We start from the raw sequence: 57,671 nt of genomic DNA on the forward strand, positions 1-57,671 counted from the left end.
TTCGGCGTCGAGCGTGGCCAGCCGTTGCGGCTGCGCGTACAAGGGCTCGCGCTGGGCCGGTTCCAGATAGGCGAAGTACTCGGGCAGCCAGCGCAGTCCCTGCAACGCCGGATCGGCGATGCGTTCCTTCTCGCGCCAGCCGAAGCAGTCGATCAGGCCGATCCAGGCGACCTCGTGTCCGTCGCGCTCCAGCCGTTCGCCCAGCGCATAAGCGAGCGTGCCGCCGAGCGACCAACCCAGCAGCGCGTACGGGCCTTCGGGTTGTTCGGCGCGGATCAACGCCAGGTAGTCGTCGAGCAGCGCATCGAGGCTGGCCGGCCGCCAGTCGTTGTCGATCAGCATGCGCGAGTTGATGCCGAACGCGGCGACGTCCGGGTCGAGGCGCTCCAACGCGGGCGCATACGCCAGGGTGTGGCCGCCGCCGGGGTGCAGGCAAAACAGGCGTGTGGCCGTCGCCGTCGCGTTGCCGCGCAGGCGCACCAAGGTGTTGGCGCGTTCGCGCTGCGCACTCAGGTGCTCGCTCATGCGGGCGATGGTGGGGTGCTGGAACACCAGTGCCAGCGGCAAGTCCTGGCCGCGCAGACGGCGCAGGCGGCTGAGCAACGAGGTGGCGAGCAGCGAATGGCCGCCGAGGGCGAAGAAATCCTCGTCGATGCCGAAGTCGCTGCGCCCCAGCACCTGACGCCAGGCGTCGAGGAGCTGCCATTCCAGCGCGTTGCGGGGCTGGCGCCGGTCGGCTAGTTGCGTGGCTTCGGGTTTGGGCAGGGCCTTGCGGTCGAGCTTGCCGTTGGCGGTCAGTGGCAGCGCCGGGAGCAGTTGGATCAGGCGCGGCAGCATGTAGTCGGGCAACAGCACGCGTAGTGCTTCGCGCAAGGCCTGCGGATCGGGCTCGGTGCCGTCCGCGGCGACCGCATAGCCCATCAGCCAGGCGCCTTCGCCCTGCCCTTCGACTGTGACTGCGGCGTCCGCGACTTGCGGCAGCGACGCGAGTTTCGCTGCAATCTCGCCCGGTTCGATGCGGTAACCGCGCAGCTTGACCTGATCGTCGCCGCGGCCGCGGTATTCGAGCGAGCCGTCGGCGCGGTAACGGCCGAGGTCGCCGGAGCGGTAGCGGCGTTGGCCGTCGCGCTCGACGAAACGTTCGGTGGTCAGTTCCGGCCGTTGCCAGTAACCTTGCGCGACGCCGTCGCCTTCGACCACCAGTTCGCCGACGACGCCCAGCGGCACCGGCTGGCCGGCAGCGTCGAGCACGTGCACGGCCAGATCCGGCAGCGCGCTGCCGATGCGGCTGACCGGGCTTCGCAGGTCTTCGTCGCTGAGACGATGGAAGCTGACGTGCACCGTCGTTTCAGTGATGCCGTACATGTTGACCAGTTCGGCCCGCGGGTAACGTTCGCGCCAGGGCTGCAGGCGCGAGGGTTCCAGCGCTTCGCCGCCGAACACCACAGCCCGAACGTTGAGCGCGACTTCGCGTCGCATCGCCTGCGATTGCAAGGCATAGAACGCCGACGGCGTTTGATTGAGCACGGTGACGCCGTGTTCGGCCAGCAGATCGAGGAAGGCATCGGGCTGGCGGCACACCGCCTCCGGCACCAGCACTGCGCGGCCGCCGTACAGCCAGGCGCCCCACAGTTCCCACACGGCGAAATCGAAGGCGTGCGAGTGGAACAGACTCCACACGTCGTGCTCGTCGAAGCTGAAACGACCGGTCTGCGTTGCCGCGGTAAACAAACGCTCGACGTTGCGATGGGTAACCACTACTCCCTTGGGCGTGCCGGTTGAACCGGAAGTGTAGATCAGATAGGCCGGCGCGTCGGCCGGAACGTCCGGCAGTTCCCCCGGCTCCACCGCATCCAGTTGGGCTTGGGTGAACGGATCGTCCAGGCACAGCGCGGTTCCGGGCAGTTCGATCGCCAGCGCTCGCTGGCTGACGCTAAGGCAGACGCCGCTGTCTTCGAGGATGAAGCCGCGTCGCGCCGCGGGTGCCTGCGGATCGACCGGAACGTAGGCGGCTCCGGTCTTGAGGATCGCCAGCAAGGCGACCAGCAGATCGCAGCCGCGCGGCAGGCACAGGCCGACGCGTTGGCCCGGGCCCGCACCCTGGCGAATTAGCAGCGTCGCCAGTTGCGAGGAACGGCGGTCGAGCGCGGCGTAATCGAGTTCGCCGTCTTCGGCCGAGACCGCGATGCGTGCGGGATGGCGTTGGGCGACATCGGCGAAGCGCGAAACCAAACTGCCGGTGCACGCGTAACGTTCGCGCGAGGTCCAGGCAGCGGAACGCGTCTGCGACGGCAGCAATGGCAAGGCATCGAAGCGTTGCAGCGTCGGCACTTGCTGCAGCACGAAGTCGAGATCGTCCAGCATCTGCTCGACCAGCCAGCCATCGAGCTTGCTGCGGTCGAGCACCGCCTGCACGTGCAGCCTGGAGCCGTCGGCGAGCATCGCCAGGGTCAGCGGGTAATGGGTCAGGTCCGCGCCTTCGTGTTCGTGCAGGCGCAACCCGCCGCCGTCCTCGCCTGCGGCGGCGGGATAATTCTCGAACACCAGCAGCGTATCGAACGGCGAGGTGCCGCCCGGCAGCGCGGACAGGGCCTGCACTTCGGCCAAGGGCAAGTGCTCGTGCTCGCGCAGGTCCAGGCCGTGTCGTTGCAGTTGCGCGAGCCATGCGCCCGGCGACTGCGCCGGGTCCAGGCGCAGGCGCAGCGGCAAGGTGTTGATGAACACACCGAGGATGCGCTCGACCCCGGCCAGTTCGGCCGGCCGGCCGGAACTGGTCAGGCCGATGCAGAAATCGTCGAGGCTGTAATAGTGGCGCAGCACCAGCGCCAACGCGGCCTGCACCACCGTTCCCAGGCTCACCGCATGCGCGGCGGCCAGCGCCGCTGCTGCGGTCGCATCGAACTCGCGTTGCGCGTGGGCGAAGCCCGCTTGCGCATCGTTCGCCTCCGGCAGGCGCGCGGGCGCGTCCAGCCCGGCCAGTTCCTGCGACCACCACGCGATCGAGCGCGAACGCGGCTGCCGCGCCAGCCAGGCGAGGTAATCGCGGTACGGCGGCGCGGCCGCCGGCGCCGGCCGCTGCCCGCGCGCCAGGGTGCGGTAAGCGGCCATCACTTCCTGGATCAGCAAGGCCGAACTCCAACCATCGACGATCAGGTGGTGACGCGTCCACACCACGATATGCCGCTGCGGCGCGCACTGCAGCAGGCGCACCCGCATCAGCGGAACCTCATCGAGCGCGAACGGCGTGTTGCGGTCTTCGTCCTGGATCGCGGCCAGGGCCGCGGCGATGCCGGCCTCGTCGCGCTCGCGCAGGTCGTGCCGGCGCAGCGCCAGCGACGCATCGCGCCGCACCACCTGCAACGGCCGCTCCAGGCCGTCCCAGGCGAAACCGGTGCGCAGGATCGAATGCCGCACCAACGCCAGCCGCCAAGCTTCGGCGAACGCGTCCGAATCGAACTCGCCTTCCAGCGTCACCGTGCTCTGGTTGATGTAGAGCGGCTGTTCGCCGGCGTCGAGGGCATGGAACAACAGGCCTTGTTGCAGCGGCGAGACCGGATAAGCGTCTTCCAGGTCCGGGTAACGGTGGATCAGGCGGTCGAAGCCAGTGTCGTCGAGTGCGGCAAGGCTCAGGTCGCTGCGGGTCGGTGCGAGGGCGTGGCGCGGGTCCAGCGCCAGCAGGGCCTGCAACGCGGCGATGAAGGCGCGGCTCAGCGCCTCGATCTTCTCGCGTCCGATCGCATCGGCGGGATAGGTCCAGTCCACGGTCAGTTCGCCGTCGACGACGATCGCGCCGACGTCGAGCAGATGGCTGCGGCGGGTGCCGGGCGCGCGGCTGCCGCCGTCATCGCCGCCGGCGAAGTCCCAGCCGCCGCCTTCGCCCGTGCGCACCTGGCCGAGGTAGTTGAAGCAGACCTGCGCCACCGGTAGCTCGGCGAGTTCGCCGTGCAGGTAACGCAGCACGCCGAAGCCGAGGCCGCGATCGGGGATGTCGCGCAGTTGGTCCTTGACCGCCGCCAGGGTCGCCGCCGGCGCGGCGCCGTCGGGCAGGCGCAGACGCGCCGGGTAACGGCTGGTGAACCAACCGACGGTTTCCGACAGGTCGAGCTCGCTGTCGACCGGCTCGCGGCCGTGGCCTTCCAGTTCGATCAGCACGTCGTTGCCGCCGCAGAATTCGGCCAGAGCCGTCGCCAGCGCAGCCAGCAGCACTTCCTGCGGTTGCGTACGGAACGCGAGCGGGCCTTCGCCCAACAGCCGCGCGGTGGCGGCGCGGTCGAGCCGCGCGTGCACGCTGGCGGCGTCGCACTCGCGATTGGCGCTGGCGGCGAACGGCAGCGGCGCGGGCGCGTCCTGGCTGAGTCGCGTCCAGTAGTCGCGCCATTGTTGCAGGCGCTGCGGCGGCAGCCCTTCGCGCAAATGCCGCTGCCACTGGCCGAAGTCGGCCGGCGGCGGCGCGAGTGCCGGCGTGCGGCCGTCGACCGCTTCGCGATAGGCGCGTTGCAAGTCTTCCAGCAGTACGCGCCAGGACACGCCGTCGATCAGCAGGTGATGCGCAACCAGCAGCAAGCGCGTGTCGGCAACGTCGGTGCTGCAGAGATAAAGCGCGCGGAACAGCGGCCCCTCGCCGAGATCCAGGCTGCGCTGCCAGGCGCGCATCGATTCGCTGTGGCTAGCCGCATCGGCTTCCAGGTGGGCGAACTGCGCGGGCTGCCAGGGGGCGATGCGTTGCTGCCAGCTGCCGGCCGTATCGCGGGCGAAGCGGGCGCGCAGCATCGGATGGCGTGTGACGACGGCGCGCACGGCCGTTTCCAGCGCCGCCGGCTGCAGGCGTTCGGGGATACGGACGCAGACCGACATGTTCCAGTGCGCGGGTTCGTCGAGGGTTTGCTCGAAGAACCAGTGTTGGATCGGGGTGAGGCCGAAGGCTTGGTCGGCCTCGGGTTTTGGCGTCGCGGCTACGGGCGCGCTGGTTTGGACTTGCGCGCTCAGTCCCGCCAGGGTCGGATGGTCGTACAGCTGGCGCGGCATCAGCGCCAGCCCGGCCTGGCGTGCGCGCGCGACCAATTGCAGGCTCAGGATCGAGTCGCCGCCCAAGGCGAAGAAGTTATCGTGGGCGCCGATGTGCTCGCGGCCCAGAAGCTTCTGCCATAGCTCGCGCAGCACCTCGTTGACCGGACTTTCGTCGGCTACCGCCTTCGACGCATCAGTATCATGCTGTTGCAAAAGTTCGGCCAGCGCTTGCCGGTCGATCTTTCCGTTGCCCAGGCGGGGCATCGATTCGACTGCACGCCAACGGGTCGGACACAGGTATTCCGGCAATCGCTGCGCCAAGGCTTCGGCGACTCCCTCGAGCGAACCCTGCACGCAGGCGCCCAGTTGCAGCACGCCATTGGCGCCTGGCAACGCCAGCACTGCCGCGACTTCGACACCGGGCAACTGCGCCAGCACCTGTTCGACTTCGCCGAGCTCGACGCGGTAACCGCGGATCTTGACCTGGTGGTCGCCGCGACCGAGATACACGATCCGGCCTTCGTCATCCAGCCGCGCCAGATCGCCGCTGCGGTACAGCAACCGACCCGGTGCGAACGGATGCGCAACGAATCGCTCGACGGTCTGTTCGGCGCGCTGCCAATAACCCAGCGACAGGTTGCCGCCGCCCAGGTACAACTCGCCGGCCACGCCCACCGGTGCCGGCAGGCCAAACCGGTCCAGAACCCAGGCCTCATTGCCTGCCAACGGATGGCCGACTGGCACGCCCTGCTCTACCGGCCATTCGTCCGGCACCGTGCAGGTCAGAATGCCGACGGTGGTTTCGGTCGGACCGTAGTGATTGACGATCCGCAAAGTCGGCGCGAGTGCGCGCACTTGCTGGACCAAGGCGCCGGTCAAGGCTTCGCCGCCAGTAACCAAACACTTGCGTGGCAGTACCGAAGAACCACCGCTGGCCGCCAACAGGCCGGCCAGATGCGAAGGCACGATCTTCAGGCAATCCACTGGATGCGCTTGCAGATGCGCGGCAAGAGCCTGCGCATCGGACGCCAGTTCCGCCGGCAGCAAGCGCACCCGGTGGCCGCTGAGCAGCGCGCCGAACAGCGCGGTGAAACCCAAATCGGCTGCGACCGTGGACAGCGTTGCCAGCGATGCGTCTTCGCCCAGATCCAGAACGGGCAGCACACCAGCGACGTAATGCGCCAGATTGCCCTGACTGACCACCACGCCCTTGGGTGTTCCAGTCGAGCCTGAGGTGTAGATCAGGTAAGCCGGCGTATCCGCCTCGACATCGACACGCGGCGGTTCCGCGTGATGCGATGCGCTCTCATCCAATATCGCTTCGGCATCGAGCCAATGCACCGACGCCGGCACCGACGCCGGCACCCATGCCGGCGCCGCGCCCCATCCGACCACGACACGCGCCCCGCTGTCATCGAGTACGGCAATCTGCCGCGCATCCGGATGCTGAGGATCCAACGGCAACCACGCCGCACCGCGATGCCACACCGCGGCCATCGCCGCCAACTGGGCGAACGTGCGCGGCAGACACAGCGCCACATGCGCGCCGGACTGAACACCCGCCGCGTCGAGCGCGCCGGCGATCCGGCCGGCTGCCGCGCGCAGTTGCGCGTACGTCCAACTGGCACCGCCCTCCTCCACTGCGATCGCCTGCGCCGGCATCTGCCACAGCAACGCCTGTGCGGTGGCGCCCGGCAAAGGCTGGACTGCCGCAACGCGCGACTCGTCGCCCAGCGCCACCTCGCCGAAACGGATCTGCGGCGTCGCGCAAACCTGCTCCAGCACCGCTTCGAAATCCCGCAGCAAACGCTCGGCCGTGGCCGCCTGGAACAGCTCGGTGCTGTATTCCAGATGCAGCCCCAGATGCTCGTCGTCGCGGCGCTCGGCGATGCGCAGGCTCAGGTCGAAGCGCGCCAGCCGCTGGTCCTGCGCCAGCGGCGCGATGCTCAGCCCGGGCAAGGCCAGGGCGCCGGCATCGGGCACGTTCTGCAGCACGAACAATACTTGGCACAGCGGCGGACGGATGCCGTCGCGGGCGATTTCCAGCCGCTCCAGCACGTGCTCGAACGGCACTTCGGCATGCTCGAACGCGGCGGTGACGGTGTCGGCGACGGCCGCCGCGGCTTGGTCGAAACGCAGCGACGCCTCGACCCGATGGCGGATCGCGAGGGTGTTGACCAGGCAGCCGATCAGCGGTTCGAGTTCGGCGCGGCGGCGATTGGCGATCGAGGTCGCCATGCACAGATCGTCGGTGTTTCCGTAACGCGCCAGCAGCCAGCCGAATGCGGTCTGCAGCAAGGTGTACAGCGTGGTCTCGCGGCCCGGCAGCAGATTGGCGGTCAAGCCGGACAACCGCCGGGTCAACGCCGCCGGCAGCGTAAGGCGCGCTTCGGCGCCGGCGTGACCGCGCGCTTGCGTCGCGGGCCGGGCTTGGTCGAACGGCAGCGCCAACTGGTCGGGCACGCCCGCCAGCGCATCGCGCCAATAATCGCTGTGGCGGCGGAAGCTGGCGCTGCGCTGCCACAGCGCTTCCCACGCGGCGTAATCGGCGTACTGCGCGGCCAGCTGCGCCAGCGTCGGCGTACGACCCTCGGCCAGGGCCGAGTAGGCCTGCACCAGTTCGCTCTGCAACACGCCCTCGGACCAGGCGTCGAAGGCGATGTGGTGCACGCACCACAGCAGCGCCCAGCGGCGCTCGCCGAGCCGGTACAGCTCGATCCGCAGCGGCGCTTCGGCGTCGAGCGCGAAGCGCTGCGCTTCCATCGCTTGCAATCGTTCGCGCAGTTGCGGCTCCGCGTCGCCGTGCAGTGTGCGTTCTTGCAACGCCAGCGGAGCGTGCGCCAGCACCTGCTGCTGCGGAATTCCGTCGACTTCGCGATAGACCGTGCGCAGCACCGCATGGCGCCCGACGATCAGCTCCAGCGCCTGCCGCAGCGCCTCCACGTCCAGGTCGCCGTGCAGCTCCAGGCCCGAGGCCAGGTTGTACAGCGCGTGCGCGGACATCCGCTCGACCAGGTACATGCGGCGCTGGGCGAACGACAGCGGCGTGGCCGCGTCCGCGTCGGCGCGCGCGACGATCGGCAGCAGCGCCGCGTCGAGCCCGCGCTCGTCCAGGCGCGCCAGGAACAGGTCCTGCTTCTGCGTCGGCAGGTTGATCGCGCGTTCGGCGATGGCGCGCAGTTCGGAAGCAGCGGTCATTCCAGTTCGTCCAGCAGATCGTTGAGGAAGCCGATGTCGTCGGCGGCGATGCGCTGGCCGGCGGCGGCGATGCGCTCGGCCAGTGCGGCGATGGTCGGGCGCGAGAACAGCCCGGCCAGTTCCAGTTCCACGTTGAAACGCGACTCGACCCGCGCCTTGAGCCGGATCGCGCCGAGCGAATTGCCGCCGAGGGCGAAGAAATCGTCTTCGACCCCGACCTGCGGCAGGCGCAGCAGCTCGCACCAGATCGCCGCCAGCTCGCGCTCGCAGTCGTTGCGCGGCGCCACCGGCGCAGCCGCGCCGATCGAGGCGGCCAGGCGCGGCGCCTCGGGCAGGCGTTTGCGGTCGAGCTTGCCGTTGACGGTCAGCGGCAGCTCGGACACGGCCAACCAGGCCTCGGGCAGCATGTAGTCCGGCAGTCGCGCGCCCAGCCATTGGCGCAACTCGGGCGGCGTAGCCGCAGCGCCGGCATCGGCCGCGACCACATACGCGGCCAGATACGCCTCGGCCTGCGCCGGCCGCACCGCGACCACCACCGCCTGGCGCAGCGCGGGATGGCCGGCCAGGACCGCGCCGACCTGCTCCGGATCGACCCGATAACCGCGCAGCTTGAGCTGATGATCGCTGCGGCCGAGGAATTCGAGCTGGCCGTCGCCGCCCCAACGCACCCGGTCGCCGCTGCGATACCAGCGCTGTCCATCGGCCTCGAAGAACGCTTGCGCGCTCAACTGCGGTTGGCCGTGATAACCGCGGCCGACGCCGGCGCCGCCGATCACCAGTTCGCCGGACAGGCCCTGCGCCACCGGCCAACCGTCGCGGCGCACGCTCAGGCGGGTGTCGCCGAGCGCGCGGCCGATAGCGACGCGGCCGTCGTCGCCGAGCCGGTAATGGCTGGCCACCACCGTGGTCTCGGTCGGGCCATAGGTGTTGATCAACTGCGGGCCGTGCGCGATATGCCGGCGCCATTGCGCGAGCAGGCCCGGCTGCAGGCTTTCGCCGCCGAGCACGCACAGCCGCCAGCATGCCGGCGGCGCCGCGCCCTGCGCGGTTTCGGCCAGTACGTTCCACATCGCGGTCGGCAAGCTGGTCACGCTGATCGCCTGCGCCGCCAGCGCCGCGCAGAAACCGCTGGCCTCGGCCAGGAACTGCGGGCCGGCGACCACCACCGTCGCGCCGTGGGCCAGGCTGACCAGGGTTTCTTCGATCGCGATGTCGAAACCGGGCGAGGCCAGTTGCAGCACGCGGTCGTCGGCGCCGAGCGCGTAGACCGCGCCGGCCGCATCGACGTAGGCAGCGAGATTGTCGTGGCCGATCACCACGCCCTTGGGCGCGCCGGTCGAGCCGGAGGTGTAGATCAGGTAGGCGATGTCGGCGGCGTCCGGCAATGTCTCGTCGCCGTCGTCCGCGTCGTCCACGCTGGCCGCGTCGATGTCCCAGGCCGGCAGCGCCAGATCGAGTTCGAAACCGGTCTGGCGCAGCAACGCGCCGGCGCCGGCATCGGCGGCGATCGCCTGCAGGTGCGCGGCCGGGTGCGCCGGATCCAGCGGCAGGAACGGGCGCGAAGCGCGCCACGCGGCCAGCTCGGCGACGACGGATTGCCAGCCACGCGGCGCCAGCACCGCGACCGGACTGCCGTCGCGCGGCAGGCATCGGGCCAGCGCGCCGGCGCGGCGCCACAGGCTGCGGTAATCCAGGCGTACCGCGCCGTCTTCGACCGCCAGCGCCTGCGGCGTGCGCCGCACGTGTTCGCGAATGCGCGCAGCGACGGTGACGGGTGTTGCCGCCGGTGCGTCCGGCCAGGTTTCTTCGACCCGGGCCATCTCGGCCAGGGTCCGCTCCGGCGCTAGCGCCACCGCCTCGAGCAGACGCAGATAGTGCGCGGCGAACTGGTCCACGCTACCGGCGTCGAACAAGTCGGTGGCGTATTCCCAGAACGCCACGCAGCCGTCTTCGAGTTCGTTGACGTCCAGCGACAGGTCGAACTTGGCGCTGCGGCTGGGCGCGTCGAGCGCGCGCGCTTCGATGCCCGGCAGCGACAGCCGCAGCGGCTGTGCGCGCTGCGCCGAGAACATGATCTGGAACAGCGGGTTGTGGGCCAGCCCGCGCGGCGGCCGCAACGCGTCGACCAGATGCTCGAACGGGGTGTCCTGATGCGCCAGCGCGTCGGTCACCGTGCCGGCCACTTCGGCCAGCAGCCGGTCGAAACGCATCGACGGCTCGGCGCGGTGGCGCAGCACCAGGGTGTCGACGAAGAAGCCGATCATGCCGTCCAGGCCGGCATGGTCGCGCGCCGCCGACGGCGTGCCCAACACGATGTCCTCGGCCTCGCTGAAATGATGCAGCCACAGCACGAACACCGCTTGCAGCAATACGTAGCGGCTGACCCGGTGCTGCGCGGCGAGCGCGTCCAGCCGCGCCATCAGCGCCGGCGCCAAGGGCTGGCGCAGGGTCGCGCCTGCGTAGGAGCGTTGCGGCGGGCGCGGCCGATCCAGCGGCAGGCCGTGCACCGTCGGCAGGCCGTGCAGGCGCTCGCGCCACCACGCCAGTTCCTGGGTTGCGGCCGCCTGCCCTGCGCGCTCGCGCTGCCACAGCGCGTAATCGCCGTATTGCAGCGGCAAGCCCGGCAGCGCTTGCGCCGGTTCGGCGTAGGCCGCTTGCAGGTCGGCCAGCAGGATCGGCAGCGAGGCGGCATCGGCGACGATATGGTGCAGCACCAACACCAATACATGGCGGTCGGCGGCGCGGCGCAGCAAGGCGACGCGCAAAAGCGGCTCTTCGGCTAGATCGAACGCGCGCCCGGCCAGCGCCGTGACGCGTTCGCGGCAGGCGTCCTCGCTCCAGTCGCTGGCCTCTTCGATCCAGCCGGCGCCGGGTTCGGCCGGCCGCACCGCCTGCCAGCCTTCGCCGTCGCGTTCGCCGAAGCGGCTGCGCAGGACTTCGTGGCGCGCGCACACCGCGTCGAACGCCGCCAGCAGCCGCGCGGTGTCGAGTTCGCCGCGCAGTTCCACCACCGCCGGAATCAGGTAGTCGGCGGCGCCGCCGGTCAAGCGCTCCAGCGCCCACAAGCGCGACTGGCCGAACGACAACGGCAGTTCGCCGGAGCGGTCGGCCGCGACCGGCCCATGCGCAGATCCGCCGGCGGCGGCGTCGGCGTCGATGCGTGCGGCCAGCGCGCGCACTGTCGGCGCGGCGAAGATCGCCGCCAGCGGCGGCGCATGGGCGAAGCGCTCGCGCACCCGCGCCAGCAGGCGCACGGCGAGCAGCGAATGACCGCCGTGGGCGAAGAAATGATCGGTGACGCCGAGCCGGTCGTTGCCGAGCAGCTCGCGCCACAGTTCCAGCAGCGCCGCTTCGGTCGCGGTCTGCGCGGGCTGCGCTGCGCTCGGTTCGCGTTGCCAGTCCGGCGCCGGCAACGCGGCGCGGTCGAGCTTGCCGTTGACGGTCAGCGGCAGACGCGCGAGCACGGCATAGGCCTGCGGGCGCATGAACGCCGGCAGGCTGCGCTCCAGGCGCTGCTGCGCGCGCTCGCTCAATGCGGCGGCGTCTTCGTCGCTGGCCAGCCAGGCGACCAGGCGCGGCTCGCCGGCGGGATCGCTGCGCAAGTCCACCGCGGCGGCGCGCACGCCGGGCACGGCCTGCAACTGCGCGGCGACTTCGCCGGTCTCGATGCGGAAACCGCGCAGCTTGATCTGGCCATCGCCGCGCGAGAGGTAATGCAACTCGCCGTCGCCGCCCAGACGCACACGGTCGCCGGTGCGGTAGGCGCGTTCGCCGTCGGCATCGACGATGAAGCGCTCCGCGGTCAGGTCCGGCCGCCCCAGATAACCCGCGGCCAGCGCCGGCCCTGCCACGTACAGCTCGCCGATCGCGCCCTGCGGCACAGCCGCGCCGCGCGCGTCGCGTACGCTCAGGCGCAGGTTCGCCAGCGGCCGGCCGATCGGCGGCCGCGCCGGCCAGCGCAGCGGATCCGCGGCGAGGGTGTGCGCGGTGACCACGTGGGTCTCGGTCGGGCCGTAGTGATTGACCAGACGGCACTGCGGATGCGCGGCGAAGAAACTGCGCAAGGCCGGCGAGATCGACAGCGCTTCGCCGGCGACTGCGACCAGGCGCAGCTGCGGCAAGGGCTCGCTCGCCAGCATCGGCAGCAAGGTCAGCACCGCCACCGGCAGGAACAGGCGCTGCACGCCGCGTGCGCGGATCAGTTCGACCAGCGCCGGCAGATCCTGGCGCTGCGTCTCGTCAACCAGGACCAGGCGCGAGCCGCTGGCCAGCGCGGTGAAGATTTCCTGGAACGAGACGTCGAAGTTCAACGAGGTGAACTGCAGCGTGGCCAGGGTTTCGCCGAACAGGGGTTGGTCGGCGACCTGCGCGGCCAGCAACTGGGTAAGGGCGCGATGCGGCAGGACCACGCCCTTGGGCGTGCCGGTCGAGCCGGAGGTGTAGAGCACGTAGGCCGCGCTGTCGGGATCGATCGCGGCCGCAGGCGCCGGCGCGAAATCCGCGTCGGCCGCGGGCATCGGCAGCCGCGGCGCGTCGGCGCCGGCCAGCGCGTCCGCGCCTGCCGCATCGGCCAGGATGCAGCGCAACTGCGCTTCGGCGGCGATGCGCAGCAGGCGTTCGCTCGGGTACGCCGGATCCAGCGGCACATAGGCCGCGCCCAGGCGCAGACAGGCGAGGATGGCGATCGCCGGCGCGCAGCCGCGCGCCAGGCACAGGCCGACCCGGTCGCCGGCGCGCACGCCGTGCGCGTGCAGGTAATCGGCGCAATGGCGCGCGCGTGCTGCGAGTTCGGCGTAGTCGACCTGCACCGCGCCGTGTTCGAGCGCGATCGCGTGCGCGTGGGTCTGCGCGCTGCGCTCGAACCAGCTCCACAGATCCGCGTGGGCGATCTCCGCTGCGGCCTGCATCGGCTGCGGCGCCGCCGCTGGTGCCAGCGCGAGTTCGCCGGCGGGCGCGTCGGGACGCTCGACCAGGTCGGCGAGCAGCGCCGCCAGCGAATCGCCGAGGCTGCGCACGGTGTCCTCGCGCAGCAAGGCCGCGGCGAACTCGAACTGGCCGTGCAAGCCGCCGTCGCGGCGGGTCAGGTGCAGGCTCAGGTCGAACTTGGCCGTGCCGCTGCCGCTGTCGAGCGGGTGCAGGCGCGCATCGGGCAGTTCCAGCGCGGCGGCGTCCTCGTGCACGGCGAACAGGATCTGGAACAACGGCGAGGGCCCGCCCTGCCCGGCCAGCCCCAGCGCCTCGACCAATGTGTCGAACGGCTGCGCCTGATGATCGAAATCGGCCAGATACGCCGCGCGACCGGCGCGCAGCGATTCGGGCAGGCTGCGCCCGCGCTCGACGGTTTCGCGCAGCACCAGGGTGTTGGCGAAGAAGCCGATGGTGTGCTCGAACTCGGCGCGCTCGCGGCCGGACACCGGCGTGCCCAGGACGATGTCGTCGTTGTCCGAATAGCGCGCCAGCACCAGCGCGAACGCGCTCTTGAGCAACAGGAAGGCGGTGACGCCGCAGTCGCGCGCCAGCGCGTCGAGCCGCGCCACCAGCGTCGCCGGCAGCGCGAAGGCGTGGTGGCCGCCGCGGTGGTCGGGGCGTTCGGGCCGCTCGTAGTCCAGCGCCAGCGAATGCACCGCCGGCGCGCCGGACAGGCGTTCGCGCCAGTACTCCAGTAAGCCTTGTTCGCGTTCGGGGGTGAGCCGGCGCTGTTGCCAGTCGGCGAAGTCGGCGTAATGCAGGCGCGAGGCGCCCTCGTCTTCGCTCAGGCCGTGCAGCGCGGCGCGATAGGCGGCATTGGCCTGCGCCATCAGCAGGCCCAGCGAGGCGCCGTCGGCGGCGATGTGGTGCAGGCAGACCAGCAGCGCGTGTTCGTTCGCGCCCAGCCGGATCAGCTCCACCCGCAGCGGCAGCTCGCGTTCCAGGTCGAAGGCGGCGGTCGCGCTGGCGTGCAGGCGTTGCTGCAGCTGCGCCTCGCGCTGCGCCGGCGCCAACGCCGACAGATCGAGCTCGCGCCACGGCAGCGCGGCCTGCGGATCGGGCAGCGCATACGGCGCGCCGGCATCGCTGGCGATGCGGCTGTGCAGCGCCTCGTGCCGCGCCAGCAGGCGGGCGAACGCCTCGCGCAGCGCGGCCGGGTCGAGCGCGCCTTCGATCCGCCACGCGCCCGGCATGTTGTAGCTCGGCGAGGCGGCGTCGAGCTGTTGCAGGAACCAAAGCCGGCGTTGCGCGGACGACAGCGGCAACCGCTGCGCGCGCGACAGCCGTTGCGGCGCCGTGGTTTCGACCTCGGCCTGTTCCAGCGCCGCGGCCAGGGCGCGCACGTTCGCCGCAGCGAACAACTGACGCAGCGGCAGCGCCCGCTGCAGGCGGGTGCGGACCAGGCCGGCCAACCGCGCCGCCGCCAGGGAGTGGCCGCCGGCGGCGAAGAAATCCTCGTCGGGGCCGAATCCGGGCTGGCCCAGCACTTCGCGGAACAGCGCCAGCAGCGTGGTTTCGCGCTCGCTCAGCGGCGCCGCCGGCGCTGCGGGCGCGGCGTTCCAATTCGGCGCCGGCAAAGCGCGGCGGTCGAGCTTGCCGTTGACGTTCAACGGCAGCCGCGACAGGTGCACGAAGCGGCTCGGCAGCAGATAGAACGGCAGCTCGCGCGCGAGCGCGGCGCGCAAGGCGGCCTCGTCGGGCGCGTCGTCGGCGTCGCTCTGCCAATAGGCGACCAGACGGTTCTCGCCGGCCGGATCGCGCAGGCACAGCACGCAGGCGTCGGCGACGCCGTCGAGGGCGCGCAGCGCCGGTTCGATTTCGCCGGGCTCGACCCGGAAGCCATGAACCTTGGCCTGATCGTCGCGGCGGCCGAGGAATTGCAGCTCGCCCTCGCGCCAGCGCACGCGGTCGCCGGTGCGGTAGACGCGCTCGCCCTGGAACTCGGCGAAGCCGGTCGCGCTCGCGGCGGCATGGCCGATGTAACCCTCGCCGACACCCTCGCCCGCCAGCACCAGTTCGCCCGGCGCGCCCTCGGGCACGCGCACCTCGCCCTGCAACACCAGGCAACGCGCGTTCGCGTAAGGACGGCCGATGCGAACCTCCCCGTCCGCGCCGAGTTCGGACCACGTGGCCGCCACAGTCGCTTCGGTCGGGCCGTAGGTATTGAGCAGGCGCAAGCGCGTACCGACCGCACGGCGCCAGGCGCGCACGCAATCGGCGCGCGCGGCTTCGCCGCCGATCAACAACAAGCGCAGCGGGCTGTCGGCCGGCACCGCGACGGCTGGATCGCCACACAGCACATGCCAGAACGCAGTCGGCAACGAGGCCGCGGTAATCCGCTGCGCGGCAACGAAGCCGGCGAAGCCGGCCGGGCCGGCCACGCATTCCTCGTCGCGCAGCACCAGGGCGGCACCGGCGGCCAGCGCGCAGAAGATCTCCTCGACGCTGATGTCGAACGACAGCGAAGCGAATTGCAGCACGCGGTCGTGCGGTTCGATACGGTACTGCTGCGCCGCAGCGCGCACGTAGCCGGCGAGATTGCGCTGCGAGATGCGCACGCCCTTGGGCCGTCCGGTCGAACCGGAGGTGTAGATCACGTAGGCCGGTAGGGCCAACGACTGTTGCCGCGGCATGGGCGCGACGGGCGTCGTCGCGACCAGAACCTCCGGCGCGACCCAGGCTGTGTCCCCGACCGGCGCGGCGGCGATCAGCAGCCGGCAACCTGCATCGGTAAGGACGAACTCGCAGCGCTCTGGCGACAGCGCCGTATCCAGCGGCACGTAGCCCGCGCCGAGCCAGTGGCAGGCCAGCACACACTCGATCGCCGCGGCGCTGCGCGGCAGCCGCAGCGCCACCAGGTCGCCGGCGCCCACGCCGTGCGCGGCCAGGGCCGCAGCAATGGTGGCTACGCGCTGCAGCAGCTGGCGATAAGTCAGGGACGATGCGCCGTCGACCAGCGCGACCGCGTCGGGCGCGCGTTCGGCGCGTTCGACGATCTCGCACAGGACCGGGCGCTCGCCGCGCAGCCGCACCTCGCCTTCCCAGCCGCGCAGCGTCTGCCGCTGCGCGGCGTCGAGCATGTCCAGCGCGCTCAACGGCGCGTCGCCGCCTGCGCACATCTGCGCCAGCAGCTGCCGCAGTTGCGCCGCCATGGCGCCGATGCGCGCCGGCGCGAACAGTTCGGTGTTGTACTCCAGGCTCAGTTCGATGCCGTCGTCGCTGTCGAGCGCGTCCAGCGACAGTTCGAACTTGCTGCCGGCCTGCGGCAGCGGCCACGGCCGCACGTCCAGGCCCGGCAGGCGCAGCCCGTCGCCTTCGCGGCGCTGGTAGGACAGCATGATCTGCAACAGCGGCGCGTGGCTGAGGCTGCGCGCCGGCCGCACCGCTTCGATCAGCTGATCGAACGGCAGGGCCTGATGGGCGAACGCACCCAGGGTCGTGCGCTTGACCTGGGCCAGCCACTCGCCCACCGAGCAGCTTTCATCGACCTGATGGCGCATCGCCAGGGTGTTGACGAAGAAACCCACCAGCGGCTGCAACTCGCGATGCTCGCGGCCCGCCACCGGCGTGGCGAAGGCGACGTCGGCGTGATCGCCGTGACGCTTGAGCAGCAGCGCGAACGCCGCCTGCAGTACCACGAAGACGGTGGCGTCGTGAGCCTGGGCCAAACCCTGCACCGCGGCGCGCTCTTGCGCGTCCAGGCGCACGCTCAAGCTCGCACCTGCGTTGCCGAGCCGTTCCGGGCGCGCATGGTCGGTAATCAGCGAATGCAGCGGCGCCAGCCCGTCCAGGCGTTGCACCCACCAGTCGCGGCTGGCATCGAGCCCGCCCGCGTCGCGGCGCTCGCGTTGCCAGTGCGCGTAGTCGGCGTATTGCAGCGGCAACGGCGCCCAGTCGGGTTCGCCGCCGTCCAGGCAGGCGGCGTAAGCCTGGGCGAACTCGCGGGTGAGCACTGCCATCGACTGCGCATCGCCGGCGATGTGATGCAACAGCAGCAGCAACACATGGCGCTGCGGCCCCAAGCGGAACGCATGCACGCGCAGCATCGGCTCGCGTTCCAGCTCGATCGGGTCGGCGCAGGCCGCGGCGATGGCCTGCGCCAGTTCCGCTTCGGGGTCGGCGACCTGTTCGAGATCGAGCCAATGCAGGCGCTCCGGCCAGGTCTCCAATCGGTGCGCACGCACGTCGCCGTCGATTTCGCGGAATGCCGTGCGCAAGACCTCGTGCCGCCGCATCAGCGCTTCGATGCTGCGCCGCACCGCGTCGGGATCGAGCGAGCCGCGCAGCTCCAGCGCCGCCGGGATCAGGTACAGCGCCGGGTCGGATTCCAGCTGCTGCAGCAGCCACAGACGCTGCTGCGCCGGCGACAGGATCGCGTCCTGGCGGTCGTGCAGACGCGGAATCGACGGGTCGCCCGCCGCGGCGGCCGGGTCGTTGGCGGCGAGCAGATCGGTCAGTTCGTCGCGATGCGCCTTGAGCCGGTCGCGCAGCGCCGGCGTCAGCACGCCGGCCGGCGCCTGCACCTGCAGGCGGCCGTCGGCCAGGCTCAGGCGCACGCCTTGGCGGCGCAGGTCGATCAGCAATTGCGAGGCGCTCATAGTTCGAAGCTTTCCCAGGTGTCGTCCGCGCGTTCGGCCGCCGGTTCCGGCGCGGCCAGTGCGTCGAGCAAGGCGGCCTGGTCGGCCAGCCGCGGCTGCTCGAACAGGGATTTGAGCGGCACGGCGAGCGCGAACTCGGCGCGGATGGCTTCGGCCAGGCGCACCACCAGCAGCGAGTGGCCGCCGCGGGCGAAGAAGTGCGCGCCGCGGCCCGGCAATTCGCCGCCGAGCAGCTGCCGCCACAGTTCGGCCAGGCGTCGCTCGCTGGCCGATTCGAGCGCGCCTTCGTCGCGGTCTTGCGTTTCCGGCTTGGGCAAAGCCTTGCGGTCGAGCTTGCCGTTGGCGGTCAGTGGCAGGGCCGGGAGCAGTTGGATCAGGCGCGGCAGCATGTAGTCCGGCAGCAGCGCACGCAGCGCTTCGCGTAGCGATTGCGGATCGGGTTCGGCGCCATCTGCGGCGACCACATAGCCCATCAGCCAGGCGCCTTCGCCCTGCCCTTCGACGGTGACCGCGGCGTCCGCGACTTGCGGCAGCGACGCCAGTTTCGCTGCGATCTCGCCCGGTTCGATGCGGTAGCCACGCAGCTTGACCTGATCGTCGCCGCGGCCGCGGTATTCGAGCGAGCCGTCGGCGCGGTAACGGCCGAGGTCGCCGGAGCGGTAGCGGCGTTGGCCGTCGCGCTCGACGAAACGTTCGGCGGTCAGTTCCGGCCGTTGCCAGTAGCCTTGCGCGACGCCGTCGCCTTCGACCACCAGTTCGCCGACTACACCCAGCGGCACCGGCTGGCCGGTACTGTCGAGCACGTGCACGGCCAGATCCGGCAGCGCGCTTCCGATGCGGCTGGCGGGGCTTTGCAGGTCTTCGTCGCTGAGGCGATGGAAGCTGACGTGTACCGTCGTTTCAGTGATGCCGTACATGTTGACCAGCTCGGCCTGCAGATAACGCTCGCGCCAGGCCTGCAAGCGTGAAGGTTCCAGCGCTTCGCCGCCGAACACCACGGTTCTGACCCTGAGCGCGATGTCGCGTCGCATCGCCTGCGATTGCAAGGCGTAAAACGCCGACGGCGTTTGATTGAGCACGGTGACGCCGTGTTCGGCCAGCAGATCGAGGAAGGCATCGGGCTGACGGCATACCGCTTCCGGCACCAGCACCGCACGGCCGCCGTACAGCCAGGCGCCCCACAGCTCCCATACCGCGAAGTCGAAGGCATGGGAGTGGAACAGGCTCCAGACGTCGTGTTCGTCGAAGCTGAAACGATTGGTCTGCGTCGCCGCGGTAAACAAACGCTCGACGTTGCGATGGGTGACGACCACGCCCTTGGGCGTGCCGGTTGAGCCGGAGGTGTAGATCAGGTACGCCGGCGCGTCGACCGGAACGTCCGGCAGTTCCCCCGGCTCCACCGCATCCAGTTGCGCTTGGGTGAACGGATCGTCCAGGCACAGCGCGGTTCCGGGCAGTTCGATCGCCAGCGCTCGCTGGCTGACGCTGAGGCAGACGCCGCTGTCTTCGAGGATGAAGCCGCGCCTCGCCGCGGGCGCCTGCGGATCGACCGGAACGTAGGCGGCTCCGGTCTTGAGGATCGCCAGCAAGGCGACCAGCAGATCGCAGCCGCGCGGCAAGCACAGGCCGACTCGCTGGCCCGGCCCCGCACCCTGGCGGATCAACAGCGCCGCCAGTTGCGAAGAACGGCGGTCGAGCGCGGCGTAATCGAGTTCGCCGTCTTCGGCCGAAACCGCGATGCGTGCGGGATGGCGTTGGGCGACATCGGCGAAGCGCGAAACCAAACTGCCGGTGCACGCGTAACGTTCGCGCGAGGTCCAAGCCGCCGAACGTGTCTGCGACGGCAGCAACGGCAGCGCATCGAAGCGCTGCAGCGTCGGCAGTTGCTGCAGCACGAAATCGAGATCGTCCAGCATCTGCTCGACCAGCCAGCCATCGAGCTTGCTGCGATCGAGCGCGGCTTCGATCCGCAACCCGCCCGCGTCGGGTATCGCGGTCAGCATCAAGGGATAGTTGCTGTGGGCGCGATGATCGAGCTCCTCGATGCGCATGCCGGAGCGTTCCTCGCGCGATTCCGTGGGCAGGTTCTCGAACACCAGCAGGACATCGAACGGCGATACGGCATCGGCGGCTCCGGCGCGCTGGATCTGCGCCAGCGGCAGATAGCCGTGCGTACGCAGATCGAGATTGCGCCGCTGCAAGGCCTGCAACCACGGCGCCGGCGCCGCTTCGCCGGTCGGCGCTACGCGCAGCGGAACGCTGTTGATGAACACGCCGAGCATGCGCTCGACCCCGGCCAGCTCGGGCGGACGCCCGGCGATGGTGATGCCGAGAGCGAAGTCGTCGCGGCCGTAGTAACGCTGAAGCACCAAGGCCAGCGCGCCCTGCAACAGCGAATTGGCGGTCAGGCCGTGGCTCTGCGCCCAGGCCGATGCAGCCGTGAGATCGAAGCGGCGCGTCGACGACGCGTAGCCCTCGGCCGGCTCGGTGGCTTCGGGCAATGCGGCCGGCTCCAGGCCAGTCAATTGTTCGCGCCAGAACGCGCGCGCAGCCGCTTCGTCCTGCCCGCGCAGCCAGTGCAGGTAATCGCGGAACGGCGGCGCGGCCGGTAGTTGCGGCGTGCGCGATTCGCGTAGCGCCGCGTACAGACGCCAGACCTCGTCGAGCAGCAGCGCCGAACTCCAGCCATCGACGATCAGATGATGACGGGTCCATACCAGCCAATGTTCGTCCGCACTGCGTCGCAGCAGCGCGAGCCGCATCAGCGGCGGCGCGGCGAGGTCGAAACCAGCTTCGCGCTGCTGGGCTTGCAGTTCGCTCAGACGCGAACGCGCCTGGGCCGGTTCGAGCCCGCTCCAGTCCTGCTCGGCCAGTGGCACCGACACTTGCCGATGTGGCAGCTGCCGCGGCGACGGCAGCCCCTGTACCGCGAAGCCGCTACGCAGGATCGGATGCCGTTCCAGCACTTGCTGCCACGCGGCGACGAAGGCTTCGCGGTCGAGCGCGCCGTGCAGCGCCACCGTGGTCTGGTTGATGTAGGGATCGGCCTCGGCATTGAGCAGGCTGTGGAACAACAGGCCTTCCTGCAGCGGCGCCAACGGATAAACATCCTGCGTCTGCGGATGCTGGGCCAGCAAGGCGTCCAGTTGTGCGTTGTCGAGTCCGGCCAGCGGCAGGTCGGCGAGCGTCGGCCGCGGTTCGGCCGTCTGCAAGCAGGCGATCAGTTCGCGCAGCACCGCCAGATAGCGCCGGCTCAGCGCTTGCATCGCCTCACGGCTGGCGGCGTCTTGCGGCCACGCCCAATCCAGGCGCAGCTCGCCGTCGACCAGCATCGCGTTGACATCGAGCAAGTGGCGACGCCGGTTGCCGCCGGCGCGACCGCCGCCGTCGGGCTCCTCGCACAAGGCCCAGCCGTCGCGCTCGCCGGCGCGCAACTGGCCGAGGTAGTTGAAACAAACTTGCGGCACCGGCAGCTCGGCGAGTTCGCCGTGCAGATAGCGCAGCACGCCGAAACCCAGGCCGCTGTCGGGCACCGCGCGCACCCGATCCTTGGTCGCGCGCAGCGCGGCGCCGAGGTCTTCGCCCGCGGGAAGCTGCAGCGCCAACGGATAGCGCGCGGTGAACCAGCCGACCGTGCGCGAAAGATCCAGACCCGCGCCGAGATCGTCGCGGCCGTGGCCTTCCATCTCGACCCACAGCGTGGCCGCGTCGCCGCCGTCGCGCAGTGCAAGGGCCAACGCCGTCAAAAACACTTCTTGCGGTTCGTTGCCGTAGGCGCGGGCGGTCTGGGTCAGCAGACGCGCGGTCCAGTCGCGCTCGAGCCGGTCGTGCAGATGGACGGTGTCCGCATAGCGGTTTTCGCTGTCCTGCCACGGCAGAGCGATGGCTTCGACATCGGCGGCCTGGGCGCGCCAGTAACTGCGCCAACCGTCCAGTGTCGCCGCCGGCAACTGCTGCAGCGCAGCCTGCCAGGCGCCGAAACCGCAGGCTTCCGCGGTCAGCGCCGGCGAGCGGCCGGCGCGACGCTCGGCATAGGCGTGTTGCAGATCGTCGACGATGACGCCCCACGACACAGCATCGACCAGCAAGTGATGCGCGGCGAACAGCACCCGGGTGTCGCCGTCCTGCGGATCCGACAGCGCCAATACCCGCAGCAGCGCGTCGTCGAAGCTCAAGCCGGCCTGCCACTGCGCCAACAGGTCTTCGCGTTGTCCGGCATCGGCTTCGCGATGGGCGAAGCGGTCCGCCTGCCATTCGCCGAGGGTTTGCTGCCACTGTCCCGCTGCATCGCGCTGGAAGCGCGCACGCAGCATCGGATGCGCGGCGGCGACATCGGCCAGCGCCGCAGCGAAGGCGGCGGTGTCGAGCGCGCCGGGCAGTTTCAGGTACAGCGACATGTTCCAGTGCGCGGGTTGGTCGAGGGCTTGCTCGAAGAACCAGTGCTGGATCGGGGTGAGGCCGAAGCTTTGTTCGGCTTCGGTTGCGGGTTTGACTGTGGCGGGTGCGGGCGAGCTCGCTTGCACCTGCGCGCTCAGTCCCGCCAGGGTCGGATGGTCGTACAGCTGGCGCGGCATCAGCGCCAGCCCGGCTTGGCGTGCGCGCGCGACCAACTGCAAGCTCAGGATCGAGTCGCCGCCCAAGGCGAAGAAGTTATCGTGGGCGCCGATGTGCTCGCGGCCCAGTAGCTTCTGCCACAGCTCGCGCAGCACTTCGTTGACTGGTGTTTCGTCGATGACTTCGGGCGAAGAATCGGTATCCTCCTGCTGCAGCAACTCGGCCAGCGCCTGTCGATCGATCTTGCCGTTGCCCAGGCGAGGCATCGATTCGACTGCACGCCAACGGGTCGGACACAGGTATTCCGGCAGTCGTTGCGCCAAGGCTTCGGCGACACCCTCCAGCGAACCCTGTACGCAGGCACCCAGTTGCAGCACGCCATTGGCGCCCGGCAAGGCCAGCACTGCCGCGACTTCGACACCGGGCAACTGCGCCAGCACCTGTTCGACTTCGCCCAGTTCGACGCGGTAACCGCGGATCTTGACCTGATGATCGCCGCGGCCGAGGTACACAATCCGGCCTTCGCTATCGAGTCGAGCCAGATCGCCGCTGCGGTACAGCAACCGACCCGGCGCGAACGGGTGCGCAACGAATCGCTCGGCGGTTTGTTCGGCGCGCTGCCAATAACCCAGCGACAGGTTACCGCCGCCCAGGTACAACTCGCCGGCGACGCCCACCGGTGCCGGTAAGCCAAACCGGTCCAGAACCCAGGCTTCGTTGCCCGCCAGCGGATAGCCGACCGGCACGCCCTGCTCAACTGGCCACTCGTCCGGCACGGTGCAGGTCAGAATGCCGACGGTAGTTTCGGTCGGGCCGTAGTGATTGACGATCCGCAAGGTCGGCGCGAGTGCGCGCACTTGCTGGACCAGGGCGCCGGTCAAGGCTTCGCCGCCAGTAACCAAACACTTGCGTGGCAATACGGCCGTACCGCCGCCAGCCGCCAGCAGGCCGGCCAGATGCGAGGGCACGATCTTCAGGCAATCTACCGGATGCGCTTGCAGATGTGCGGCCAGAGCCTGAGCATCGAACGCCAGCTCCGCCGGCAACAACCGCACCCGACGTCCGCTGAGCAGCGCGCCGAACAGCGCGGTGAAACCCAAGTCCGCCGCAACCGTGGACAACGTCGCCAGCGATGCGTCTTCGCCCAGATCCAGCACGGGCAGCACACCAGCGACGTAATGCGCCAGATTGCCTTGGCTGACCACCACGCCCTTGGGTGTTCCAGTCGAGCCTGAGGTGTAGATCAGATAAGCCGGCGTATCCGCCTCGACATCGACGCGCGGCGGCTCTTCATACGCCGAAACAGCGTCGAGAACCGACTCCGCATCGAGCCAGCGCACCGACGCCGGCATCCAAGCCGGCGCCGCGCCCCATCCGACCACGACACGCGCCCCGCTGTCATCGAGTACGGCAATCTGCCGCGCATCCGGATGCTGAGGATCCAATGGCAGCCACGCCGCACCGCGATGCCACACCGCGGCCATCGCCGCCAACTGGGCGAACGTGCGCGGCAGACACAGCGCCACATGCGCGCCGGGCTGAACACCCACCGCGTCGAGCGCACCAGCGATCCGGCCGGCTGCCGCGCGCAGTTGCGCGTACGTCCAACTGGCAGCGCCCTCCTCCACCGCGACCGCCTGCGCCGGCATCTGCCACAGCAGCGACTGCGCAGTGGCCGACGAAGCCCGCTGCGGCTGCGGTGCCTGTATCGCATCGTCGCCGCCCAGCAGCAGTTCGGCCACGCGGCAGTCCGGCCGCTGCAGCAGGCGCAGCAGGCCGGCCACGGCGAGGTCCAGCATCGCCGCGACCGCAGAGCGGTCGACCCGCGCGGCGTCGAGCAAGGCTTCCAGGCGTACGCATTCGCGCTCGGACACGCGCAAGGTCAACGCGTAGTGATTGGCGGCGCGGGTTTCGCGCACGCGCAGCGCGAACGGCAACTGCGCCGGCGCCATCGCCGGGAAGTTCTCGACCACCAGCAAGCTGGCGAACAGCCGGTCTGCATCCAGGCCGCTGTCGGCCAGGATCTCGCCCAGGCCGACCGCTTCGTTCTCGGCGACTTCCAGCGACTGCGTACGCAACGCCGACAGCAGATCGAGCGCCGGCTGGCCGGCGTCGATGCGCAGGCGCAGCGGCAAGGTGTTGATGAATACCCCGACCATGGATTCGACCCCGGCCAGTTCCGGCGGCCGCCCCGATCGGGTCACGCCGAGCACTACGTCGTCGTGGTTGCCGTAACGCGCGTTGGCCAGGCCCCAGACCATCGCGATCAGGTCGCTGAGCGTGCAGCCGCGCTCGCGGCAGAAGGCGCGCAGGCGTTCGCTGTCGTGGGCGCTGAGCCGGCGCTCGCATTCTTCGCGCTGCACCGGGTGGTGCGCGGCGGCAGCCGGTGCCGGCAGCGCGACGGTGCCGGCGTATCCGCTCAGGCGTTCGCGCCACCAGCCGCGCTGGCGCGCCAGATCCTGCCGTTCGCGCCAATCCAGGTAGGCTTGGAAGCCCGGCGCCGGCGGCAAGCGCAGCGTCGCGCCCTGCGCGCCGGCGGTATAACGCTGCAGCATCTCGCCGACCAGCAGCGGCGTGCTCCAGCCGTCGACGATGAGATGGTGGATGCTCCACACCAACCAGTAGCGGCCGCCGCCGCGTCCGATCAGGCTCATGCGCGCCAACGGCGCATGGGCGAAATCGACGCCCTGCGCCGCGTCGTCGGCCAGCCAGCGCTGCAGCTGCGCGTCCTGGGCGGCATCGTCGAGCGCGGACCAGTCCAGCGTCCGCCACGGCGCCGCCGCGTCGGCCAGCACGACCTGGTGCGGCACCGACAGGCCTTCCCAAACGATCGCCGTGCGCAACATCGGTTGCCGGCGCACGGTCTCCTGCCAGGCCTGCGCGAGCGCGGCCGCATCGATCTCGCCGTCGAGCTCGGCCACGGTCTGCTGGAAATACGGATCGGCGCCGTCGCCGCGCAAGCTCTCCAGCAGCACGCCGCGCTGCAGCGGCGTCAGCGGGAATGCGTGCTCGATGGCCCGCGCATCCTCGCGCGCTGCCAGCAAGGCGAATTCGTCGGCCTGCAGCCGCGCCTGCGGCAGGTCGCTGGCGGTCAGCGCGCCGGTGCCGGGCTGCAGGCAATGCGCCACCAACGCTGCCAGTTCTGCTGCGAAGGCCTGCGACCAATCTTCGAGCGTGGCGGCATCGTAGGCTTCGCCCGCGTAGTTCCACACCAAACCGAGCCGGCCGGCGTGCACTCTGGCGTTGATCTCGACCAAGGCACCGGGCGGATTGCCTGCGCCATTGCCGGACGCCAATGCGCGCGGCTCGACCTCGAACGCCGGATGCGCGCCGGCGTCGACCACGCCGTGGTAGTTGAACAACAACTGCCCCGCCGGCAACGCCGGTATCCGCGCGCTCGCGACCAGCGGCATGTAGTCCAGGCCGCGCCGCGCCAGCGCGCGGATCTGTTCCTTGAGCGCGCCGATCTGCGCCGGGCCATCGGCAACGCCCAGATCCAGCGGCAAGGGATGCACCGCGGTGTACCAACCCAGCACCGACGACCAGTCGCGGCCATCGAGCACGTCGCGGCCATGCCGCTCGCGGTCCAGCCACAGTCGGTTGCGGCCGGTGCGCGTGGCCAGCGCCCGCGCCAGGGCGATCAGCAGCAATTCGTCGGTACGGCAACGATAGGCTTCGCTCGCGCGTTCGAGCAGGTCGGCGGTCAAACCGGCATCGAGGGTCTGGACGATGCGGCCGACGTTGCTTTGGCGCGCATCGGCCAACGCCACCGGCCGATCCTGCGGCAACGCCTGCGCCGGCTCCGCGGCGAGTTCGCGCCAGAAGCCGGCGTCGAATCGTTGTGCGTCGTCCGTTTCGCGCAGGGCCTCGACATAGTCCGCATACGAGGCGCCGCGTGCGGACGGCGTCCACGCGTCGCCGCGCGCCAGCGCCGCCAGGCCGTCGAACAGTTCGCCCAGCAGCAGGCGCCAGGACACCGCATCCACGATCAGATGATGGGCGCAGACCAGCAGCCGTTCGCCGTCGTCGCAATGCGCGTGCGTCAGCGCGGCCAGCGGGCCGGCCAACGGCGTCGCTTCCTGCATGCGCGCGAACGCGGCATCGACGCGCGCGTCCAGGTCGGCCGCGCCGCGCCAGTCCTGCGCTTGGATCGCCGGCGCCGGGCCGGGCGCGGCGACTTGCTGCCGCCATTGCCCGTCGACGCGCTCGAAGCTCGCGCGCAACAGGTCGTGACGCCGCCACAGCGCGTCCCACACCTGGGCCAGATGCTGCGCATCCAGCGGTTGCTTCAACCGCAGCGCCACGTATTGGTGGTAACGGTCGGGCTGCGCCGGCGCGCTGTCGAAGAACCAGCGCTGGATCGGGCTCAGGCCGACCTCGCCGACCAGCGGCGCGGCCTCGGCCGGCGCCGCCTGCAGCGCGATCAGTTGCGGCGCAAGCTCGGCCGCGCTCTGGTACTGGTACATCAGCTTGGGCGTGACCGCATAGCCGCGCTCGCGCAGGCGCGCGACCACTTGCAGGCTGCGGATCGAATCGCCGCCGAGGCGGAAGAAGCTATCGTGGATGCCGACTTCGCACTGCAGCACCTCGGCCCAGACCGCGCACAGGGCGCTTTCTTCCACGGTGCGCGGCGGCGTGCGCTCGGTTTGCGCCAACGCCGGCGGCGCCGGCAGGGCGCGACGGTCGATCTTGCCCGAAGCGTTGCGCGGCAAACGCGGCAGCGCGACGAACTGGGTCGGCACCATGTACGCGGGCAGGCGCTCGCTCAAGGCGCGGCGCCAGCGTTCGGATTCGGTTTGATCCGAATCGGTTTGATTCAAATCGGCTTGGCCGAAACCGTCTTCGCCGGCGCGTTCCACCCACGCGACCAGACGCTGCGCGGCGCCCTCGCCGACCACGCCGGCGGCGGCCGCCCGCACCTGCGGCAACTGCCCCAGGCAATGTTCGATTTCTTCCAGCTCGATCCGGTAGCCGCGCAGCTTCACCTGGAAATCGGCGCGACCGAGGAACTGCAGCTCGCCGTCGTCGAGCAGGCGCACGCGGTCGCCGCTGCGATACATGCGCAGCGATTCGCCCGTCGGCAGGCGCAGCGGCGCGAAACGTCGTTCGCTGGCGGCCGCGTCGCCGCGGTAGCCCTCGGCCAGGCCGATGCCGCCGAGCGCGAGTTCGCCGCACACGCCGCGCGGCACGATCCGCCCGTGCGCGTCGAGCACCGCGGCAATGCGTCCCGGAAACAGCTGCCCCAACGGTACCGGCCGCGATGCATCGATGGCCTGCACGCGGTGATAGTGGCTGGAGATGGTCGCCTCGGTTGGGCCATAGGCGTTGATCAGCGCACAGCGCCGGTCCAGGCCGAGTTCGAACCAGCGCTGCGCCAGCGCCACCGGCAGCACGTCGCCGCCGACCACTACGCAACGCAGGGCCAGGTCGCGCCAGTCGTCGGGGACGCTGGCCCGCACCAGTTCGTTGGCGTAGGCCGGGGCCAGGTCGGTCACGGTGATCGCGCGTTCGGAAAGGAACGCGAGCAGACGTCGGGGTTCCAGCAATTCGTCGGGGCGTGCGACCACGCAGGCGCCGCGGCTCCAGGCCGCGAGAATCTGCTCCAGGGTGGTGTCCACGGCGAGGCCGGCGACGTGCAGCACGCGGTCGTCCGCGCTCAGCGCCAGGGCCTCGGCCGCGGCGGCGATGTGCGCGGCCAAGGCGGCATGACCGACTTCCACGCCCTTGGGAACGCCGGTGGAGCCGGAGGTGTAGAGAATGTAGGCGAGCTGGTTCGGCGCAGCGTTCTCGCCTGAACCGTTTTCGTCCGCGCCGTCCGACTTCAATTCATCGACGGCGATGGCTACGCCTGGCGCGAACCCGGCCAGACTCTGTGCATCGGTCAACACCGCGTCGCAGCCGCTGGCGGCGACGACCTCGGCTCGACGCGCTTGCGGCCATTCGGGATCCAGCGGAACCACGCTCAGCCCGGCGCGCCACGCGCCCAGCAGCAGGCAGTACCAGTCCAGCCCGCGCGGCAGGCACAGCGCGACGCTGCGCGCTTGCGCGCCCAGGCGCCGGCGCAGGGCGGCGGCGCGCGCATCGGCGGCCGCGAGCAGTTCGCGATAGTTCAACCGGCCTTGCGCCGTTTCCAATGCGGCGTGCTCGGGAAATTCGCCCGCAGCGCGCGCGATCGCATCGACCACGTTGCCGACGGTTCGCGGCGCCGGTTCGCGCTTGTCGTCGAGCGCCAGTTCTTCCGCCGGCCACCGCCACGACAAGGCCGGCTCGTGCGGACGCTCCAGCATCGCCGCCAGCGCGACGAAGTAACGTTCGGCCCAACGCGCCACCGTCGCCGGGTTCCAAAGCGCGGTGTTGTACTCCCACACTGCGCTCATGCCGTCCGCACCGACCAATACCTCCAGGGTCAGCTCGTGCTTGGCCACGTCCTCAGGCAGCGTCAACGCATGCGCCTGCACGCCGTGCAGGTCCAGGGCCAGGTCGGCGTCGTGGCGCAGCGCGAACATCAGCTGGAACAGCGGCGCATGGCGGCTGCTGCGTTCGACCTGAAGGGATTCGATCACGCGTTCCAGCGGCAGCGCCTGATGTTCCAGCGCGGCCAGTTGATGATCGCGGCAACGCGCGACCAGGCTGGCGAAGTCGGGATCGTCGTGCAGCTGCGTGCGCAGCACCACGGTGTTGACGAACAGGCCGACCAACGAATCCAGTTCCGGCCGCACCCGGCCGGCCACCGGGGTGCCGATCAGCAGGTCCTCGCCCGCGCCGCAACGCGCCAGCAGCGCGGCGAACGCGGCCTGCAGCACATGGAACGCGGTGGCGCGCGAGGCCTGGGCGTACGCGGCCACGCGTTCGGACAGGCCCGGCGGGAATGCCAGCCGCAGTTTGGCGCCGGATTGGCCGAGCACGGCCGGACGCTCGTGGTCCAACGGCAGCGCATGCAGATGCGGCGCGCCGCTCAGCGCCTCGATGTGATGGCGCAGCGACGCGTCGAGCCGGTCGAGCGTATCGCGTTGCCAGCGCGCGTAATCGCCGTACTGGCACGGCAACGGCGGCGCCGGCTCCGCGGCCAGACCGCATTCGACACGATAGGCGCGGCTCAGATCCTGAGTCAGCAGGCCCAGCGATACGCCGTCGCAGGCGATGTGATGCACCACCACTTGCAGCCAATGCCGGACGGGCCCGTCGCCCTGCCCGTCCAGGCGCAGCAACTGCATGCGCAGCGGACGCTGCCGTTGCAGGTCGAACGGCCGCAGGCGGAAACCTTCGACCAATGCGTCGATCTCGTCCTGGCCGCGTCCGCGCAGATCGGCGCTCTCCACCGCTGCGCCGCCGCCGGCTGCGACCGAGCCTTCGTCCTGGATGCAGCGATCGAGTACCTCGTGACGAATCAGCAAGCCTTGCACGGCGCGCTCCAGCGCCGCCGCGTCCAACTCGCCGCGCAGTTCGAACAGCGCCGCCAGATGGTAGGCATGGCCGCCGGGTTCGAATTGCTCCAGGAACCACAGCCGCTCCTGGCCCAGCGACAGCGGCGCGGGCGCTCCGGCCGGCGCGGGTTGGATCGGCTGTGCGCGCCAGTCCGCGTCCTGGGTCTGGCTCAGCAGCGTAATCAGCGCTTCGCGCTGGGCGACGATGTCGGCGCGCAGTTGCGCGTCCAGCGGCGCGCGCGTCGCCTTGTAGCCGAGCCGGCCGTCCTCGACGTGCAAGGCGACGCCGGCGGCGCGCGCGCGTTCGAGTACGGCGAGCGCGGCGAGTCCGGGCGCGGCGCCGGCAGCGGAAACTTCGGGGGCGATCATAGAAATCCTGATTCGATGACGGGTTCGGCGCCGGCGCTCGACGCGGTTGAGGCGGCCTGCAAGGCGTCGATCAACAAGGCCTGGTCGCGGATCGTGGTGGCGGCGAACAGCCGGCGCAGGTCCAGGCGCAGATCGAACTCCAGCGCGATCGCGCCGGCCAATCGGGTGGCCAGCAGCGAGTGGCCGCCGAGAGCGAAGAAGTCCTCGGTGACGCCGATCTGCTCGCGCTGGAACAATCGCTGCCACAGCGCCAGCAAGCGGCGCTCGCTGTCGCTGGCCGGGGCCAGCCGCACCTGCGGACGCAGCACTTGTTCGACCAAGGCCGCCAACGCGCGCCGGTCGACCTTGCGGCTGGCGCTTTGCGGCAACGTCGCCATGCATTCGATATGCGCCGGCAGCAGATGCGCCGGCAGGCGCAGGCGCAGCGCGTCGCGCAGCGCCGCCGGTTCGGCCCCGCCCTGCACGAACGCCACCAGGCAGGCGTTGTCCTGCCCCGGCCGATGCACCAGCGCGACCGCCTCAGCCACGCCCGGTTGCGCGCGCAGCGCCGCTTCCACTTCGCCCAGCTCGATGCGCAGGCCGCGGATCTTGACCTGGTGATCGCGCCGACCGAGAAACTCCAGGCGGCCGTCGCGGCGCTGGCGCACGCGGTCGCCGGTGGCGTACAGGCGCACGCCGGCCAACACGCCGCGCTCGGGCGTGCGGAACGCCGCCGCGGTTTTCTCCGGCAAGCCCAGATAGCCATCGGCGAGGTAATCGCCGGCCAGATGCAATTCGCCGACCGACTCCGGCGGACACGGTTGCCCCGACCAGTCCAGCACATAGCACTGCGCGTGCGGCAAGGGATGGCCGAGCGCGATCGCGCGACCGGGTTCGTGGCGGTCGGCGGTGACGATCACCGAGGCCTCGGTCGGGCCGTAGCCGTTGAGCAGTACGCGCCCGCGTCCCCAGCGCTCGGCCAGTTCGCTCGGGCACACGTCGCCGCCGAGCAGCAGATAACGCAGCGCCGGCAACGACGGCGGCGGCAGCGGCGCGAACACGGCCGGCTGCGCCACCACGTGGGTGATCGCTTGTTCGGCCAGCAGTGCCAGCAAGCCTTCGCCGGAACGGGTCAGCTCGCGCTCGATCAGGTGCAGACAGGCGCCCTGGGTCCAGGCGCACAGCCATTCCAGCACCGACATGTCGAAGTGCAGCCCGGTGAACTGCAGCACGCGGTCGCCGGGGCCGGCCGGCAGCATCGCGTGCACCGCCTGCATCAAGCGCAGCGGGCCGCGGTGCGGCACCAGCACGCCCTTGGGTTGGCCGGTGGAACCGGAGGTGTAGATCACGTACGCCGGCGAGGACGCGTCGTGGCTGCGCACCGGATTGCTCTCAGGTTGCGCGGCGAGTTCGGCCAGCAGCGTGTCGCTGTCGAGATCGAGCGCGCGGCTGGCGCTGCCGTCGACACAGGCCAACCCCGCCCCGCGCGCCAGCGCGAAGCGGCAGCCCGCATCGGCCAGGATGAAGGCGATGCGTTCGTGCGGATGCTCCGGATCGATCGGCACATAGGCGCCGCCGGCCTTGAGCACGGCCAGCATCGCCACGGTGATGGCGACGCTGCGGTCGGCCACCAGCGCCACCCGCTCGCCCGAGGCCAGGCCGAGCGCGCGCAGATGATGGGCCAGCCGGTTGGCGCGGCGATTGAGTTCGTCGTAGCTCAGGCAGCGGCCGCCGCCGACCAGGGCCGGCTCGGCCGGATGCCGCTGTGCGCTGCGCTCGATGCAGTCGGCCAGCGAATCGGGCATGCGTTCGGGCACGAACGGCAACGCCGGTCCCTGCCCGCGCGCGCGCCACGTCGCCCATTGCGCCGGCGCGAGCAGGCCGATCTGCCCGACCGGCGTGTCGCTCAGGCTGGCGACATCGCGCAACAGGTGCAGCCAGTCGGCGAGCACGCGCTCGACGAAATCGTCCGGCAACTGGCTGCGCTGGCTTTGCAGCAGCAGGTGCAGGCCGTCCTCTTCCGGGGTGATCTGCACCAGCAACGGCAGATTGGTCGCACTGGCGGCGTGCACCAATTCGTAGGCCAGCCCGCCGGGCAATTGCGCGCTGGTATCGAGCGGAATGTTCTCGATCACCAGCAAGGTCTGCAGCAGCGCCGCGCCGTTGGGGAAACCGGCCAGCTCGGCGATCCGCGCCAGCGGCAGGCGATCGTGCGCCTGCACCGCGAAACTCAGGTCGCGCGCCTGGCGGCACAGCTCGCCGAATTCGAGCCCGGCCTGCAATCGCAGGCGCATCGGTACGGTGTTGATGAACAAGCCGGTCATGCGCTCGGCCTGCGCCAGCGCCGGCGGCCGGCCGCTGACGGTCAGGCCGAAGCAGACGTCGGCGCTGTTGCTGTAGCGGCTCAGCAACAGCGCCCAGGCCGCTTGCAGCACGCTGGTCAGCGGCACCTGCAGGCGCGCGGCGCAGGCGCGCAACGCGTCGATCTCGGCGCGCTGCAGCCGCGCTTCGGTGAGGTAGCGGCCCTCGCCCGGCGTTGCCGGCACCGGCAGCGCTTCGCCGCCTTCGTAGTCGGCCAACTGCGCGCGCCAGAAGGTTTCCTCGCCCTGCACCGGTTGTGCGCCGAGCCAGCCGATGTAGTCGCGGTAACGCGGCGCCGGCGCCAATTCGGCGCCGGCGTACAGCGCGAACAGCTCCTGCAGCAGCACGGCCGCGCTCCAGCGGTCGATCACCAGATGGTGCACGGTCAGCACCAGCCAGGCCTGCGCCGGCCCGGCGCAGACCAGGTGCAGGCGCAGCAACCCGGGCTGCTCCAGCGCGAACGCGCTGGCGCGCTCGCGCTCGCACAAGGCCCACAGTTCGGCCTGGACCTGAGCGCTGTCGCGGCCGGACCAATCGTGCTCGTGCAGGCGCGGCGCGGCCTGCACCGGCAGCCACTGCACCGGCCGGCCGGCGTGATCCCAGTCGAAGCCAACGCGCAGGCTTTCGTGGCGTTGTTGCAGACCCGACCAGGCCGCGATCAGGCGCTCGCGATCCAGCGGGCCGGTCAGGCTCAGCACCTGCTGGTTGAGGTACTGGCCCGAATCCGGCGCGGCCAAGGCCGCGAACAGCAGGCCTTCCTGCAACGGCGACAAGGGATAGGCATCGACCGCATCGGCGTGCGCCGCGCGCAGGCGCGCGCCCTCGGCGGCGTCGAGCAGGCCGAACGGCGCCCCCATCGTCGACGCCGTCGGGTCGGACGCTGCGGCCGGTTCGGCGGTCGCGTCCGTAGTGCGATCCAGGTGTGCAGCCAGCGCCGACAGCGGGCGGTGTTCCAGCAACTCGGCCGGCGTCAGCGTCAAACCGGCCTGACGCGCGCGCGCGACCAGCTTCAGCGCGGCGATCGAATCGCCGCCGAGCTCGAAGAAATCCGCGTCGCCCTCGATGCTGTCGCGATCCAGCGCCTGCGCGCAGACCCGGCGCAGCAGCGCCTCGGTCGGCGACAGCGGCCGCAGCCGCTGCGCCAGTTCGCGCAGGCTGGCGGTTTCCACCAGTAGCGTCGGGGTCAGTTCGATCCCGTGCTTGCGTGCGCTGGCCACCAGGCGCAGCGCCAGGATCGAATCGCCGCCGAGGGCGAAGAACGAAGCGTCCGGCCCCAATACCGCCTGCGGAAACAGCGGCTGCCACAGCGCCGCCAGCTGCGCCTCGAACGGCGTCAGCGGCGCGGCCTGCGCCGTCTCCGCGGGCGTTGCGGCCTCGAGCAACGCCAGCAGCGCGGCGCGGTCGATCTTGCCGTTCGCGGTCACCGGCACCGCTTCCACCTGCAGGCAGCGCGCCGGCACCATGTAGTCGGGCAAGGCCGCGCGCAACGACGTCAGCGGATCGGCGTGGGCGCCGCGATAGAACGCGGCCAGCGCTTGCGCCCCGTTCGCGCTTGTCGTCGCCAGAACCACCGCCTGCTCGATGCCGGGCAGCGCGCGCAAGCGTTGTTCGACTTCGCCGGGTTCGACCCGATAGCCGCGGATCTTGACCTGATCGTCGGCGCGGCCGAGGAACACCAGTTCGCCGCCCGCCAGCCGCTGTACGCGGTCGCCGGTGCGGTAGACGCGCCGCGCCGGGTCCAGCGGATCGGGCAGGAAGCGTTCCGCGCTCAGCGCCTCGCGGCGCCAGTAGCCGCGCGCCACGCCGATTCCGCCGACGTACAACTCGCCGATCGCGCCCTGCGCCACCGGGCGGCCCTGCGCGTCGAGCACATAAGCGCGGTAATTCGGCAACGGCGCGCCGATCGCGACCGACGCGGTGCCGCGCGGCGCGCGTGCGGCATCGATGCAGGTCGCGCCGACCGTGGTTTCGGTCGGGCCGTAGTGGTTGAACACCCGGCATTGCGGCGCCAGTTCGCGCACGTGCTCGACCAGCGACCACGGCAAGGCCTCGCCGCCGAATACCAGCGCCTGCTTCGGCAGCAAGCGCTGCGGCCGTTCGGCGGCGAGCAGAGCTTGCAGGTGCGAAGGCACGATCTTGAGCACGTCGACGCGGTGCTGCTGCAAATGCTCGGCCAGCGCGTGCGGATCGCGCGCCAGCGCATCGCCGATCAAGCGCAGCGCGCGTCCGCTCAGCAAGGCGCCGAACAAGGCGGTATGGCCGAGGTCGGCCGAGGCCGTGGCCAAGGTCGAGAACACCGCGTCGGCGGCCAGCGGCTGGTCCGCCTGCAATCGCGCCAGCACGCCTTCGACGTAGCCGCACAGATTGGCGTGGCTGACCGCCACGCCCTTGGGCTGTCCGGTCGAACCGGAGGTGTAGATCAGATAGGCGACGGCGTCGGGGTCGCGCGCGATGTCGCTCAGGCTAGCGCCGGCCAGCGTTTCAGGCGCGCGCCACGTCACTGCTGCGGGCAGCCACGACGGACGCGGGCCTTCGCCCAGGACCACGCCCGCACCGCTGTCTTCGACCATGTAAGCCAGGCGCTCGTCGGGCAGGCGCGGGTCCAGCGCCAGCCAAGCCTGCCCCGCGTACCACGCCGCCAGCATGGCGGCGATTTGCGCCTCGCCGCGCGGCAACGCCAGGCCGACCACGTCGCCGCCTTGCGCCTCCAGTCCCGTGGCCCAGCTGCGAGCGCGGGCGCGCAGTGCGGCGTAGTCGAGCTTGCGCTCGCCTTCGTGCAAGGCGATGCGCGCGCCCGGCGCGGCCTCGATGCGCTCGATCGCGTGGCGCGCGCCCGGCTCGATGGTTTCGCCGTGTTCGCCGGCTTGCCCGTGCCCGGCCCAGTCCAGCGCGTCGAGCGCTTGCGCCGGGTCGGCGACGATCCGCGCCAGCAGTGCGACATAGCCGTCCAGCCAGCCCGACACGGTCTGCACGCTGTACAGCGCGTCGCTGTAGCCGATCTGGCAGCGCAGTTCATCGCCGTTCTCGAACACGGTCAGGATCAGTTCGTGGGCCGCGCCGCGCATGCCCATGTGCAGCGTTTCCAGCGCCACCGCCTCGCCCCAGCCCAAGCGCGCCTGCGAGTAGGTGAAGAAATGCTGGAACAGCGGCGCGCGGTCGGAACGCCGCGGCAGCGCCAGATCGTCCAGCAAACGGGTCAGCGGATAGCGCTGACGGCGCAGGGACGCATCCATCTGCGCCTTCAATGATGCGGCGAGATCGGCGAAGCCCTGTTGCGGATCGATGCTCGCGCGCACCGGTACCGGGTTGGCCAGATATCCGACCAAATGCCGGTGCCGCGCCGCGTGGCGTCCGAGCGTCGGCGTGCCGATCACGAAATCGGTCTGCCCGCTCAAACGCCACAGCCATAGCTGATAGGCGCCGAGCAGCACGATGTACGGGGTGACGCCGAGCGCGGAGGCGGTCGCGCGCACTTGCGCGCTCAGGTCCGGATCGAGCGCGCGCTCGATCCGCTCGCCGCTCCATTGCCGCAGCGGCGGACGGGCGAAATCGGTCGGCAGGTCGAGGCTGGCCGGCGCGTCGCGCAGCAGCGTTTGCCAGTAGCGAGCCGCATCTTGGCCGCGCTCGCTGTCGAGGTAGTTGGCGTTCTCGCGGCTCCATTGCTCGTAGGACGCGGCCGGCGCGTCGACCGCCTCGCCGCCGAGTTCGGCGACCAGTTCACGGGCGAGGATCTCGCAGGAATAGAAGTCGGCGACGATGTGGTGCAGCACCATCGACACCACCAGACGCTCGCCGACGCGCACGCTGGCCAGGCGCATGACCGCGCCGTCTTCCAGCGCGAACGCGCGGTCGGCCTGCGCCAGCAACAGGTCTTTAGCCTGCGCTAAATCGTTCGCGGTTGCGTGAGCCCGGCATTCGTTGCGATGTTTGGCGAGGATGCGATAGCACGGCTCGCCGTCGCGCTCGCCGAACTGCGCGCGCAGCATCGGATGGCGCGCGCACAAACGCTCGAACGCAGCGGCGAGCTGGGCGTCGCCGATCCGGCCGTCCATGCCGAGCACGGCGGTGCAATGGTAGGCCGCGCTGTGCGGCGCGAGACGGTGCAGGAACCACAGCGCGCGCGGATTGGCCTGCAGCGGACGCCAATCGAAATAATCCGGCTGCGCGGCGAGGATGGCGTCGATCTCGTCGCGGCGCTCGTGCAGCGCCTGGCGCTCGGCGGGAGCGATCGCAGCCTCATCGTGCGCCGGAACCCTCCAGCCTGCGGGGCCGCGCTCGAGCGTGCCGCCCTTGCGCCAATAACTTGCGAGAATCGAGGACGCCATGGTGTCTTCCCTTGCATGCATCGCGGCCCGCGAACGCATCGCCGGGCCGGCCCAGAGCCTCGGCGGCGGTCAGCCCGCCTGTCGTTCGCCTTGCGCGCGTTCCAGTTCCTGCAGCGAGAACGGCTCGGCCATCGACACCACGATCTTGCGCTCGCCGTCGAACGGCTCGCGGCCGTGCGCGGCGAGCATGTTGTCGAGCATCACGATGTCGCCGGGCTGCCAGGGGAACTTGACCGCTTCCTCGGCCAGCACGCCGCGGATGGACTCGAGCACGCTGTCTTCCAGTTCGCTGCCGTCGCCATAGAACACATGGCGCGGCAGGTTGCGCGCCTCGCCCAGGATGTCCAGCAGCATCGCCATCACGTCCGCGCCCTGGCTGGAGGCGTGGAACAGGTGGGCCTGGTTGAACCACAGCGGCACGCGCGTAACCGGATGCCAGGCGGTGCCCTGCACCAGTTGCTCGGTGCGCAGCTGCTTGTCGCCGATCCAGTGGGTGGCGATGCCGTTGTCGCGGCAGAACGCATCGACCTCGGCGCGCGATTCGGTGCCGAAGGTCTGCTGCCACGACAAGTCCATGCCGGTGCCGTAGTTGCGCACGTACAGCAGGCGCTTGCGCTCGAAGCGCTCGCGGATCGCAGGCTCGATGCGCTGATAGATGCGGCGGCTGTCGGCGATGGGCGTCTCGCCGCCGACCGGGCTGGCGACCACGCAGTGCAGCCAGATCTTCATCGGCCAGGCCGTGGTGTAGGCCTGCTCGTTGTGCAGCGGAATCGAGCGGTTCTTGGGGAATTCGGTCGAGGTGTACACGCCCTTGGTCAGCTTGGAGCGCTGGCTGGAGCCGAATTCGTAGCTGATCGGACCGAAGCCGAAGCTGCGCACGAAGGCATCGAAGGATTCCAGCCCGGCCACGCCGAAGCCGCGGAACAACAGTCCGGCGTGGCGGTACAACAGGCGCGAATTGAGTTCGGCGATATCGCCCGCGCTGTCGGCGATGGCGGCGCCGGCTTGCGCCGGCTCGACCAGCAAGGGGAAGCCGCGGGCGGGGTCGAACGCGCGCACGCGCAGCGAAGTCAGATCGGCGGTTGCGGCGGCCAGCGCCGAATCGTCCAGCGGAGCAAAGTCAACCATGTCAGCGATCCATATGCCAAAGCGGGCGATAGAATAGGATCAATGCAAATGATTGTCATTTGAATTTATGGAGTTCAGCTGATGCCCGTCACGCAATCCCTGCCGCGTTTGATTTGCTTTCCTTACGCAGGCGGCAGCTGGCATGCGTTCGCGCCGTGGCAAGCGGCGCTGCAAGGCCAACTCGAAGTGGTCGCACCGGAACTTCCAGGGCGCGGGCATCGCATCGGCGATGCCCCGTTCAGTCGTTTGCCTGCGCTGGTCGATTGGTTGCTCGACGAAGTCGACGCGCAATTGGCTGATGATTTCTCGCTATGGGGTCATAGCATGGGCGCATTGCTCGCGTATGAAGTCGCGCGCACGCTCGAACGCCGCGGGCGCCGCGCGCCGCGTCATCTGTTCGTCACCGGCGCGTTGCCGCCGCGTCATCCGCGCCACGCCGAGTTCTATCATTCGCTCGACGACGACGAGTTGATCGCCAAGCTGGCGGCGATGAACGGAACGCCGCCGGAAGTGCTGCAGGACCGCGAACTGATGCAGATCCTGCTGCCGTTCGTGCGCGCGGATTTCGCCGTCTGCGAGACCTATGCCTGGGATCCGCGCGAAGCCGCGCTGCGCATGCCGATCACCGCCATCGGCGGCGACCGCGATCCCGATATCGCGATCGACCTGCTGCACGGCTGGCGCGATTGCACCCGCGCTGGCGTGCGCGTGCTGAGCATGAGCGGCGACCACTTCTTCCTGCGCGAACACGTCGCCGCGCTGGCCGAGGTGTTCACCCGGACCCTGGCGCGGCCGCTGCGGGTCGCGACAGCGTAGCCGCGCGGATCGGGTCGCGGCGCAGCCAGCGCACGGTGCCGAGGCTGGCGACGGCCAGCGCCAGGCACAGCAGCTCGATCGTGACCATCGGTGCTGCGTCGCCGGCGACGAGCGCGGCCCGTAGCGCGCGGCCCATCAGCGCCCAGTCGAGCAACGGCAACAGCAGGAACAGCGCGCCGGCGATGCCCAGCAGCACGATCAAGTCGCGCCGCGGCCGCGCGCTGCACACGCCCAGCGCGCAGGCGGCCAGCAGCGGCGCGGCGAACGCGCCGATCACCCAATCCATGCGCGCGGATACGTCCACCGGCAGCGTGCGCGCGGCCAGCATGACCGTCGCCAGCGCCAGCATCCCGCCACCGCAGGCGCCCACGCTCAAACCGGCGACCCAGCGCAGGCCGCGCGGTCGGACGCGCTGGCTCAGACGCTTTTCCAACCACAGCAGATTGCCGGTGGCGATCAGCACGCAGGTCGCGATCGCCAGCAGGAAGTAGATCAGGCGCAGGCCGAAGCCGCCGAAATCGCCGTAATGCAGCCGGTGCAGGACTTCGTTGCCGTGGGCCAGCGCGTTGATCGCGTGCGGCGGCAGCGTGCGCAGCGGTTCGCCGGTATCGAGGCGATAGCTCGCCTGCCCCACCTGGGCCAGCGAACCGTGGCCGTGGCCGTGCACGGTCAGCCAAGCGTTGCGGTCGCCGTAATGCAGGATCGAAACTCGCACCGGTTCCATGTCCCACTGCAGCGAGGCCGCGCGGATCAGCGCGTCGATGCTGCGCGCCGGCGCCGGCGCATGCGCGCTTTCGATCGGCAGCGGCGGCGCGAACAGCAGCTCGCGCAGCGGTTGCTCGTCGCCCTGCAGGCGGCCGAACACCATCAACACCTGCAGCAGCAAGGTCAGGCTGAACACGGTGCCGGTGAACGCCATCAGCAGATGGAACGGCAGCGCCAGCACGCCGAGGCTGTTGTGCAGGTCCAGCCAGCGCAGGCGCGGCTTGCCCCAGCGCGGGGCGAACAGCGCGGACAGGCTCAGTTTCGGCCAATGCAGCACCAATCCGGTGAGCAGGCCGAGGAACATCAGCAGCGACGCCACTCCGACCAGGTAATGGCCGCCGGGCAGATACAGCTCTTTGTGGAATTCCTCGAAGAATTCGCCCAGACCGGTCGCCTCCGGGTCGGGCAACTGCGCGCCGGTGACCGGATGGAACGCGGTGGCGCGGTAGAAATCGCCGGCGTCGTCGTAGAGGAAGACCTGGTAATAGGCGCTCATGCGCCCGGGCAGGATCACTTCGATGTGCGGGTCGGCGACTTCGCGCGGGACCTGCGTCGCTGCGAGCACGCCGTCGAGGCCGGCGACCGCGCGGCTGTGGCTGCCCAGGTAGTGCGGCGCCTTCTCCCACAGGTCGACCTCGCGCTTGAACATGGTCATGGCCCCGGCGAGGAACACCAGGAACAGCACCCACGACGCGATCAGCCCCAGCCAGCTGTGCGAGGCCAGCAAGCCGGCGGTGCCGCCGCGCGAACCCGGCTTGGCCGGCGCAGGCTTAGCGGACATACAGCCACGCGTTCAACAGCAGCGACGGCAGCGCCAGCGCAGCCAGGCCCAGCCACGCCGTGCGCAGGTTCGGCGCCCAATAGCAGAAGTAACCGAGCGCGACCCACAGCGGAAACGCCGCCAACAGCAGGATCAGCGACAAGACCGCCAGCGACGGGCCGGGCAGCCACATCAGGCTGAGCATCAAGGTGACCGTCGTCGCAGCCCCGCCGAGGCCGGCGGCCGCGCTACGCGCCCACATGCGCCGCGCCCTCCGGCGACAGGCGAGCCGGCGCCCGATCGCGCTGCGCGACCGGGCGGCGACCGCTGGCGATGCGCGGCGCTGGCGTCATGGCGGGCGTCCCGGCGCCGGTCAGAACCGGTAGGCGACCGATACCAGCGCGGTGCGCGGATCGCCGATGCGCACGCTCGGAGCGAAGCGGTCGCCGTCGGAGGCGTAGTACCAGCGTTTGTCGGCGAGGTTCTTCACGGTGAGCTGGAAGCGCAGATTGGCGTTGTCGCCGACCGGCACGTAGTACCACACGCCGGCATCGAACAAGGTGTAGGACGGCATCGACCAGGTGTTGTCGTCGTCGCCGTAGCGCTTGGACACGTAGTTGACGCCGGCGCCGAAGCCCAGGCCGCGCCAGGCGCCGTCGCGCAACTCGTAGCTGCCCCACAGGTTGCCGCTGCGCGGGGCGACGTTGGCGTTGGTCTTGCCGAGCAGGGCCGGGGCCGGATCGCGGGTGATCTCGTAATCGAAATCGGCGTAACTGGCGATCAGGTTGAAGCCTTCGGTGATGCGCAAGGTGGCATCGAACTCGATGCCGCGCGAGCGCGCCTCGCCGATGAAGCGGTAGCGGTCCAGGGTGCCGGTCGAATCCGGGTTGAACGCCGGGATGTTGGTCTTGCGCAGGTCGAACCAGCTGACGGTGAACTGCAGACGATCGGCGAACAGGTTGCCCTTCAGGCCCAGCTCCCATTGCTTGCCGGTCTGCGGCAGCGAGCGCGGATCGTAGTTGAAGAACGGGTGCACGGTGAACGAGGTCGCGCGGCTGGCGTACACGGCCAGGCCCGGGGCGAACTCATAGGACACGCCGAGCTGGTAGGAGTTGTCGCTCCATTCGCGGTCGGCCACGGCGGCGGCGCCGACCGGGCGGCCCTCGTCGTAGCTCTGGTTGCGGCTGGCCACTTCGTACCAGTCGCGGCGCAGGCCCGCGGTCAGCAGCCAGGCCTCGTTCGGCTGCAGGATGTTCTGCACGTACACGCCGCGGAAATCCAGGTCGGTGCGCGCGGTGCGGCTGAGCGTGGCCGAGGTCGGCTGCAGATTGCCGTAGACCGGCGCGAACACGTTGAACAGCGGCCGGCCGGTAAAGGCGTTGGCGGTCTCGTTGTCGCCGGTGAGCTCGCCGGCGTTGGTATCGGTGTAGCCGCCGTCGACGCCGGCCATCACCGTGTACTTCATTCCGGCCGGTTCGAAACGGCCGGTCAGGCGGGCGTTGTACTGGCCCGAATCGACGTCGTAAGGATTGTTGCCGGCGACGTTGCGGATCAAGGTGCCGGCCGGCAAGGTGCGGCCGCGGACGGTAGTGTCGACCGCGTAGAAATCGTAGGCCCGCACCTGCAGGTCGTGCGATTCGGTCTTCTGGTAGGTGTAGCCCACCACCGCGTCCCAGTGCTCGTTGAAGCGATGCTGGTACTGCGCGTCGAGCGAGTTGCCGGTCGACCAGGAATTCTCCCAGGACTCGCCGAAGCTGCGCGAGCGCGGCGTTTTCACGATCCGGCGCTCGCCGTCGGCGTAGCGGCCGACGATCGCGCCGCGGTCGATCGGCAGGGTCTCGTCGTAATAGTGATAGCTGACGGTGAGTTCGTCGCGCTCGCTCGGCCGCCAGGTCAGGCTCGGCGAAATCACCGTGCGCTCGACCTGCTTGCCGTCGCGGAAGGTGTCGGAATCTTCATAGGACGCGGACAGGCGGTACAGCAGCGTGCCGTCGCCATCGAGCGCGCCGGTGAAGTCGCCCAGCAGATGGCGCTTGCCGTATTCGTCGAAGGTCGCCTCAAGATAGCGGCGCGGCTGCGCCTGCGGCTTCTTGGTGACGATGTTGACCACGCCGCCCGGCTCGATCGCGCCGAACAGCAGCGAGGCCGGGCCTTTGATGACTTCGATGCTCTCGATGTCGGTGGTCGGGTTGCGCTGGTTCGCCGCCAGGCGGCGGCCGTCGCGATAGACGTTGTCGCGGCGGAAGCCGCGCAGGAAGAAGTCGTCGTTGGTGCCGCCGAAGCCGTCGCCGCGGCTGACGCCGCTGACGTTCTTGAGCGCTTCGTCGAGCTGGGTGACCTTCTGGTCGAGCAGGATCTGTTCGGGCAGCACCACCACCGAGCGCGGCGTGTTGAACAAGGGTGCGTCCACGCCCAGCACGCTGGCGGAGGCGTCGTTGTGATAGCGCGCCGGCTCGGTGCCCACGGCCTGGACTGCGTCGAGCGTGGTCGGCTGATCGGCCGCCTCGGCCGCCTCGGCTGCGGCGGCAGCGCCCGTGGATGCTTCGGAGGCCAACGCCGTCGGCGAGGTCAGCGCCGCGATGCACAACGCCAAGGTTCGTTTGCGCAGGGTCATCCGCGAGCCTAAAGCCGATCTGGGGCGCGCATCATACAAATAAATGGGAATGGTTATCAATTGCGCGTTGCCGCGGCCCCTGTTGAGGGGACGGCAGGAACATCTGCGGAGCGATCTATCTCGCCCAGAAACGGTGTAGCCGCTGGCCAAAGCATCTAGCGGCGCAGACCGAACAGCCCCCAAGAACGGGAGCCGCTCCATGCCTATTTACAGGCGTTCCACACGTAGTCATGCCAAGCGCGGCGGCCATCGATGCCGGCGTCGCGACCTTCCGGGCTCTTCAACCACGCGTCCCGCTTGGCCCGGGCGTCGGCACAAGCCGCGCCGCCGAGGGGTATGGACGCGCCCTGCGGCCCGCACCACTGGCGGCCGTGGACACGCCGGTGGACCTGCCGGCGAGCGCGGCGAAGCCGCAGCCGCGCGAACCCGAGCCGGTGTTCCTGAGCGTGCAGGCCGATCTGTCGCTGCGCCTGGGCGATGCGCCGGTGACGCGCGAAGCGCTGGCGCCCGCGCTGCAGCGCGCCACCGACGGCGACCGCGAACAAGGCGTCGCCTATGTGCGCTTCGCCGTCGACCGCAACGGCGCGGTCTCGCAGATCCGCATCGGCCGCAGCAGCGGCTATCCGGCGCTGGATGCCGGCACGCTCGAGACCGTGCGGCTCGCCGCGCCCGTGCCGGCGCCGCCGGCCGGGATCGAAGGCGATCCGGTCGATGTCATGGTGCCGGTGGCGTTCTTTATCCGGCGCTGAGCCGGCGGCGAGGTATCGGTCGGCTTCGTCGATCGGCCTGTCGGCGCCTCAACGGTCGCAAGCCTGGGCAGCCCTTTCTACAATGAGAAAGAAGCTTGCAATAGGCTCGCGCTAGATTCAGGCGCGCATTCGACGTTTGCGAACGAGGCAGCAATGGAGTTGCAGGAGTTCATCGCCGCGATCAGCGGCTTCACCCACGTCCCGCCCAGCGAGGCCGACGTCGTCGCATTCGAGCAGACGCTGGGCCACCGGCTGCCGGCGGATTACCGCGCCTTCGTATTGGCCTGCGGCGGCGGTTACATGGCCTCACAGCCGTCGTTTCGCTGGTCCACCGGCGAATGGGCAGGTCGTGTGCATACGGTCGGCGGCCTGCGCGAAGACCTCGAGGATTACTCGTTGCCGTCGCAATGGCATGAGCCGCACTGGAAGCGGCCGCACGATTTCCTGTGGATCCTGCGCGACCACGGCGGCAACCCGATCGGCCTGGCCCTGTCCGGGGAGGATGCGGGCCAGGTGTTCTTCCTCGACCACGAGATGGAACCGGACGAAGAGGATTGGGACGGCAGCCTGGCCGGCGCCGTGGAGGCCGAGTATCTGCTGCCGCTCGCGCCGTCGTTCGCGGATTTCGTCGCAAGCGTCTACGAAGACTGAGCGCGCTCGCCGTTCGAAGCCGCCGCTGAGGCGACACAGCGGTCGGCGGCAAGATGGGTAACGCCCTCACCGACGACAGCGCGGGCCGGCAACACCTCGGGCGACTCAGCGCGCTTCCTCGCCCGCCACCGCCATCGCCGCGAACAGCATCCAGGTGGTGTGCGGAATCCACTGCTCCACCCAACGCCACTGTTCCGAATCCGGCCCGGGCGCGAAGGCGATGCCGGCGCCGGTGTCGCTGCCCACCGCGCCGGTGATGCCGTTGGAAATGCCGCCGACGAACATTTCGCCGGCGCTCTCCAGCACGGTCGGCGGGTTCTTGCGGCCGAAGCCGTAGAGCATGGAGATGCCGTAAGGGTTGCGGCCCAGGGTCCAGTCGAGCTGGTCCTGCGCGTAGGCGGCGCGCTCGGCCGGCAGGCCGTAGCCGGCGTCGCCGCGGCTCGCCAGGGCGCGGCTGCCGACCGCCATCGCCGCGCTGAGCGAGGCCAGGCGCGCGCTTTCGCCCTGCCACCAGTAGCCGGTTTCGTTGCGGTGCGGGATGAAGAAGCCTTCCAGCACGTCGCCGGCGGCCTTGCCGTCCTGGGCCAGTTGGAAGCGTTGGCGGGCGTAGCCGTAAGGGTTGGCGACCGCACCGGTGATCGCCAGTTCGTGCGCGAGCGCCTTGCCGATGGCGTCCAGCGCGCCTCGGCGCCGCGCCGGTTCCGGCTCGATCTCGGCATAGGCCGACAGGCTGATGACCGGCAAGCCCGCCTCGGCCGCGTGGTAGTACGGGCGATGCCCGCCGTCGCTGACGAAACCGCCGTCGGCCTGCTGGCGCGCGATCAGGCGCGCGGCGCGCTCGCGCGCATCGTCCAGATAGCGCGGCTGGCCGGTGGCGCGCTGCAACTCCACCAGCGCCATCAGCGCGGTGTAGTCGTCGATGATGTTTTCCTTGCCGTCGGCGCAGTACTGCGGGTTGAACTCGCGCAGGTGGGCGTAGGCGCGCTCGGCGTCGGCCAGGTACTGGGCGCCGTCGAATTCGCCGTGGCGGCCGCTTTGCCGGGCCAGCATCGAAGCGCGCGCGAGCGCGGCGATGGCCATCCCGCCGCCGGCGCGGAAGGCCGAGCGGTACAGCGTGGTGTAGGTTCCGGCCGAGCCCTCGTAGCCGGTGACCATGCGCACCGCGCCGGGCGTGCCCCACTGGTCGAACACCGTGGTGTAGAAATAACCGTCCTTGTCGAGGATGCGGTGCAGATAGTCCGCGCCCCAGAACGCTTCGTCCTCGACCTGCGCCTGCAAGCCGTGCGCGGCGAACAAGGCCTTGCGCGCGTGCGCGCCGTAGGCCAGCACCCACGCCGCCATCGAGGCCTGCTGCGGATTGAAATGATTGGCGTAGCCCAGGTGCGAGAGGTACTTGCCCTTGTCGCCGCCGGCGTCCTGCCAGCCGCCCCAGGCGTTCACCCGGCGCGGGCTTTGGAAGATCGGCAGGTCGCGGTCGGCCGGGTCGGTGTGGCGGCTGCGCTTGAAGTAGCCGAGCATCTGCGCGCCGGCGACGGCGAAGATCGCGTCGTCGCGCACCGGCACGACGGCCGACTGCGCCTGGCGCTTGCCGATGCTTACCTTCACCTGGTACTTGCCGGCCTGCTGCGCATCGGAGAAGTCGACGCTGAAATAGCGTTTGCCCGGGCTCCACTCGACGAACGCCGGCAGCGCTTGCAGCTCGCCTTGCTTGATCGGCTTGCCGTCGCGCAGCACGGTGTAGCGGCCTTGTTCGGCTTCGCCGGCGTATTCGACGATGGCCCGCTTCGGCCCGCGCCGCTCCAGCGCGACCTGATTGAGCTGCACCAGCAGCGGCGCGGCCGGCAGGCTCACCGACACGGTGGTCTTCGACGCCTCGGGCGCGGCCGCGTGCGCGCCGCCCGACAACGCGAACGCCAGCGCGGCGATCGCCAGGATTGCGGTCTTGCGGGCAAGCGGCGGACGGGTCATCGGCACGGTTCCGGATAGACTGGGCAGCGCAACTTAGCCACGCGACCAGCCGCTCGTCAATAAATACTTCACATGGATGTATGAATAATACGGCGTCAGTCCCCTCCCCTACGCTCAACCGGTTCCAACCCCTATGAACATCGGCCGCGGCGCCACCCAGCAATCCAGCGCCCCCTACAACCGCCGCCTGGTGCTGGATTTCATCCGCCAGCACGGCGCGGCCTCGCGCAAGGACATCCAGGAGAAGGTCTCGCTCAGCCCGCAGACGGTCGCCAACATCACCAACGAGCTCGAATCCATCGGCCTGATCGTTTCGCGCCGGCAGAAGGATCTCAAGACCCGCGGCCAGCCGCCGATCGCCTTCGAGATCAATCCCGACGCCGGCCAGTCCATCGGCATCAGCCTGGAGCCGGGCCGAGCGTCGGGCGCGCTGGTCAATCTGGTCGGCCGCATCGATGCGCGCTGCGAGGTGCAGTTGCAAGGCTGCGACCGCGCGCAGTTGCTGGCCGGGCTGATGGAACTGGTGGCGAGCCTGCGCCGCCAAGCCAATGCGCGGCTGTGGGGCATCGGCGTGGCCCTGCCCGGCCCGCTCGGCGACACCGAGCTGAGCTTCGTCGGCCCGACCGCGCTGGAGGGCTGGAAGGATCTGTCGATCCTCGACCAACTGCAGGAAGCCACCGGCCTGCCGCTGTTCCACAGCGTCGACAGCGTCGCCGGCGCGCTCGGCGAGACCTTGTACGGCGTCGCCCGGCACCTGGACAACTTCTTCTATCTGCACCTGAGCATGGGCCTGGGCGGCTCGCTGATCGTCGGCCGCAACCACTACCGCGGCGCCGACGGCAACGCCACCGAGATCGGCCACGTGCCGGTGGTTCCCGGCGGCACGCCCTGCTATTGCGGCAACCACGGCTGCCTGGAGCGCTACCTGTCGCTGCACTCATTGGCCGAAGCGTTGGGCCTGGACGATGCGCAGATCCGCACGCCGGACTGGCTCGAACGCCTGGACGACGCCGCCGACCCGGCCATGCAGCAATGGTGCGCGCAGGCGGCGCAGCGGCTGCGCGATGCGATCTGCATGATCGAGAACCTGTTCGACCCGCAGACCATCGTCATCGGCGGTTCGGCGCCGCAGCAGTTGGTGCAGCGCCTGGTCGAACTGGCCCAGCCGCTGCACCGCTCGGTGCGCGGCCGTCCCGATCCGGAACTGCCGCGGGTGATGATTTCCCAGCGCGAGGAAGACTGCTCGCTGCTCGGCGCGGCGGTGCTGCCGATCCACGAACTGCTCTCGCCACGCCTGGAAGGCCTGCAGAAGGACGAGCTCGGCGAGCTGCAGACGACCGAGCTGCTGGGCCATCGCCCGGCCGCCGGAGGGCGCCGGATTTAATTAAACTTCCACTGGATATTTTTATTGACGAGGCCGAATCGGGGTGACTATAGTCGGCCCCCATGAAGCTCGATTCGCCTCAATCCCACCTCGCCCAATCCGGTCTTGAGCCGGCCCCGCCCCGATTCAGCATCGTCGGCGACGTCAGCGTCGACCTGGTCCTGGGCACGCTCGACGGCTGGCCCAAGATCGGCACCGAACAACTGCTGCCGCGCAGCGAGCTGCGCGCCGGCGGTTCGGCCGCAAACTCCGCCCTAGCCGCCCGACACCTCGGCCTGAGCCCGCACCTGATCGGCGCGATCGGCGAGGACGACCTCGCCCAGTGGCTGCTGCTGCAGCTGACCGGCATCCGCGTCGATCTGCAGACCTGCGCCAGCGACACCACCATGTCGGTCGGCCTGTTGCACACCGGCGGCGAGCGCACCTTCTTCACCAGTTACGGCCACCTGCAGCACCTGAGCCCGGACTTCGTGCTCAGGCACCTGCCGCCGGCGACGCCCGGCAGCGTCGTCTTGTTCACCGCGCCGTTCCTGCTGCCCGGCCTGCGCGCGGATTTCGCCGCCCTGCTGGCCGAAGCCTCGCGCCAGGGCTATCAGGTCGCGCTCGACACCGGCTGGCCGCCGGAAGGCTGGACGCCGCAGGTGCACCGCGAAGTCGAAAGCTGGCTGGCCCAGTGCGACCACTTGCTGGTCAACGAACTGGAAACAATGAGCCTGGCCAGCGGCCAGGACGAGTGCCACGACCTCGAGCAAGCCGTGCAGCGCGTCGCCGCCCTGCTCAAGCCCGGCGCCCACCTGATCGTCAAGCTCGGCGCCGCCGGCGCGCTCGGCCACGTCGACGGCCGCAGCCTGCGCTACGCCGGCGAAGCCGCGCTCGACATCTTCGACACCGTCGGCGCCGGCGACAGCTTCAACACCGGCTATCTGGCCGCACGCCTGAACCGGGCGAGCCTCGCCGACGCGCTCGCCGCCGGCTGCCGCACCGCCGCCGCGATCCTGCCGCGCTTCCCGCGCAAGCGCATCGCCGCCGGCGAACTCGCCCACTGCCTGCTGCCGCAGACCTGACCCCGGAGGCACGATCGTGAAGCACCGGCCGTTGATCATCAGCTACATCCTCCTGATCTGGTTCGCGATCTCCTTCATCACCAATCTGATCGGGCCGCTGATGCCGATCGCCATCCAGGACTTCAAGCTGAGCCTGACCATGGCCGGGTTCATGCCGTTCTCGTTCTTCCTGGCCTACGGCCTGATCTCGATTCCCGGCGGTTTGCTGATCGAACTGCGCGGCACCCGCTTCACCTTGTTCGCCGCGTTCGCCCTGAACTTCATCGGCGCGCTGGCCATCGCGGTGATGCCGGGCTATGTCTCGGTGGTGGCCGGCCTGTTCGTGATCGGCCTGGGCATGGCGCTGCTGCAGGTGGTCATCAACCCGCTGATGCGCACCGCCGGCGGCGAGGCGCACTTCGCGTTTTTCTCGGTAATGGCGCAGTTGGTGTTCGGGCTGGCCTCGTTCCTCAGCCCGCTGGCGTTCCGCTTGTACATGCAACGCCCGGGCATGGAGGGACAGCCACTGAGCTGGCTGACGTTCTACTGGTACTTCAGCGCCGCCTTCGTGTTGCTGGCGCTGCTGAACTACAAGCTGCCGCTGCCGGCGGTGGAGCTCAAGGACGACGAGCGCGCGGGCAGCCGCGAGGCCTACCGCAGCCTGCTGCGGCGCCGCGACGTGCGCCTGTTCTTCCTGGCCATCGTCGCCTACGTCGGCACCGAGCAGTCGCTGGCCAACTGGATGTCGCAGTTCCTACACAGCTACCACGGCCTGTCGGCCACCGAACAGGGCACCGTCGCGGTCAGCCGCTTCTGGGGGCTGATGTCGCTGGGCTGCCTGGTCGGCCTGGGCCTGCTGAAACTGCTGGATTCCAAGCTGGTTCTGGCGATGTTCTCGACCTTGGCCATCGCTTGTCTCGCCTTCGCCCTCCTCGGTTCCGCGGCCGTCGCCCAGCTCGCCTTTCCCGCCGCGGGCTTTTTCTTGTCGGTGATGTTCTCGGTGATCTTCTCGCTGGGATTGAACTCGGTCAGCCAGCACCACGGCGCGTTCTCGGGAATCTTGTGCACCGGCATCCTCGGCGGCGCCGTGGTGCCGCTGCTGATCGGCGTCGTCGCCGATTACTGGGGCCTGCGCGTGGGCCTGTCGCTGGTGTTCGTCCCGCTGCTCTACATCCTCAGCGTCGCGCTGTGGGCCAGGCCGCTGGTCCGCAACCAGACCGTGTACTCCGCGAAACATCCTTCCGTCCCGTCTTGACCGGGCCGCAACGCCAGCCACCGCGCGGGCCCGCGGGCCCGTGTCGCCGCACAACCAGGAGCCAACGATGAAAAAGCATCCCCGCGATGTTCGACCGACCGGCATCGCCGCCGCGGTGGCCGCGGTATTGATCGGCTGCGCGACCGCGCCGGTCATGGCCCAGTCCGCCGCGGCGGAGGGGAAGGAACCGGCCCAAGCCGGGCAAGCCGACGCCGCGCAGGGCCAGACGGGCGAGGCCCGCGCCACCCTGGAAACCGTGCGCGTTTCGGCCACGCGCCTGGAATCGGACCTGCTGAAAACGCCGGTGACCGTCACCGCCGTCACCCAGGACGCGCTGACCCGCGAAGGCGTGCGCGACGTGCGCGGGCTGTCCGGCAGCATGCCCAACCTGCAGATCGCCTCCGGCCCGGATTCCGGCGTGCAGGTCAGCATCCGCGGCATCGGCGCCAACAACTTCACCGAAATCGGCGACCCGGCCGTCGGCCTGCACGTGGCCGGTTTGTACTCGCCGCGGCCGCAGGGCGCGCTGGCGCTGATGTTCGACGTCGACCAGGTCGAAGTGCTGCGCGGCCCGCAGGGCACGCTGTTCGGGCGCAACTCCACCGGCGGCAGCATCAACATCATTCCGGCCAAGCCGCGCTTCGATTCCACCTTCGGCAGCGCCGAGATCGACGTGGGCAGCTACAACCTGCGCCAGCTCAACCTGATCCAGAACATCGCGGTCAACGACCGCTTCGCCCTGCGCTTCTCCGCGACCAAGGTCGAGCGCGACGGCTGGATCGACCAGCAACAGGACTTCACCGACGTCGATATTCCCGAGCGCGGCTTCATCGCCGACGGCATCCCGGACGTGGACCAGCGCCGCAACGTCAAGGTCGGGCGCGACAAGTACTACTACAACCGCGACGAATGGGCGGTGCGCCTGGCCGCGCGCTTCGCCTTCAGCGACAACGTCGAATGGCTGCTGGCTTACGAGAAGTTCCAGAACGACGGCGCCGGCCAGGTCGGCCTGAAGGATTGCGACCAGGCCGCCGGCACCCGCTTCGCCTGCCCCGGCGGCAAGTGGGACGTGAAGATCAACGTGCCCGGCAAGACCGACATGTCCATCGACACGGTCCGCTCCAACCTCAACTGGTTCATCGACGACCGCAACAGCCTCGAGTACAGCGTCGCCTTCGCCACCCAGAAGCGCTCGCAGATCGCCGACGACGACGGCGGCTATCACGAGATTCCCTCGCAGGTGACCGCGACGTTCCCGCCGCCGGCCGAAGGCGACTGGGGCGTGTGGCCGGTGCGCGACAACACCTCGATCACCCTGGATTCGAAGTACAAATCGTTCGTGCACGAACTGCAGTACAAGCACCAGGGCGAACGCCTGAAGCTGGTGTCCGGCCTGTTCTGGATGCGCGAGAAGAACCAGATCGACTACGCCCAGGAAATGCTGGTCAACGCGCCGTACGGCTACCCGATCAGCCAGCTCTATCACCAGCCCGATCGCCAGATCGACGCCAAGGCGATCTTCAGCCAGGCGGACTGGCGCTTCGCGCCGACCTGGACCTTGACCGCGGGCGCACGCTACAGCCGCGACGAAAAGACCGACCGCGGCGGCCAGGTGTACGGCGGTTGGGACGCCACCTCGACCGCCTACTACAACGGCCTGTACAACCCGGGCACGCCGGGCCAGCCGGGCTTTCGTCCGCACAACGGCCGCGACCTGAGCGAACGGATGGGGCCGTTCGGCGGTATCGATGCCTACAAGCTGTGGGGGCCGCCGGCGGAGAACGCCAACTCCGAATCCTGGCGCAAGGTCACTTGGCGCCTGGGCCTGACCAAAGATCTGTCCGAGAACGAGATCCTGTTCGCCTCGCTGTCCACCGGCTACAAGGCCGGCGGCTTCGGCGACAAGGACGACAAATGCGGCGGCAAAGTCTGCATCGACGGCCCGCCCGGCCCGCAGTACACCTTCTTCTCGTACAAGCCCGAAACCGTCACCAACTTCGAAATCGGCTACAAGGGCCTGCTGCTGGACCAGCGCCTGAGCCTGTCGGTCACCGCCTTCTACAGCCGCTACAAGGACATGCAGGTGACCGGCGACTTCTACGCCGCCAAGGTCCACGTCGAGGAGCCCTGCCCGGACTTCGACCCGACCTGCGACGTGATCAAGAAGTGGCAGACCGTCAACGTCGGCACGGTCAACATCCCGGGCCTGGAAGTGGAAGTGGACTACCTGCCCACGCCCAACACCCGCATCGGCGGCTTCTTCTCGTACATCGACAGCAAGATCAAGGATTACCCGAGCTTCAGCGACGAATGGAACTGCGGCGTGCGCGAAGAGTTCGGCGCACCGCCCTGCCCGGCTCCTTACACCGGCCCCGACCCGACCCTGGCCGGCCGTCAGGTCTACGACATCACCGGCAACCATCTGCCGATGACGCCGAAATTCACCGCCGGCATCAATGCTTCGCACACCTTCAAGTTCGGCAACGGCTACGAGCTGGTGCCGTGGGTCAGCGTGAAGTGGCAGGACACGATGTACTTCACCCTGCGCAATCTCGACAACCCGCACATCTCCGACGCGCAGGAGGCCTACACCAAGGTCGACGCCAGCCTGAGCCTGAAATCGCCGTCGTTCTGGCGCGCCGAGCTGTACGTGCTCAACGCCACCGACAAGATGACCAAGAACTGGGCCGACGACGCCGGCGGCTTCATCCGCGGCTACTGGAACGACCCGCGCACGGTGGGGCTGCGGGTGCGGTTCGACTACTGACTTCGGCGCCACGCCCGGCCCCGCTCGCCTCGCGCGGGCGGGGCTCGCCGCCGCCAAGGTCAGCCGAACGCAAGCAGATGGCGATGCGGGAAGTTCGAGCGGTTCCAATGCGAGACGTAGCAATGCGGCGGCGCCAGCACCACGCTGAACTGGCAGCGCGGCCGCAATGCCTGCAGCGCCAGATATTGGGCTTCGGTCAATGCGGTGTTGCGCAGACGCAAGCCCCACAAACGCTCCGTCGTCGACGAGCGAAACAGCCGCTCGTAATCTTCGAACGGCGTGGTGCCCCAGTCGTCCGGCTGTGGTTCGATCGAAAGAAACGGGGCGAGCGAGTCGGTGAAGTCGACGAAGCCCAGCGACGGCAGCCGCCGCGCCTGGGCCAGATGATGGATGAAGCCGTGGGTGCGGAAGTCGCCGCCGGTGCGAAGGTTGGCCAGCTCGGGCAGGTCGAGCTCGAAGAATTCCGCTTCCGGTGCCTGCGGCAGCACGAGGTTGCGCAAGGCCGGCATCAACGCGAGCAGGGCCGGCAGCTGGCCGTCTTCGACCGTGGCCTGATTGTGGTCGCCCGGATCGGAGATCGCGATCTGCAGATCCGCCAGTTGGCCGAAGCGCGGCGCGGCATCGATCAGCGCGCTGAAATCCCAGGTCTTGAGGCCGTTGGCGCCCTGGTCGGGGCCGGCGATGCGCAGTTGCGCGATGTGCGCGGCGATGCCGGCTTGCGCCAGCACCGCCGAGGCCAGGGCCCAGCCGTCGTGATCGTCGCCGTAGTAGTCGACGGCGAGCGCGCCGCCGAGATCCACCGCCGCAAGCCGCGCGCACCGGTCCGGATGGCGCAATCTCGCCTCGGACGCATCGTCGGCGCCCCATTCCTCGTCCGCGCTTTGGTTGAGCGCCTGCTGGGCTGCGCGGATCGCGTCCAATGCCTGGGCCATCGTGGTCATTGCGGCTCGCTTTCGTCCCTGTAAGAAGGCCCGATTCTAGCGTCGCTGCGGCCGGCCGGTTCGTCTCGACACGATCGATGCGCGGCCCCACCGATGAGCCGCAGCGACGGCCGGCGCGTTTCGTTCTGTACGCCCGTTCGCATTAATTCGCGGTGTGCGCGATAGCATCCGGGGTGCGGCCTGCATCCGCGCTCGCGCCGGTTGAGCGACGCGTGCAGACCGCGCTCCCGCCGCGCAAGGCGGCCTAGCAGGATGACGAACATGCACAGCAAACTGATCTGCGCGGCCGCGTTGATGTCGGCCGCCATGCTCGCCCAGGCGGCCGAGCCGCCGGTGGTCGCGCTGACGCCCACGCAGATGAAGTGGTCCTCGCAAGGCGGGCTAGCCCTGCCCGGCATGGAGCAGGCGCTGCTCATCGGCGCGCCGGACAAACCCGGCCCGTACACGATCCGGCTCAAGTTCCCCGCCGGATTCAAGCTCGCACCGCACACCCACACCGATTCGCGCGAGATCACCATCCTGTCGGGCAGCTGGTACACCGGCTATGGAGAGAAAACCGATCCGGCCGGCTTGAAAAAGCTGCCGGCCGGCAGCTTCTACACCGAACCGGCGGGCGTTCCCCACTATGTCGAAGTGCGCGAGCCGACGGTGATCCAGGTCAGCGGAACCGGGCCGAGCGGGCGCAAGTTCGTCGATCCGGCGGCGGGGAAATGAAAGGCGCCGGGCGCTTCATCGCCGCTTGCGCTTGAATCGCGGCGCGCACCGATCCGTCGCCGGCCAGCGCCCCATGCCATCTGCCTGCGCCCGCTCGGCGGCGCGGCGACTGCGAACCGACGCGCTTGTCGCGCCTGCGCCGATTTATCATGATCGCGCGGCATCCTTCCGCCATGCGCGGCCCCGCGTCGAATCTACAGAGGTCTGGAGTGACACAAGCATCGGAGCAGCTGATTGCCCTGTTGGGGCACGCGTTCGACGGCAAGGCGATCCGCGATGTATTGGCCGGCTGGGAGGTCAAGCGGGTCGCCGCGCCCAACAGCCCGTTGAGCGAGAGCATCGTCTGGATTCCCAAGGCCTCGGTGCGCATCGACGTGTACCGGCCGCCGCAGCTGAGCAAACTCACCGCAACCGCCCGCGCGGCGCAGGCCGATGATTGGCTGATCGGATCGGTGGAACTGCTCGCGCCGGGTTCGGACAGCCGGATCAAAGCGCCCTTCCCCGGTCTTCTGCCGCAGGGCCTGAGCATGCAGTCTACGCCGCAGGCCTGCATCGACGCCTACGGCGAGCCGGATCTGGACGAAGAGCACGAGCGTCCCGGCTTCTCTGGCCGGGTGCTGGCCTGGCGATTGCAGACGACCAATCGCGCGATCACCTTCGCCGGCCTCGGCGACGACAGCGTAATGATCGGCTACACCGCCTGCCTGATCGGGTGCATCGGCGCATGGCGCTCTACCCAGCCCGAGATCTTCGCGCCTTGAGCCGGCCATGAACGAATCGACGCTGGAGTGGAACGGCCCCGACCTGCTCGATCTCGCTCCGGTCGCGCGCGCCGACGGCGATCTGCTGGCGCTGGACGCGAGCGGCGGCCTGCACTGCATCGATCTGCGCGACGGACGCACCACGCATCTCGGCGCGGTGGAATTGCCGGCGCAGACGGTCGACAACCCCGGCGCGTTCGGACTCGACTCGCGCTGGCGTCTGCACGCCAGCGCCGACGGCAAGTTCGCGGCGCTGGTGTTCGATGGCGGCCGGCATGGGCTGGTCGTCGCTCTGGCGCCGTTCCGGGTCGCGCTGCGGCTCGACGGCGGCGACTACTACGAAGACACGGTGCCGTTCTCGGCCTGCTTCCTGCCGCTCCAGGGCGAGACCGTGCTGATCCATCGCAGCGCCTGGAATCGGCTCGACGCGTCCGACCCGCGCAGCGGCAGCTTGCTCACTGCGCGCGGCCCCACGAGTTACGAAAACGGCGAGCGTCCGCCGCACTATCTGGATTATTTCCACGGTCTGCTGCGGCCTAGCCCGTCCGGCCGCTTGCTGTTCGATTCGGGCTGGGTTTGGCAGCCGGCCGGCGTGCCTTGCGTGTTCGACGCCGCGGCGTGGCTGGCGTCCAACGTGTGGGAGTCCGACGACGGCGCCTCGAAGCGGCGGCTCGCCCTGCGCGACGACTGGAACCTGCCCGCGTGCTGGATCGACGAGGACCACATCGCCCTGGGCGGCATCGCCCAATGGGACGAGGAGGAAGCCGAGAATGTCGCCGCCCCCGCCGGCGTGCGGATCGTCGATGTGCGCCAAGGGACGTCGGCGCCGGATCGGATCGTGGTCATGAGCGCCGAGCCGAAGGAACTGTTCAGCGACGGCCGTTCGCTGTTCGCCACGCTCGCCGGCGACACCGCGATCTGGTCGCTGGGCAGCGGCGAGTGCGTAACGGTGCTCAGCGGCTTCGCCGCGACCCACCATCACCCGCGTTGCCGGATGCTGCTGCAGGCACTGCCGCGGCGGATACGGATCGTGCCGCTGGATTGAGCGGCCTGCGCCGTTTGCGCATCCGCACGGGGCTTTGCGTTCTGCGGTCTTAGGCCGTCACGGCGTTCGACTCGGGAACGGTTGCGCGCCGGCATCGTGCAGGCCGCTGCGAACGATGTTCGCATCGGCGCAGGGCAGCATCGATGCGCGACAGCGGCCACGCAGCGCAGAACCTGATCCGGATCCGGTATAAACATCGAGACTCTCGTTCTTCGACTTCCCCGCATGCGCGTCGTTTTCATCCACGGCCCGGCCGCTTCCGGCAAGCACACCATCGGCACCCTGGCAGCCCAGGCGCTGGGCATCCCGCTGTTCCACAACCATCTGGCGGTGGACGCGGCCTTGGCCTTGTTCGAATTCGGCAGCGCGGGTTTCCGTGGCATGCGCGCGGCGATCTGGAGCGCGGCGTTCGAACAAGCCGCGGCCAGCGACCGTTCGTTCGTATTCACCTTCCATCCAGAGGCCAGCGTCGACCCGGCGCTGATCGACGCGCTCGCCGCGGCGGTGCGCGAGCGCGGCGGCGAGGTTGTGTTCGTCGAGTTGCTGTGTTCGCCCGCCGCCGTCCTGCAGAGGCTCGACCAGCCCAGCCGGCATCGCTTCGGCAAGCTCACCGATCCGGTCTTGTACCGCTTGATCGAAGACAGCGGCGGCTTCGTCTTCCCGCCGCTGCCGGCGCCTGCGCTGCGCGTGGACACCGAGGCGCTTACACCCGAGCAATCGGCGGCGGCGATCGTCGCTGCATTGCGCCAGCGCTGAGCTGCGAGCGTCCCGGCTCCAGGCAGTGCGACGGCCGATACCGCCGCGGCGTCAGCGCGCCGCGGTTATTCTGGGAACGTCGTTGGACTCGTCCACCACCGCCGCGATCGCATAGCCGCTGCGCGCGATCGCTTCCACCGTTTCGGCCACGGTCAGCCAGTTCTCGACCCGCACGATCGGCGCGTCGTGCTCAAAATCGCGCTCGAAATTGATCCGGCTGCCGAGGTCGGCGCGCAGCACCGCGGCGGTGATGCCGCGCATGGCGTCGGCGTCCAGGGTCTGTTGCAGTCGCAGTCTCATGGGCGGGCGGTCCGTTCGGTGGCGTGCCGGTGGAGGGTGTGATCGGTTGCGGTGCGCTGCGCTTGGGCTTGCTCGGTTTCGCGCCACCACGTCGCGGTGGCTTGCGGCGCGGACAGATCGACACGTTCGCCCATGCGCGGCGTGACCAGGGCGACGCCGCGTTCGGCGGCCAGGGCCGAGACGCGTTCGAACGGCTCAGTCCAGGCATGCATCGCCAGGTCGAAGGTGCCGTTGTGGATCGGCAGCAGCCAGCGGCCGCGCAAGTCCAGGTGCGCCTGGACGGTCTGTTCGGGCTGCATGTGCACGTGCGGCCAGTTGGCGTTGTAGGCGCCGGTTTCCATCAGCGCGACATCGAACGGGCCGAAGCGGCGGCCGATCTCGGCGAAGCCGTCGAAGTAGCCGGTGTCGCCGCTGAAGAACAGCCGCAGCGGCGACGCGCCCGGCGCTTCGTCGAGGATCGTCCACGAGGCC

23 protein-coding genes and 1 pseudogene (2 of these 24 only partly in view) are annotated in these 57,671 nt (G+C 69.8%); 11 read left to right on the forward strand and 13 right to left on the reverse strand.

Features of this window, described 5'->3' with window-relative positions; genetic code table 11:
* From BLU84_RS14215 to BLU84_RS14235, 6 genes and pseudogenes are all read right to left on the reverse strand, one after another.
* Window positions 1–8,205 carry the 5' portion of a non-ribosomal peptide synthetase gene (locus BLU84_RS14215; RefSeq protein ID WP_074868268.1) on the reverse strand. The gene continues 366 nt to the left of window position 1, outside the view, so 8,205 of the gene's 8,571 nt are visible here — the first part of the coding sequence; its start codon is at window positions 8,203–8,205; its stop codon lies off the left edge, out of view.
* Window positions 8,202–11,549 (reverse strand): amino acid adenylation domain-containing protein, encoded by a 3,348-nt coding sequence (locus BLU84_RS28685; RefSeq protein ID WP_425479392.1) that lies wholly within the window; start codon window positions 11,547–11,549, stop codon window positions 8,202–8,204. Before BLU84_RS28685 ends, BLU84_RS14215 begins: the two co-directional genes overlap by 4 nt.
* Before the next feature lie 78 nt (window positions 11,550–11,627).
* Window positions 11,628–17,771, reverse strand: a pseudogene (locus BLU84_RS28690) (amino acid adenylation domain-containing protein); the annotation flags it as partial.
* On the reverse strand, window positions 17,768–30,118 hold the full coding sequence (locus BLU84_RS14225) for a non-ribosomal peptide synthetase (protein ID WP_074868275.1): 12,351 nt from the start codon (window positions 30,116–30,118) through the stop codon (window positions 17,768–17,770). The pseudogene BLU84_RS28690 and the gene BLU84_RS14225, both read right to left, overlap by 4 nt.
* Complete coding sequence (locus BLU84_RS14230) at window positions 30,115–36,783, reverse strand: non-ribosomal peptide synthetase (RefSeq protein WP_074868279.1); 6,669 nt, start codon at window positions 36,781–36,783, stop codon at window positions 30,115–30,117. Before BLU84_RS14230 ends, BLU84_RS14225 begins: the two co-directional genes overlap by 4 nt.
* 69 nt (window positions 36,784–36,852) lie before the next feature.
* Window positions 36,853–37,911 (reverse strand): TauD/TfdA family dioxygenase, encoded by a 1,059-nt coding sequence (locus BLU84_RS14235; protein ID WP_083382586.1) that lies wholly within the window; start codon window positions 37,909–37,911, stop codon window positions 36,853–36,855.
* Window positions 37,912–37,992: 81 nt separating this feature from the next.
* On the opposite strand from BLU84_RS14235, the gene BLU84_RS14240 reads away from it, so the two are divergent.
* The gene (locus BLU84_RS14240) at window positions 37,993–38,727 is read left to right on the forward strand and encodes a thioesterase II family protein (protein WP_074868282.1); all 735 of its coding nucleotides are present in this window, start codon (window positions 37,993–37,995) and stop codon (window positions 38,725–38,727) included.
* On the opposite strand, the gene BLU84_RS14245 is transcribed toward BLU84_RS14240, so the two are convergent.
* The 3 genes from BLU84_RS14245 to BLU84_RS14255 form a co-directional block, all read right to left on the reverse strand.
* The gene (locus tag BLU84_RS14245) at window positions 38,684–40,273 is read right to left on the reverse strand and encodes a PepSY-associated TM helix domain-containing protein (RefSeq protein ID WP_074868286.1); all 1,590 of its coding nucleotides are present in this window, start codon (window positions 40,271–40,273) and stop codon (window positions 38,684–38,686) included. The genes BLU84_RS14240 and BLU84_RS14245 overlap by 44 nt on opposite strands.
* On the reverse strand, window positions 40,263–40,514 hold the full coding sequence (locus BLU84_RS14250; protein ID WP_139175004.1) for a hypothetical protein: 252 nt from the start codon (window positions 40,512–40,514) through the stop codon (window positions 40,263–40,265). The genes BLU84_RS14245 and BLU84_RS14250 overlap by 11 nt, the downstream gene beginning before the upstream one ends.
* Window positions 40,515–40,625: 111 nt before the next feature.
* The gene (locus BLU84_RS14255; protein WP_074868295.1) at window positions 40,626–42,866 is read right to left on the reverse strand and encodes a TonB-dependent siderophore receptor; all 2,241 of its coding nucleotides are present in this window, start codon (window positions 42,864–42,866) and stop codon (window positions 40,626–40,628) included.
* Window positions 42,867–43,237: 371 nt separating this feature from the next.
* On the opposite strand from BLU84_RS14255, the gene BLU84_RS14260 reads away from it, so the two are divergent.
* Window positions 43,238–43,615: a TonB family protein gene (locus BLU84_RS14260; RefSeq protein ID WP_074868300.1), complete on the forward strand. Its 378-nt coding sequence runs from the start codon at window positions 43,238–43,240 to the stop codon at window positions 43,613–43,615.
* Between the two features lie 153 nt (window positions 43,616–43,768).
* Window positions 43,769–44,266 carry an SMI1/KNR4 family protein gene (locus tag BLU84_RS14265; RefSeq protein ID WP_074868303.1) on the forward strand — a complete coding sequence of 166 codons (498 nt, stop codon included), beginning with the start codon at window positions 43,769–43,771 and terminating at the stop codon, window positions 44,264–44,266.
* Window positions 44,267–44,371: 105 nt separating this feature from the next.
* Here BLU84_RS14265 and BLU84_RS14270 read toward each other — a convergent pair whose 3' ends face one another.
* Window positions 44,372–46,234: a glycoside hydrolase family 9 protein gene (locus tag BLU84_RS14270; RefSeq protein ID WP_074868306.1), complete on the reverse strand. Its 1,863-nt coding sequence runs from the start codon at window positions 46,232–46,234 to the stop codon at window positions 44,372–44,374.
* A 133-nt stretch (window positions 46,235–46,367) separates the two neighbouring features.
* On the opposite strand from BLU84_RS14270, the gene BLU84_RS14275 reads away from it, so the two are divergent.
* The 4 genes from BLU84_RS14275 (at window position 46,368) to BLU84_RS14290 (ending at window position 52,683) form a co-directional block, all read left to right on the forward strand.
* Window positions 46,368–47,618 carry an ROK family transcriptional regulator gene (locus BLU84_RS14275; protein ID WP_074868309.1) on the forward strand — a complete coding sequence of 417 codons (1,251 nt, stop codon included), beginning with the start codon at window positions 46,368–46,370 and terminating at the stop codon, window positions 47,616–47,618.
* A gap of 62 nt (window positions 47,619–47,680) precedes the next feature.
* Entirely contained in the window at window positions 47,681–48,682 is a 1,002-nt protein-coding gene (locus tag BLU84_RS14280) for a carbohydrate kinase family protein (protein ID WP_083382590.1), read from the forward strand.
* 16 nt (window positions 48,683–48,698) lie between these two features.
* Window positions 48,699–49,916: an MFS transporter gene (locus BLU84_RS14285; protein WP_074868312.1), complete on the forward strand. Its 1,218-nt coding sequence runs from the start codon at window positions 48,699–48,701 to the stop codon at window positions 49,914–49,916.
* A 67-nt stretch (window positions 49,917–49,983) separates the two neighbouring features.
* Window positions 49,984–52,683: a TonB-dependent receptor gene (locus BLU84_RS14290; protein WP_074868315.1), complete on the forward strand. Its 2,700-nt coding sequence runs from the start codon at window positions 49,984–49,986 to the stop codon at window positions 52,681–52,683.
* Between the two features lie 59 nt (window positions 52,684–52,742).
* Here the strand turns inward: BLU84_RS14290 and BLU84_RS14295 are convergent, their stop codons facing one another.
* Entirely contained in the window at window positions 52,743–53,624 is an 882-nt protein-coding gene (locus BLU84_RS14295) for a hypothetical protein (RefSeq protein ID WP_074868318.1), read from the reverse strand.
* Window positions 53,625–53,885: 261 nt separating this feature from the next.
* On the opposite strand from BLU84_RS14295, the gene BLU84_RS14300 reads away from it, so the two are divergent.
* From BLU84_RS14300 to BLU84_RS14315, 4 genes are all read left to right on the forward strand, one after another.
* A complete protein-coding gene (locus BLU84_RS14300; RefSeq protein WP_074868982.1) occupies window positions 53,886–54,338 on the forward strand; it encodes a cupin domain-containing protein in 453 nt (150 codons plus the stop codon).
* Between the two features lie 125 nt (window positions 54,339–54,463).
* Window positions 54,464–55,099 (forward strand): hypothetical protein, encoded by a 636-nt coding sequence (locus BLU84_RS14305; protein ID WP_211664544.1) that lies wholly within the window; start codon window positions 54,464–54,466, stop codon window positions 55,097–55,099.
* Window positions 55,100–55,106: 7 nt separating this feature from the next.
* Window positions 55,107–56,144, forward strand: a complete 1,038-nt coding sequence (locus tag BLU84_RS14310; protein WP_074868323.1) for a hypothetical protein — start codon at window positions 55,107–55,109, stop codon at window positions 56,142–56,144.
* Between the two features lie 225 nt (window positions 56,145–56,369).
* The gene (locus tag BLU84_RS14315; protein WP_074868325.1) at window positions 56,370–56,900 is read left to right on the forward strand and encodes a P-loop nucleotide/nucleoside kinase family protein; all 531 of its coding nucleotides are present in this window, start codon (window positions 56,370–56,372) and stop codon (window positions 56,898–56,900) included.
* 51 nt (window positions 56,901–56,951) lie between these two features.
* Here BLU84_RS14315 and BLU84_RS14320 read toward each other — a convergent pair whose 3' ends face one another.
* Window positions 56,952–57,200 carry a hypothetical protein gene (locus tag BLU84_RS14320; RefSeq protein ID WP_074868329.1) on the reverse strand — a complete coding sequence of 83 codons (249 nt, stop codon included), beginning with the start codon at window positions 57,198–57,200 and terminating at the stop codon, window positions 56,952–56,954.
* Window positions 57,197–57,671 carry the 3' portion of an MBL fold metallo-hydrolase gene (locus tag BLU84_RS14325; protein ID WP_233431143.1) on the reverse strand. The gene runs 653 nt beyond the window's last position, so the window shows 475 of its 1,128 coding nt (coding positions 654–1,128); the start codon falls outside the window, past its right edge; it ends in the stop codon at window positions 57,197–57,199. The genes BLU84_RS14320 and BLU84_RS14325 overlap by 4 nt, the downstream gene beginning before the upstream one ends.

Source organism: Lysobacter enzymogenes, from assembly GCF_900106525.1.
GTDB lineage: Bacteria > Pseudomonadota > Gammaproteobacteria > Xanthomonadales > Xanthomonadaceae > Lysobacter > Lysobacter enzymogenes.

Bases quoted from the DNA above. Each gene is read 5' to 3' on its own strand.
- BLU84_RS14255 (WP_074868295.1), bottom strand. From the start codon at position 42,866: ATGACCCTGCGCAAACGAACCTTGGCGTTGTGCATCGCGGCGCTGACC.
- BLU84_RS14230 (WP_074868279.1), bottom strand. From the start codon at position 36,783: ATGGCGTCCTCGATTCTCGCAAGTTATTGGCGCAAGGGCGGCACGCTC.
- BLU84_RS14265 (WP_074868303.1), top strand. From the start codon at position 43,769: ATGGAGTTGCAGGAGTTCATCGCCGCGATCAGCGGCTTCACCCACGTC.
- BLU84_RS14235 (WP_083382586.1), bottom strand. From the start codon at position 37,911: ATGGTTGACTTTGCTCCGCTGGACGATTCGGCGCTGGCCGCCGCAACC.
- BLU84_RS14270 (WP_074868306.1), bottom strand. From the start codon at position 46,234: ATGACCCGTCCGCCGCTTGCCCGCAAGACCGCAATCCTGGCGATCGCC.
- BLU84_RS14320 (WP_074868329.1), bottom strand. From the start codon at position 57,200: ATGAGACTGCGACTGCAACAGACCCTGGACGCCGACGCCATGCGCGGC.
- BLU84_RS14225 (WP_074868275.1), bottom strand. From the start codon at position 30,118: ATGATCGCCCCCGAAGTTTCCGCTGCCGGCGCCGCGCCCGGACTCGCC.
- BLU84_RS14275 (WP_074868309.1), top strand. From the start codon at position 46,368: ATGAACATCGGCCGCGGCGCCACCCAGCAATCCAGCGCCCCCTACAAC.
- BLU84_RS14315 (WP_074868325.1), top strand. From the start codon at position 56,370: ATGCGCGTCGTTTTCATCCACGGCCCGGCCGCTTCCGGCAAGCACACC.
- BLU84_RS14290 (WP_074868315.1), top strand. From the start codon at position 49,984: ATGAAAAAGCATCCCCGCGATGTTCGACCGACCGGCATCGCCGCCGCG.
- BLU84_RS14280 (WP_083382590.1), top strand. From the start codon at position 47,681: ATGAAGCTCGATTCGCCTCAATCCCACCTCGCCCAATCCGGTCTTGAG.
- BLU84_RS14245 (WP_074868286.1), bottom strand. From the start codon at position 40,273: ATGTCCGCTAAGCCTGCGCCGGCCAAGCCGGGTTCGCGCGGCGGCACC.
- BLU84_RS14250 (WP_139175004.1), bottom strand. From the start codon at position 40,514: ATGTGGGCGCGTAGCGCGGCCGCCGGCCTCGGCGGGGCTGCGACGACG.
- BLU84_RS14310 (WP_074868323.1), top strand. From the start codon at position 55,107: ATGAACGAATCGACGCTGGAGTGGAACGGCCCCGACCTGCTCGATCTC.
- BLU84_RS14240 (WP_074868282.1), top strand. From the start codon at position 37,993: ATGCCCGTCACGCAATCCCTGCCGCGTTTGATTTGCTTTCCTTACGCA.
- BLU84_RS14300 (WP_074868982.1), top strand. From the start codon at position 53,886: ATGCACAGCAAACTGATCTGCGCGGCCGCGTTGATGTCGGCCGCCATG.
- BLU84_RS14295 (WP_074868318.1), bottom strand. From the start codon at position 53,624: ATGACCACGATGGCCCAGGCATTGGACGCGATCCGCGCAGCCCAGCAG.